Below are 43178 nucleotides of genomic sequence, written 5' to 3'. Positions count from 1 at the left end.
AGAGAACGTCAACGGTCGCTGGACTTCTATCTTATGGTTGAGCCTCATAACTTGTCGCCAGCGACCGTTGCCGTTCAAGAGTGCGGTGACGATCGCGATTTAATAGCTGTTTAGTCTAAACTCCAGTAAAGTCAGGCATTTGCAGTATAAAGTCAGGCGTTTGCAGTATAAAGTCAGGCGGAAAGCAGGTATTTGCAGGGGGTGCACTTTACCTGCATTTACCTGAAAATATCCTGCAAATGCCTGAATTTGTCAGTCAAATTGCTGCCTTTTTGTGCTGTTTGTGCCTTGACCTGTTGGGACTGCTTATAGTTGTTCTCTCTTGGTAGCAAGCAATGTTTTTGTGATCACAAACCTGACTTTTACGTGCAGAAACAAAAACGATGCACCCTTATGAATGGGGAATCCTAGGTGTCAAGGCAATCGCGTCGATGCTCGCTGTCGGACGAACGATAATCACAGCGAGCATCGACTTGATAGGGTCAATGGTGAGCCAGTGGTAGCGACTTGCAGGCTGCTTCGGATATTCGAGTAAGGGCAGCGGAGTCGAGTCGCGAGTTGTAGTTTTTAAAGTCAAAATAATTCAAATCACCACAAAGGTTTGGCTTTGAATCGTGAGCCGTGCAGCTATCGCCACAACTACCTAAAAACTAGGGCTGGGGTGTCAAGGGGCTTAATTTTACCCGCTCTTCAACTGTGCCTCCCAATCAATACCACTGATGCGATGTTAGCCAAGTGTGACAAAGGGCTTGGTTTTACCCGATCTTCAACTGTCCCGATTGCTCATACTATTGTGGCGACTTTTCTGGCAACACTGGCATCAATTGCCCCGTCACACCTGGGTAGCATGGGTGGCGATCGCTTCCCTGAGTTCTCAAGTTAACCAATCATGCTGGTTCAAGATTATGTAATGCCCCGTGAAAACTCATATCGCTAGGGCCTGGGTGCTTAGAGGGGCTCAGGCTCGCGCACTCTCTCTGAAATCAAGTACAACCGTGCGGTAGCACTGCCTTCAATAAAGCCAAACAAACTGAACTGCAACTCAAAAAGAGAAAAACGCTACCGCCATTGTTCCGATACATTAATATGCAATAGCTGAATGGCTAATAACGAGGCCGCTATTTTTTAGGCAACCTTAACAGCTTTTCAATTAGTTCGGCTTGCTCAATTGTGAAAGTACAGCTTGCTATAAATGCTACAGTTAGTAGCTTGCCTCTGCTACAATCACTTAAATTGGGGAGTGCAGAGTTTGCTGTTAAATTATTAAATTGATATTAAGTGTACCGTCACGGTAAAAAACCTCAAAATTAACTTTTTGAGACTGGCTTTTCATGAGTTTTTTTGCATAAATTTGAGTTTTTGTGAGTTTTCATGAGTAAAACTATGCAAGCTCAGCTTGAACTATTAGCTGAAGTCGAGGCAGTATTTGCAGCAAAAAACTCACAAAAACTCACAAAAACTCACAAAAACTCAAATTTATGCAAGCTGGGAAACCAAGGAAAAAAGCGGAGAAGGATGCTAGCAAGCAATGTTTTTGTGATCACAAACCTGACTTTTAAGTACAGAAAAATAATGCACCCTCATGAATGCGGAAGCCTAACCGTAACAGAGGGTTTAATACTTTTTTAAGCTTTAATGACAATTGTAACTATTTGTACTACGATTTAAGCTGAATATTATACAGCTATAAGAAATTATAGGAAGAAATACTTCAAAAGCAATTCAACAAGCTCATCACTTATTCAAGTGCGATCGCACCTCAACCCACTATTTTATACAAAGAAAGGAAATTATAGTCAATCTCTACCTTAATAAACTGTCTAAATAGCCCTCTCCAAATGGGGGATATAAATTCACCTGAATAGCGCTTGTAGATTACAGTTATTAACTTGTATCTTGGCTCATAGTGTGATTACTGATTAAAAGCTATGAAAACTTTAGTGAAAGCAAGACCCAGAGAACGGCTATCAAACCATATCCACATTCGCCTAACAGACTCGGATTATAGCCAAATTCAAACACTAGCGAACCAAGTAAATTTGAGTATGAGCGACTTCATCCGTCGTGCAGCTTTGAAAAGAGCCATGCCACGCCCTCTAGCTGCATTTGACTTGAAAGCCTATCAAGTTTTGTGCCAAATTAATGCCCAACTTAGAGTTGCCGGAAACAACCTCAATCAGATTGCTAAAGCTTGCAATAGTGCTGTGGTATTGGGAGAACCCGTTATTGTCAATAGAGGACTCTTAGAAAGCGTACAGCACCTCATTCAACAAAACCAAACTGCTATTAAAACAATAGTTGCAAACCTTACCAATTCTACAGTTCGCTAATTTTTAACAAGCCTGAGCAATCGATGCAATAAACCTACTGCAAAACGGTTATGATTGGCAAACAAATCAAAGGTACAGGCTGGAGGGGCTGTCTGAACTATGTACTCGGCAAAAAAGGTGCTTACTTAATTGGCGGTACTATGTGCGGACAGACTCCTGAAGAACTCGCTGCTGAATTTGCGATCGCCCGACAACTAAGACCTAACCTGAAAGTAGCAGTTTTTCACGCCACTTTATCAGTCGCAAGCACCCAGAAACTAGAAGATTCTGTTGAAAATGACCAGCGCTGGCTAGCAATCGCAGCCGACTACATGAAAGCAATGGAATTTGACAACAACCAGTATGCAGTTGTCAAGCACAACGATACAGACCATGACCACATTCACATTGTCGCCAGTCGCATTCGCCTAGATGGAAGTATCGTTGATGATAGCTGGGATTACTACAAAAGCCAAGAGGTAATTCGCCAGCTTGAACGAGACTACAATTTAGAAACTATTGCACCCAGTTGGGAAATAGATAAGCGAGCTCCGACTACAGGAGAACACAGGTACTTACAAAGCAAGGGAAATAAGAGTGTCAGAGTGCAATTGCAAGACCTAATTGATGAAGTTACCCAAGACAATCCAAGTATGCCAGAATTCGTTGAGCGGTTGCAGCAACAAGCCGTAGAGGTGCAAGTCGGATTGACTCGAACTGGAATCGGCTTCAGTAAAGGCATTTCTTACAATTTAGATGGAGTCGCTTTAAGTGGTACTCAGTTGGGTAGAGCCTACACTTTTTGTGGATTGCAGAAGCATCGAGGCGTTAGCTATGACAAAGGGCGAGATAACGCCCTAATTGAGGCTTTAATGCAGCCACAACACTTAGCTATCGCCCCCAGTGAGGCAGAGGAAAATGAGCTAGAGTCGTCACAATCCGAGTTAGGAGCAACCCTATCTGCAACAGCAAATGAGTTAGAGTTGTCACAATCCGAGTTAGAAACAACCCTATCTGCAACAGCAAATGAGTTAGAGTCGTCACAATCTGAGCTAGAAACAACCGCACCTGCAACGAGTGCAACAGCAAATGAGCTAGAGTCGTCACAATCTGAGCTAGAAACAACCGCACCTGCAACGAGTGCAACAGCAAATGAGCTAGAGTCGTCACAATCTGAGCTAGAAACAACCGCACCTGCAACGAATGCAACAGCAACACCAAATAAATTAGAGTTGTCACAATCTGAGTTAGTAGCAAGCCCACCTGCAACTCCTGCAACAGCAAATGAGTTAGAGTCGTCACAATCTGAACTCGCAGCAACCGCACCTGCAACTCCTGCAACAGCAAATGAGTTAGAGTTACAACTGTCAATCCTGCCTGAAAGGAATGAAGCTCAGTGGCAAAAAGTGCGATCGCATCTCGCAGTCGAGTACAGTTTACCTTTAGAATTGCTTGAAAAATTGCACTCTCATTCTTGGCTGTATGCCGACTCAGAAAAGGCTGTCTTTACGGCACGGACGCTTGAGGGAGAAGCCCGGTTCGCTTTTGTTCTCGATGAAAGAGGCAACTTTACTACAACCCATCCCCTGTCATCTGAAGCTGCTTTCTGGGTAGCCACTACTGGAGAAATTGAGCGAGCTGTGATTGCTTGTAACCCAATAGAAGCCCTTTCAATTTTGCTGATTGAACTAGAAAATAATCCGAATAACTCTGCAACAGAACTCACCACAATTTACATAGGAATTGAACGAGTTTCACAACTGCCTACACAATTCTTACAAGAACTTGATAGCGTTCTTATAGCACTGGCAGAAGATTCTCAGCTCGCTCAAAATGCGCTCGCGCTGCTGCCAAATGCAGAAGTTGTCAGTCCACAGTCAAGTTGGAATGATATCTGGATACAATTAATTGAGCAAGAACAGCGAAGTCACAAACAAAATAACCAACAGCACAAACAGCCAATCCAAAACATTGAACTGGATTAATTGTTGCTACCTTAAATTTGTCTAGAATTTAAACAAAGTGCTTAGGTTCATAAAATCAATCAATATGTTTGATAAAACCTGTTGATCAATACTTCGGACAGTTTTTTAACGGCCCTGTAAGCCGAGGGCGAGGAAGCCCTGCCATTTTTTACGCATTTTCTGAAACGAGTGCGCGCTTACTTAAACCTTGAAAAAATAGTCCAGCATATAGCCAGTAAGGGTTTCGGAGACTCGACTAGATCTAAAACTGTCCGAAGTATTGCTTATGGGACAAGGATTATGTCTCACCACTACTTCCGTATCACTACCAAGCATCATAACGCTTGCTGTACAATAAAGGGTTCTAGCCGTGGGTCGCCCGTATTCTTAGCCTCAAACGCTAAGGATAATGACTACACTTATTACCTAGCAAAGCTTTTAGGCTAGCGGACAGGTCTGTTTAGCAGACCAAGTAAGGAAAAACTATAAATATGGAAAAAAACTATACATTTCAATTCAATCCTTCCACTGCCTTAGAAGCCCTGAAAGCTGGTAAATACGACCCGCTTAACTTCTACGAAGCGCGTTTAGACCTGTTTAACCTCTCGGTAATGGCAGACTATGACCAACTCATTTGCCTACCCACATTAACTGCTATCGACAAATACTGGTATCAGATTGAAACAGCCCGAAAAGTCCTCAGACAAATGGGTGGACGGGCATTACTAGCGGATGAAGTCGGATTGGGTAAAACCATTGAAGCGGGACTAATCATCGCCGAATACTTAGCTAGGGGGATGGTAAAGTCCATCCTAGTGTTAACTCCGGCATCCCTAGTTTCCCAGTGGCAATCAGAGTTAAGTGACAAATTTAATATCGCTACTATCACCACAGATAACCGTGACCCACAACAACCGATAGACGAATTTTGGACAAATAATCCGCGAATTATCGCTTCATTAAACACGGCTAAGTCTGCTAAACATTATCTTCACGTCACCAGTCGTACTTGGGATTTGGTTGTTGTCGATGAGGCACACCATCTAAAAAATCGCAGTACCCTCAACTGGAAACTGGTCAACGCCCTCAATAAGCGGTTTATCCTCATGCTTACTGCTACGCCAGTGCAGAACTCCCTTGTGGAACTGTTTAATCTGCTAACCCTCCTCAAACCGGGACTGCTACAAACAGAAGCCGCTTTTAAAAAAGAATACGTCAATTCCAAGAATGGACGAGTCCCTAAAAATCCCGAAAAGTTACGCACTCTGATGCGGGAAGTTATGGTACGAAATACCCGCGCCCTAGTAGATGTCAAACTGCCCAAACGCTTCGCCACCACAATTACCGTTACCCCGGCAGCCGGAGAGGAGAAACTTTACCAAGACTTGAGCAAGTATCTACGTTCTTCAGAGGACAAACTAGACAGACTCTCCCGTACTAATTTGCTAATGCGAGCGGGTTCATCCCCTAATGCTTTAGCTGACTCCCTCAAGCAACTGACTATCCGCCTACCCGATGAAGAACTGAAGTCTTTAGCTGCACGAGCATCCCAAGTCAAGCAGGTCGAGAAAGCAAAAACCTTAGTAGAGATGCTCTCCAAATCTCGCCAGAAAACCTTAGTTTTCACAACCCATAAAGCAACTAGCACCTATTTAGCTAAAACGCTGCAAGCGGAAAATATCCCCTTTGCAGAATTTACTGGCGGAATGTCCCTTAAACAGAAAGATGAGGCTATAGCCGCATTTCGGGATAATGTTTCTGTACTCTTAGCATCGGAAACAGGGGGAGAAGGACGTAACATCCAGTTTGCTAATGCGATCGTTAATTATGACCTGCCCTGGAACCCAATGAAAATTGAACAGCGCATTGGTCGTATCCACCGCATCGGACAAACCCAGGATGTTTTTATTTTTAACTTCTGTCTCAAAGGCAGTATCGAAGAGTATATTCTGCGGATACTGCACGACAAAATTAATATGTTTGAACTGGTAGTCGGAGAAATTGAAACAATTTTAGGCAATGTGGATGATGAATTTGACTTTAGTGAAGTTGTCATGGATATCTGGCTTAAGCATCAAGTTAAACCCGAATTAGATCAAGCCTTTGAGCAATTGGCAGATAATTTGTTGAAAGCCCAAAAACAATATGAGCAAATTCAAGAACTGGATGAACAGATTTTTGGCGAAGATTTTGAAGCTTGAAAAATTGATTTGATTAAATATGTTATCAGACCCAATAATTACTACTTTAGAAAAAATTGTAGCTCTCCATGACGGAATAGCTGAACCGGCTGGGGAACACGTTTTAAATGCGCTGTTAAATGAAAACATAGCCTCGTTACTTTCTCTACCAGAAGAAGTAACTTTTACAACTATCACTGATGTACCTCAAAGTGTTTTTGTTACTTATCATTCAGAAGTATTAAATAAATTATCTGAACTATTAGCTGTTAAAGGGCAGATTAGTGCCTTGGGTGTAAAATTTGATGGCTATCTAAAAGCTACGGGATTTGACAAAAGCATACCAGAGAGATTCAAACCTCAAAATGGGTTAATTCGTTTTGTAGATGCTAAACCATCAACCACTCGCTACATTTTATGTAATGTGGCTTACACAGCGAATGCCGAAGAAAAAAGGATTGGTCTAGTTTCGTTTATTATCAATGAAATAACAGGAGTAACACCAGTACAAATTGGGGATGCTTTATTTTGGGAGTCTGACAGAATGGATGTGGATAATCAAGAAACACCATTTTCTATTCCTTTTGATGAGTTGTTGAAGTTAATCGAACATCAAAGTGGAATATTGATTGGAAAATCTTTAGATAATTGGCAGGCTAAATTAACAAGAGCAAGAGCTAGGGATGAAGAAAGACTCAAGGATTATTACAACACGATTAGCTCTGGGATTCGCCACAAGATTGAGTTAAAAAATTTGATTGGTGATGAATTAGACAAAGAATTAGCTCGAATTGAAGCTACTAATAGAGAGCTAGATCGAAAATTGTTAGATATCCAAGAGCGTTATGCAATGAGTGTAGAAGCTTGGTTGCACAGTGCAATGATTATCCATCTACCTACAGTACATATTCAATGTGAGTTGCAAAGAAAGAAAACGAAACGGACTGTAACAATAGTTTGGAATCCGTTCACTAAAATTATTGAACCTCTTTGCTGTGAATTATCAGGAGAACCTGTTTACGATTTCTATTTAGATGATCTATCAGCTAAAATTATCTCCCCGACAGTTTGGACTAGATAGGGGTATAGCCGAGATACGGGCTTTCCGAGGACACGACGTAAAGTTTTGTAACAATGCCCGCTTTTCAATGTCCCTTCCGCCTACAGAAGCTGCCAACACTCAGTCAGCTAGAGCAGAGTAGTAGTAATACTCTGCCCTCGTACAAACCCAAAAAACGGAAATCTTTTACTGCTAAACATTTCAGGCTTTGCTACTTCCAGTCATTTTGTCTTGTATTTACAAAACTTTACGTCTTGTCCTATTTTGCGCGTATCTCGGCTATACCCCAGAATCACCCGACAATTAGAACCAAACCCAAAAGCCCCTAACTCTTGACTGGCTTGTGTTTTAGACGTTTAGCCTTGTGCAACATACTGGTGAAAGCTATAACAGTTATAGTTAACTTTGCCATGTCGGGTTAGGATGTCTTACGTTTGTCTTACTCATTTTGCCAACTGTTTTACATTGCGCCCTACTCTCTACTATCCCTCCCATTGCCTCTATTGTCTGTCCCGCCTAGCCATAGCACTTTTAAATTCAGGGTCAGTATATGAAAAAATTGGCTGTCAAATTAAATGCACAAGAGCTTAATCTAAAATGGAAAAGCAAGATATTCGACCTTGAGGAGCATTAAATGACTAATATTAATGATTCAGACCTTGATCTCGATTCAATAAAAACTTGGGAACTTAGGAACGGCAGGTTAAGGATAGAGACTTATTCTGGTAGGGTAATTGTTATTTCAAACTCTAATGAAATCCAGCAGTGGCTGGATCTACTGAGATCCGGGGATGACTGAAACAGTGGAAAATTTTAGTTTGAAAAAGAGGCTAATCTAGCCAATATCGACGCACCTCGCTTGATTCGTGTAACCCTTAAAGTTTGATTGAGGTGCGTTTAATTCAGTCCTCAAAGCTTGGTCAAAGCACCTGATAGCCATTTATCGAAATGGCTAGATGTAGATGTTAGCCATTTATTGAAACGGTAATGAGTAACAAAGCAGACTCACGGAAGCTGTACGAGTTCCAAGCCCAGGGTCAGGATATGGCTCTATCCTGACCTAGCCTTCGGGTGTGGTGTGTTAGGCATTTATAAAGCCTTTTTGAGATACCTAACCTCACTCTGCAACCTGCACCCCTTACTCTGCACACTGAGGCGATCGCCTTTTTTGACGTAAAATCTCAAAAAATGAACTGCAACTTGCCAACTTGAGGTCAAAATTCAAGGAGAGCTCCCCTGGTCAGAGAAGGAAGTAAGGAAAATCGAACTTGCTTTGGGATTGTAACGGAATGTAACTTTTATCTCTGGCCCTGCAGTTTGGAAAGTAGCCAGACTCGCTAGGCTCGAATCCGATACCTAGCAAGCTTTGTCCTTTCCAATTTTTAATTCAGTCCCTCAAGAGTATCAAAAGCTATTGGGGGTTTTGGGAAATATCCTGATTCTTTTTGAGCCTTGAGATGATCCGCTCCTATGGCGTATACCTCAACGTTGTGGTCGGGGGGGAATTCTTTTCTTTCGTCGGTTAAGGGTATATGGAGAACAAGTACAACTTTATACCAATACTCGTCACTGGAGGGTAGGGAGATGTACTCTCCAACTACTGGGATACGTGCAAATTCAGCATATTGGTTGACTCCTTCCGTGTTTTTTGATCTTCGTGTATGTAAAAAAACTTTCATGGTCATAGTGGATTCCTTCAGTGCTATAGCTTAATATAAGCGGTTGAATAACAGGGTAGGTAACTAGACAAAGGGTTACATACCGTTCCCATAAGCGGTTACATATTATTTTAGGTAACTTAACAGGGGTGCATAAAGCAGTTGCATACCATTTCCATAAACGGCAAAGCACTATTAAGTGGGTAGGTATAGACAACTACTAGACAAGCTGTAGACAAGCTGTAGACAACCGTAGACAAACTGTAGACAAACTGTAGACAAACTGTAGACAAGCTGTAGACAAACTGTAGACAAGCTGTAGACAAACTGTAGACAAAAAGCGATTAAATTTTAATCTTAAACAACGGCTACAGATTAAAAAATGACATAAAGCCTAAAAGCTTTACCAGTTCTAGGTTTTACTATTACGCTCAAAAGTTATGTGTAGCACTAATTTTTACTATTTATTATGCTGAGGGGTTACATACCATTTCTATAAGCGGTTACATAATGTGTTAGGTAACTTAACTAGGTTGCCTAAAGTGGTTGCCTAAAGTGGTTGCCTACCATTACTATAAGCGGTAACATACCATTACCAAGGCACAGACATTCTAAAATCAGTCTTGATACGTAGATTGTTGGAGCTGTTGTGAATCATCTAGAATGCTATAATAAATCTATTTATTGCTGATAAACATTAGAAAAATGACTCAAACTAGTATTAAATCTCTTCCAAGCAGATATGAACCTCTGATAGGATTATTTGGTGAGGGAGCTAAGAATACTTTTGTCAAGCAAACAGAAGATTTACAAGAAATAGTTCGATTGATCAACCAAATTAAAAGTGCTTACCAAGGTAAGTTGCAATTTATTTATAGTGAGACTGAGAGTGGTGCAGGAAAGACTACTTTTATTCAATCATTAGATCGATTTTTACCTAATTTAGTGGAATCAGTAATAAGAGTAACAGACGATGGTGGAGATCCTTTAGATACAATATTAACTTCTATTCGCAATAGTGATGTAACCGAAAAACTCAAAGTTTTTAATTTAGATGGTCATGAATCATTTATTTATACAGATGAGGAATATCGAAATTTTTTAGTTCAATTAAATAAACTTTTAAGAACCAGGCAAGATATTTTTGTTCTCTGGCCTGTTAATGATTTTTTGTTTGCTGAGAGAATAGTTTCAATACTCCGCTCTGTAGGAGGTAATAGCCCTTTTGGCAATAATCCTATATACAGAATGAGAGGGTTATTATCTACTCAGTTTACTTCTGTTTTAGAAGGAATATTGAAAATAGCGAACTGGCAGCTAGAAGATGCTGCGCTCAGTTGGGATGAAATAGAAAACGTTACTAAAAACTCAAGCAATATAGGTGAATATCTGGACAAAGTTCAAGCTGCAATCGCTCAACGATTCAATATTGAGGAAATTGGTTTTGAGCCTCCCCAAGTTATATTTGCTTTAAGTTCAGGTAAAGCAGAAATTAGAGAAACTTGCAGAAGCGTTAGGCGTGCAGATAGTTTTTATCTTGAAGCTTCACGTTTGCTTATGTATACCACAAAATCCAATGTTGTTGAATGGTGGCATACGCGCAATACCCAGTCAAAAACAAGTTTATCCTATGTAATTTCTCTTTTTAATGCTCAATTAGTTTCTTTATCAGGTAGTGCTGTAGTTCATGCTGTTCACAATTTTGGATCTGAAGAACTTAGCAGTTTGATTGTTGGTGTCACAAAGAATTTAGGAAACGCGCAAACTACCATAAAGTCAACAGAACTATATAAATACTCTATTGGAGAGGGAGCAGATAGAAATATTTATGGGAAACCCGCTAAGAATGAGACGGTTAGTTCCTACTACAAAATTCAGGAGAAATCAAAGGAAAAGCACAAGGAAATTAATATGGCGATAATGGGATTAATCGAAAAAGCTGAAGGCGGTTTTGTAAATACTAAATATGAATCATCTGAAAAAGGACTTTTAGTAGATGTTGTTACCGAAATAAATTATCTTCCATGTTTTATAGAATTTCACCATAAATCAGAAGCGGAGACAAATGAGAATAAAATATCAATTTATATTTTGGAAAAGTTGAAAGAATATGCAATAAATTATCATATTTCGCCACCTTAATATTGGGCACTCTAACAACTCAAATTTAGCGGAGGGTTGTACAGGCAATTTTAGGGAAGGAATGACCTATCTTTGGGGTAATTTTTTAAAATTTTTCTATACTTGTGGAGAAAGCGGAATTTTCCGAGCTAAAGCAAAATTTTGCTTTGACCGCAACACTTCCCAAGAACTTGACACCCGACATCGCCGATAGTGACAATCCACAGGAACCAACCCCCCCCAACTCCCGTGATCGGCACAAACCATAAACAGTTTGCCGAGGGTGACAGAGTAGTTATCGCTGAAGTTGGCAATACTCATCACGGACAAACAGGTAAAATCATCGCTGCCAGTTCTGGCTCCAAAGAGGACAAGTACAGAATCGCACTGGACAAGGAATCGCATTTTGTTCGAGAACTCACTATCAAGATTCCGAAGGGGTGCAAGTTCACTTATCTAATGAAGCTGTAGCAGTTGGGGTTGTTAGGTCTTTATACACACAGTTATTAATGGCGCTCGCTGATTGGTTCTCTGGTGCTTGGTTTGGGTTGCTGCACCCTTTTGGTTTCTCAAGACCAATTTGAGGAAGCTGAGACGGCGGTGAGGGCGCAGTTAGATTGCAGTCGCTAATCATCCCTACCAACTCTCTTGGCGATCGCCAAGAGTTGCCACAATTTCCTCACTGTCAGTCGCTCCCATTCTCATGTCAATGCCAAGCTTACCAGCAGCCCAACACTAAACCGAATGAATGCAGCAACCGCCCAACAATACGGGATTCTGTACGTTGAGCTATCTAGAACTTCAAACATTCAAATGTTTGAACATTCAAGCATCTAATCCTTGGGCTTTTCCATTGGGGTCGAACTTTTCGAGCGCTCGACTGAAAACAGAGATAGTTGTAGGAGACCGCAATCATAATCACTCCAGACCGCAATCAGAGTTTTTTTAAGACCAAATTAAATGCAACTGAAGCCAAATTTCAGACCAGATTAAATGAAACACAGACCAGATTAAATGCAACCAGACCGCAATCATCCAACCGAGACCACATTAAATGCAACGCCACCCCCCTGACCTCAAACACTGAAACCCAGTCAAGCTAAAACCTTTATCTAGAAAACAATTCAGCCATCAACACAGCCGAGCTTGACTCATAAGTATCATCAGAGTGGCAGTCCCGCAGCTAGCATATACTCGTACATCTGTTGTGAGGGCAAAGTGTAAGGGAGTGTTAGATAACTAACTATTGGTCTACGTTTTTGAGACACAGATTTTGGGATAAGTTTTGCAACAGTTTTTGGTGGCGGGAAGCCAGTATCTGGTTGGTTGGAGCGGATGTTGCAAAAACGGTCGTTTTTGCGACAGTTTTTTGGGGGAAAGTTCGATCGAGCCGATACGACGTTTGATTTTTCAAGGGTGGATGAGGTAATTATTAAGGAGCCTCAGCTTTGAGGCGCGCGGCGTTCCTTCTGGTTGGTTGCAATTATTCTGGTCTCGTTTGCATGATTGCGGTCTGGTTGCATTTAATCTGGTCTCAGTTGCATTTAATCTGGTCTGAAGTTTGGCTTCAGTTGCAATTATTCTGGTCTCGAAAAAATCCTGATTGCGGTCTGGAGTGATTATGATTGCGGTCTCCTACAGATAGTTGTCGCGATCGAGCACCGTAATCCCCAACAGGTAAACCGTTCGTGCGGGCGACTCAAAAAGGAATCGGGAATCGCAAGGCGAGACAGTTTCTTGTTTTTAGAGGGGGGGGCACGCTTAACTTAAATGCTTAAACATTCAAACATCCAAATGTTTAGATGTCACCGTCGGGATCGAACTGCTGGAGGTATTGAGCCACCGACTTTTCCACCAGCTCGCTCATTTCCTGACCCGACTGTGCTGCTGCGGATTTAAGTTGGCGGTGCAGTTGTTTGGGTAAATAAACCGTAGTGCGGACGAAGTTGGGGTCTTTGCTTTTGGACAGCGCGGTGCTGGGAGAAAGGTCGGGTTCGCCGGGCTTGAGTTTCTTGGCCTTCAGTAAATCATCAAAGCGGCTCACGGCAGTATCTCCTTGCCAACAGCGGCGTAGCACCCCCAAGCAGCTTTGGCGTAAGGGTCTTTGATAGCGCTTACAGGCACCCCGGCGAGGGCAGCTTTTTGAAATACCGCCAGCCTCCTTATATCAGACTTGAAAATGGGCAATCCTGCTTTTTCGATTGTTGCCCTAGATTCAGCCCCGACTTTACTCGGAGCGGGCGGGATGACCGTAAGCAAAATGCGGTAATTGGATTGCAGAGAATAGAGAGCTTCCACCATTTGCAGCATAGCGCTCAGAGCCATAGCATCGGGAGAGCTGGGCAATATCAGTAAATCGCACCCTTCAGCTAGAGTTTTCAGGTCTTGTGGAGTTGGTCGTGCCGGCGTGTCGATGACGATGTGTTCGTAATCCCTGGCATATCGCACGCCTTGCTTTTCATCAACCACTTTGAACGGGAGGGAACCACGAGCAGCCCAATCTAAGGCACTGCGGTTGAGGTCGCCATCTACCAACAATGCAGGTGCTTTGGTCTGCAAGTAAGCCGCTAAGTGCAGCGCTGTGGTGGTCTTCCCGACTCCGCCCTTGAATGAGGCGACTGTCACAATCATAGGTAAGCGTGTTGAGTTCATCACCTAAATTTTACAGTCTAAACATCTGAATGTCTAGATGATTGAATGTTTAGATGATTGGGTTTCTAGACAAAGCCATCCATATTCTTTACGCTCAGGAGCTTAGCCAGAGCAATCGCCTCCTCTCTCCTTAAATCTCCATTACGTTCGTCTCCAGGCACTCTTTGACTGGGAATGAAGCGGCGCGTGCATCGGTTGTTACACCAGCAGCGATCAACGGCAACGCGCAAATGCGAACATTCAAGTTCCATTGGACGATCGGCATCTTGAATCTGATGTTTAGTTGCCTTGTGTACAGTGACTTTTTATTTGACGTGGAGACATATTAGTGCCGTTAAAGAGGCAAAGCTAAATCAGGCTTGCTTTTTTGGCTCAATCTAGCGAAAGCAATGCTGATGGTCAAATGGTAGATCGCTGAGCAAACTTTTTTTGTAATCCTGCAAGAGGGAAAGTTTTGCTCAGCGACACAAAATTGTCTCGATGTCATTTAATTAGGCACTGTACAAGGTTTATAAGAGGCCATCGCAATATTCAAAACGGCACAATCATTTCCTTAGCGTAAGTTTCTGTTCGACTGCTCATTTCACCCCGATCTCTTAGCAAGCATAACGTTTTTTCTACGGTTTTTAGCCCGATTCCCTCCGTTGCTAGCAATGCGGCGAGACTGTATGTACGATCACCCTCTATTACTTCCCGCACTCGTTTGATATAAGCCTTACCCAAACCCGTCACCTCTATCAGTTCACTCTCAGATAGCCTTAGAAATTCTGTCTTTAAGTCGGTAAACAGATCATCAGGCGCGTCAGGGTCAAAGTGGTAAATCTCAACAGGGATGTCGCAATGGCTTAAATATTTCTGCATGATCGCTAAAGATTCATCTGTAGGGATTCCCCCATTCTGAGTACCGAGTAGAGGAAAAGCGATCGAGGTAATCCCTTTTTCTTTGTAAGTATTGACGAACTTCTGTAAGCCTAGCTCAAGAAACTTTGCATCTGAAGGTTTTTTCCAATGGTTTTTCGTCGGGAAATTCAGCACCCAAGAGCGATCGCCTGTCGAAATACAAGTTGCAACAAATCTTCTGGCTCAGACATTACTTGCTCTAAAGATTGCATAATATTTTCAATTTTCTCGTTAAGCTTATCCCAAATACGGGTTTCAACAGTATCGGGATTACGCAGCGTAATTACTTCCACAGGATGCTTCTGCCCATAGCGATTTAAACGTCCAACACGCTGATGTAAACGCATAGGATTACAAGGTAGATCAACATGAATAAGCGAGTAACAATTATCTTGTAAATCAATCCCTTCACCACCAGCTTCTGTAGAAACAAGAAAGCGATTGCCACATAGATAGGGTCTGCTGAAAAAGCCTAGAAATTGAATCTAGGAGTCACAGAGCTTAAAAAATCTTAGTTTGGGTGATTGAGCCCCAAAATTACCCCTTGGAATTTAAAAAGCTTTTATGAAGAAACTTCTTCTATATTCTTACTCAAGCCAGTTTTCACCAGCCTTTTCCAGTTAAACAATATGTCATTAGCTAAACCATTTGAATTACGTTGTAGCGCAATTAAAACTTCTTGTTCTGGATACTCAAAATTAGTGAGGGCTTGCTGATCAAGCTTTGAAAACACTTCCTTTAATGTTTCCCATGCAGACTTAATCCGAATCATCTTCGTGATTTTGGTCCCCATATGGCAGACTATGAATAATTCATATTCATAGTCTGAATTTGGAATTTCACACATTGCTCTCCACTCATTCTTTGTAATCCGAACCATATCGTTATATGTAGGATTAATTGTTTTTACTTCTACAAATAACTTACTGTCTGCTTTGACACATTTAAAATCATAACCATCTTTATCTGGCTGTTTGGTAACACGATAACCAAGTTTTTCGTAAAATGGCTTTGCTGCATCTTCACCAAATTTACCCCATTCTTCTGGGTTGTCTCCAAGACCTTGTTGATTGTTCTGGACAATACTATCTGTTGGTTCTCGCTGATATTTTTTTTCTCTCTCAGTTATAACTGCCATCATTCGGTCTATAAGTCCATTTATGCTCTGATCTTTTTTTATCCAAGAGTCTTGAGGATTTTCGTGAAGAAGTTTTGCTAGTTGCTCTCGATGTTCGCCTTTTGATAAATAGCCGTGTATTGCCTGCCGTTTCTCCGTCGTTTCTGCCCGTAATACCCATTCTTGAAGATCTTCTACAGAAATACTTTTTCTTTGCAAGCGACAAGCATAGAAGAAATCGATGGCAGTGTCGGTATAGTCAACGTGCAGTAAGCGATCATCGGGTGCAAAACCAACTAACAGTTTCTCTTCGGCTTGGTCAGATGTAGCTGAAAGCAATTGTTCAGAGGGTAGATAGTTGCCAGCTTTTGATTGAAATTTAATCTGAGGCAGGAAATTTTTCAGGCTATCACACTCGGAAGAGTTGTTAAAGCTATTCAGAAAAGATTTTGAGATAAGCTTGCCTACTTGTCTTGCCTTTTCAGGCGTTACTTTTGCTTCAATGACTCCAACTTCGGTTTTCAGTGCCTTGAGCAGTTGTATATCGTCAATGTTAATGGTGAGCTTATCAAACAATGATTTGTCTAAAAGTTTTGTGGCTTCTTCCCATTGAGTATCAACAATCAGAGAACGTGGATCACTACTTTTATAGAAGCTTGACCAACTAGCAACTTCACAGAAGCAAGAAGACTCAGCGAGTTTACCTGTTACTTTGAAGTATTTAGTATTACTATTGATACGAATCAGTTTGCGATACTGACCATATAATCCGTTTGGTAGGGCTTCACTGTGGGTGATGAGATATCCCATGCCGCGATCGCCGCCTAAAATACCGCTAATCAGGTCACGCTGCTCATTAGTACCGAGTTTTTGCCAATTAACGGCTAGTTCTTTCCAAAGAAATTCCCAAAAGCTGTAACTATCTACGCTAGAAAAACCTAGAGCAACTTTTACATCTTCCCAGTTGGCTTCACATAATTTCTTTAGGAGTTGACCGAGCGCAATGCCAATATTATTAGCGAGTTCTTTGTTTTGTTCTGTTGAATCTAACTTTGTCCTTCCTGTAGTCACCTTAAAGGCTGCATTCAGTATAAAACCAACGGAAAGTTTTTCTTGTGTTGGTGCTGTTACCCAAAAAGTCGGTGCATCAGGAGTAGTGCAACTAAGCCTACCGTCTCTCTCGGTCATATCTAATAGCAGAGCAGATCCCGATTCTGTTCGCAGGCACAGTCGTAGCGAGTATTCACCGTTGATCGTAATTCTATTTATTTCGACACCTTGAATACCCAGGAAATTTTGTCTTTCCCATGTAAATGATTTTGAGTCATTATCTTGAGTATCGTTAATAAAACGATATTTTGTAATAGCCCGTGAAAAAACAGTTAAAATACCTGCTCGTTCTTGAAACTCCCGGATAATGTCTTGCGGCTGAATATCTTCATCTAATTCTAATTCAACAATCGTTGCATTTGAAGGCATCTTATATAAGTCTAATTTTTCTTGCAAGCCTTTAGTTTCTTCAGGAGAGAGCCGTGATGGAATTAGTCCCCCCTCGACAGCAAAACATAAACGGTTGCTTAAAATGCGAGGTTGTTTACATGAGAGATAAACACTTTTGAATCCTAAGCCAAACGTCCCTGTTACGTCAGCTCCCTTGTCAGAGTTGTTAAATATCAGCATCTTTTCAAGGTCTCGATCATACCCCTTATTGCGATACTTGTTTCTATCCTGTGGATGATCGGGATGTTGGAAGCAACCAATTGGTCTACCCGTATGAATAAATAAAAGCTGGCGATCGCTCATTACCACCACAAATTCTTTTCTTTCATTCTCAACTTCTTTAGGTAATGACATTTCTTGCCACTCAACCACAGCATCATCAGCATTTTGAAAAAGCTCAAAGGGGATACTCTGTAGACGATAGCCAAGCTGGACGATCTTTGTTCGTACAAAGTTTAGTAAGATATTTTTTACGTCTTCATTCTCCTTCAGCAGATTCCATAATTTTGATAGTTTCTCTTGAAAAGCTTTTTCCGTATCTTGTTGTTCTCTCTCAAGACCTTGTTCCTTATACTGAGCTTTTTGATGGCGTAAGTCGTCCAGATCTTTTAACTGTGCCAAGATTAAACGTGTTGGAATACTACGATCATCTTTTATACCAAGCGTTCTCAGAATATTTTCTGCACTATCTATCAAATAGTTCTCAGCTACTCGGATATCAAGCTGATCGGAATTTAGCAAATCCTCCCAAATCGCTTCTATATTTGGTTCGACTCCATAAACTTTTTTAAGAAGAACTCTAGTTGAGTCTTTAAGAATTCTCACTAACTCAGGACGAGCAATTTTTTTTGGTTGTATATCCAACAGTTCTAGCCGTCTTGGATTGCTAGCTAATTCACCTTCATTGACGAAAAAATGAGGCGGATTAGGTAGATTAGCAAGTTCAGCTTCAAAAGTACATCCCAGTATTGAAGTCACCTTGCACGTCCGTTTTTCAGCTTGACCAATATGCACTTGAAAAACTCGAATGGGTTTTTCTGTATTTTTCAGCAAGCGTGCTTGCAAATGTTCTATATTACGTCTGCCTAGATAATATTTCGCCTGTTCCTTAATCTTATTGTCAGAACTCTTGAAAAGACTCAGAAACGCTCCAATGGGTTCTAATTGACAGTGATCCTCCCATTTTTTAAAGTAATTTATCAAGATGCTATTTTCGTCTTCTGAAGCTTCATCTGATTCTGGTAAATCATGATTGCCTTGAGTCTCTGATTTCAAGAATGAATGTATAATATTTAATTGCTCTTCATCAAGCACATAATTATCATCAATATTGTTGCCTTCTTTTGTTAACTTCTTAGGACTTTTCCACTGACCTTTACGATTAAGGAGATGGATGTGGGGTAAAATATCTGTGCTGAATGTTTCGTAATTAATAGCTAATCCAAGATAAGTATTGAAAATTTCCACATTAGCAGCATCGACTTGAGAAGCGGGACTAGAAAGCGATATTAGAAGCTCGCGGAGCTTTGCCACGTCCATTTTATCTAATAGGTTTGGCAACAGATACGTTTTGAATTTCTCTTTTGATAGATTGTTGGCAAAGTTCCAGGCAGGCAGGAAGCTAACATCAAACTGCTTGAAAGCTTCTAAGCATTTATCTAAGGGAAATTCTTCAACAGAAAACTCTCCAATCTGATATTTTGGCGCTTGCTTCAGAAGTTTACCAATTTTAATTAATGCTTCATCTTCTGTGATGAATAGTTTCTTAGTAAGCCACTGAGAACAGTCATTATGATCGCGAAACTCCTTCGCTAATTGGGAAGATGATATATAACAATCAGGAACTAAAGAGAGTAAGTCCTCAATCTGCTCATTTAGAGATGGGTAGTGCAGAATCATGCTCTTAGGATCGATAGCATTCCCCTGTTTATCTACCAACCAAGCCAGCGTGCTAAGTTTTTGAGTGTTTACATTATTAGGAGTAGACTGCGGTAAAAGACTGCTGAGAGCATCCAGAATAATTTCAAAATACTTGTGTGGTTCGTTTTGAGCTAGAATAAACTCAAGAACATCATTCTCTTTCCATTGTGAAAAAAACTTATTGAGAATTGGAAAATTCTTATGGTTCGTAATTTCTTTAGGCAGTTGGCTCATTTCGGCATACTCACCAGCACTCAAACGAACCAGTGTTGATAGGTGTTTCTGGAGTTTATTTCGAGGAGTTTCAATAATTTGAGATAGACAGACAGTACGACCGCCTAAAAATAACCAGATTTCTCTCGTAAGAATTGTTTTTAATTCATCTGAAATATTTGTAGATAGCGCATCAAGGATAACTGGACAAAAACTTTGCCAATGTTCAATATTTTTCTGATTATGAGTTAATATTTTCTTAATTACTATTTCTGCATTCCAAACTGTAAATAAGCTCTTAATCCAATGCTCTACTTTACTCTTTCTGACTGATTCATGTAGAACCTGTTGAGGATGTTTACTCTTATCTAAACTAGCAATCTCTTTTGCATATTGCTCCAAATTTTTTGGGAGTTTGAGTATATCTTGTGGACAATATCCATTTGGAGGAAGCCACCCAGAACTTTTTAAAGACTCTTTGTGCGATTCTTTTGTTTCATCAGTCATCCTTTGCAGTGCATCGAGAATGATGCCATAGTATTGATGAGGATTCGGTAGGCTAAGAACTTTTGCGATCGCTGCATCAGGAGTCCATGACGGAATCCAGTGTTGCTGAATTTCTGTATTTTGTCGAATTAAAACGATGTAGTTTTTTAGTCGTTCATCTAAAGAAAAGTCAGAATTTTCTAAATAGACACGATCAACTTCGATGCTTTCTAAGCGATTAGGATTATTAGCGTTTTCATGTAATCGTAATGACTTCCATAGATCTTGATTACTAGGTTTCTGGCTGATGTAAGCGAGAAGTTCATATCTCTCAGATTTGTTCAGCAAACTTCCATCGACGGACTCTGGGTTTTGGCGAATTAAATCAACAACTTGTTCAGCTAGAAGTTTTTCAATTCCCAATCTTTTCAAATTAGCTGTAGGAGTAGGAAGGGAATCAATAAATACTGAATTAATTAATCGCCAATCTTCTTTCCGACTGGTGAGAACTTGTAACCCAATCTTTTGCCATAGCGTACTTTCTTGAGGGATGATGTATAAGGGTGTTTGTACATCATCATATTTTTCCTTATTTCCATGCAGCAAGTAACGTAATTCTTTAGACATGACGAATTAACTCCTTCAATAGATTTATGCGTTGTTCAGGAATAGCCAAATTTGGTTTTTTGTCAAGCAGGTTTTTACAGCTATCAAGTGTGAGTGAAGAAATACCTTTCATACTTGGAATTTTGTTAAGTATGCTTGCGAGATCCTCCTCAATGAATATGAAGTCATAATCAGGAATGGCTTCATTTAGGGCAGCCGCTATGGTATTGTATTTACCTGTGAAAAGAAGGTTTTTGGAGCGACTTTCGCATAGTTTAGCATAACTCCAAAGGTAAGTCTTTTTCTCGCGATATTTATAGCCGTAAAATAAGATTTTATCAGCTAGTTCACCAATAATAATTAAAGGAGAATCAAACTTGCTAAGAATTTGTTTAATCAGGTTACAAATTGCTAGGTATATAGACTTATCTTCTTTCAAGATATCACTAAGACAAGTAAGTACCTCAACTGCTTGCTGAGAGTTCAGTATTGCTTGACTAGATTGTGATGCAGGCTCAAAAGTTTTATAGATAAGCAACACATCGAGGTTGAGTGCATACAGCTTGTCAAGAACACTATGCACGGCGGTTTGCTCGTTTGCATCGAATTTGGCGATCGCGTAACGATTTTTCGGTAACACAAGTTCTACTAATTTCTTTACACAGGGAAGAATTTTATCTTTATCCTTTTGTAGTTGTGCTATACCAAGTTCTGCAAAAGCTTTATGAAGAAGTTTTCTTAAGCTTACCTGCACTTTTTCATCATTGATAACCTTAGTTTCCTGCTGACACTGACTTAAAAAAGCTTCGAGGAAGCTAAGATTATCAATATCTGAGAAAATTTTGGTGGGTTCGAGTGAATCTATAATAGCGCATATTTCGTCTGGTTTCCATGTGGGAGTATTTTTTTCTGCAAGTAAGTTCGGTTTTCCTTTGATAGTTAAGTAGTATTGCTCGGCGCGATTCTTAAGTTCTGGGAAAGATTCCCAGTTTGGTGGGATTTTAGGGAGTATCCGTAGATTAAATTCCCCTGAAGAAATTAATTGCCAGCGTTCTTCTTTGGGATTAATTCGATCTTCTTTGGGATTAATTCGATAAATCCATTGTTTCTTTTCACAGATTTCTTTAATGTTTTCCCTAAATAAGGGTTTTGCGTGTAAAGCTTTACAAAATATCTCAATCTCATCATTAGTTAAGCCCTGGGAAAAATCTTTTAGAGCATCTAAAATGGTACCCAGCAAAGATTTATATAGATCAAAGTTCCAATCTTTTTTTAAGACAGTATCATCATCGTCACCCTCAACACGCTGACTAGCGATTATATGCCGTTCATTATTCCAGCCCAGAATTCCTGTTCGAGCAAAGTCAACAAAGAAATATCCATGCAGTGTTAAGCAAAAGCTTTTCTGTGACGATATATTGCTCGAACTGCTTGCTATTGGTAAAAATACGGCTGTGCGTATCATTAAATTTGCAGATTGCGATGGCCAGCGACCAAAAATTACAGCCGTGTGTGGTTTGATATTCTTGAATTTTGTGGGAAAATTGCCACGCTTGCGAATATCGGTAAAAGTAGAATTTTCATGAATAATCTCTTGACCACTAAATTCAAAATCAATAGAAGAAGACGTTGAGATAAGTTTTACTATTCCTTTTAAAGCGTGAGCTTCAGAAGGCTTCAGTTTTGATAAAGCGGCATGGCGGCGCTCTCCAGAATTAATAGTGATCAAATATTTTTCTTGACCACAATCCAAATCATTTTCCCAGTAACGAATAGTTTTCAATGAATGCAGTAAGGGGAGAAGAAGAGTAAATTCTAACTTAGTTGCTTCCTCTGACAAAAAACTGGGAATCTCTTTATTGAAAAAATCTGCTTTACCATTTTTAATACATCCTAGTTGGATACCTTCTTCTTCTGTTTCATGGGTTTGATGGCTGATTTGTCTTAGAGGTATCCATAGAATAAACCATTGGGATTGATACTCTGGTTGTTCAATAATTTTGCTAAGAGCATCTTTTACTTTCTTGCAATCCTCTGGCTCGAATTTGCCCCATTCAGGGTGGTACGAATCTCCATCTCTATCTTCCCAAGGATTAAAAATGTCAGCGCGTTTGTATTGTGGGTTTTGAATCTCAGAACCGATGTAAAAAAATGCCTCACATAAATGAAATACACTTTTTAGTCCGAGTCCAAACTTTCCAATAGCATCTTGCTCTTTGGGCTTATTACTTCCCCCAATTATGTAGCGAATCGAACGAGCATTTTCGTTGGTAAATGTACCATCATCTACTATAAATAAAGCTGGTGTGCGTAATAAAGGATGCTTTGCATTTGATATCCCTTCGATCCAACCAAAATCAAAGTGGGTCGAACCTGCATCTTCAGCATTTTGAACAAGCTCTTTGAGAACAGGGAATCCTGATTTATAATTTTTTAGCAAATTCTCTCGAAGATATTCTATGTCACCTAGTGGATGATGTTCAGCCATATATAGTTTCTTTTACTTATGTTCTAAATTCTCAGTTCTTGCGATCAATGAAAACCATTATACGACATCTTAGAATATCTCGCCCGTGGCATGACGGAAACAGAAATTCTCGAAGATTTTGCCGAACTAGGGGTAAAGCCGAGATACCTGCATTCCGAGGACGTGACATTAAGAAACGTAACAAATAAGTCCCTACGTAGCTTTCGAGGAAGCTTGCAAGCACAAAAGCATCCTAAATTAGCTGACTATTCAATCAAGTTTGAGAAGGCAGAGTATTAGTTATACTCTGTCTTCGTACCGACCAAAACAGCGGAAATCTTTTACTGCTAAACATTTCAGGCTTTGCTACTTCAAGTCATTTTGTCTTATATTTACAAAACTTTACGTCGTGTCCTATTTTGCGCGTATCTCGACTATACCCCTTGTGGGTTCACGCCTCTTCCCTAACTCCCGCGTGATTGTCACTCACGTCTGTATCACAGTACGCTCTGCTGTGGAAGTTGGCGCTCACAGCGTGTTACCGACGGTTTGGCTCTGCTGCTCGGCGAGCCCTCTAACCTGTGGTTAATACTATTCCTCCTTCAACCGTCGCAAAAGCTACCTGTGGGTGAATAGCACCAATGAGGTCGTGAATTCAAATTAAGGGGAGGATTTAAGCTTATTTGCAGCTCATGTTCGATGGTAGGAATATAACCATACCAAGCTTCGGACATAGCCTCAAAATAGAAATGGTCGCCCCAAATGGCATCGCATTTTTTGCAGCCAAACGACATATAAGAACGCCTGACTGTTTTACTGTACCGTTTCTTAATCTCTCCCATGCGGATTGTTTGACCTGCCTCTGTTTTTAAATAGTTTTTGACTGCTTGGATAAGTTCAGGCCTAAACAGCCAAAAGTTGCTGTCGAAAGCCCCAAAATCTCCCTCATCTATTTTTATTCCGCATTCTGAATAATAACCAGCGTTGGGGATGTAATAAAGGTAGTGCTGTTGTTGGCATCTCCAACAAATCACAGCAAAAAAAACTACCTTAACTTGCTGAATTTGACGGACTCGGTAATGAGAAGCAAATTTAAAATGCCTTGACAGCAGAGCTGCCATAAATTCTGAAAGCGTCAGGGTTGTGGTAGAGGCATCAACCATTAGAGCATCCTTTGATTCCAGCCACAACTTAAACATAGGTAAGTCTTGGCAACTAAAATCAGGAGATGTAGGAAGTTTGCCCAACAGCCAGCAGCAGCGAATGCCATCCCGCTGATATTTGGCTTGCCTTGCAGCAGTTTCTTCTAAAGTTTGCGGACTCCACTGCACCTCAAAAGCTAGCTTAACTAACTGTCCCCGGTCAGTTTTGGTGGCTAACACATCCGCTCTCCAATCAGAGCCTGAAACTTCTGTTTTTGCGTCGTAGCCGAATTGCTGGCAGACTCGAACAATTTCAGTCTTGGCTAATAGGTGCTGCCACGTTTCCGGTGCCCAATTACAAATCCTATCTTTGCCGTGAACAAAATGCTTGGTGCCGAGTTTAGACGTGCGTAAATATCCAGTTGAGTCACAACAGCACAGTCTAACTTTTGGGCGCTGAGCTTTCAAATTCAGCCATTCTTCATCGGACATCAGAGGGGCTAATAGCTCTCGGTCTGCAAAAAATGCTCTCAGTGGCATCATTTCACCTCAAACGCAGCGCTTGTATTGTTAACCAAACATATCAACAAACCGGAGTGCGATCGCCTTCCAAAACTTGCCGACTTCTGAACCGCCGCATTAAGAAATACCCCCGACGGATGCAGTAATGCAGTAAGTATGCAAGACTTTGGAGCGTCGGGTCGAGTATACACCAAGCATGAAGATAGAAGGCCACGGGCAGGCAAAAATCCTTACTCAAGAGGAAATCGAACTCTTGTTCAACGAAGGTTTGCAAACCGACCGCGCCCTCTTTGGAGTTTGTCTCTACACCGCCTGCCGGATTGCCGAAGCTTGTTCCCTAGAAGTCATCGATATTTACACTGCCAGAGGTACAGTCCGACCTACAATCAACTTCCGCTTTCGTCAACACCAAAGGCCAACTCCAAACCAGGACGATTCCGGTCATTGAAGATTTGCGAAGTCTCCTGACATCTTGGAAACCCAACGCGGGTCAGACTTACTTATTCCCAGGCCGCCACCCTTGTCACCCTTGGAAGCATTTGCACCCCGATTCAGCGGATCGGATTTTGAGAAAAGCGTTCGAGCGGGCCGACATCGAGGGAGCCTCCACCCACAGTTTTAGGAGGACGGCCCTGACGAGCGATGAGCAACGCCGGAATTCCGCTGCGGATTATTCAAGAAATCAGCGGTCACAGTAACCTCGAACAATTGCAGCGCTACTTAGAAATGAAGCCGGATCAAGTCAAAGGAGCGATCGCCTCTCTTTCCATGCTTTCCTACAGGGGGACATACTCTATTTCCCGCCCTACCATTCTCAGATAAATCAGATTGAGGATGAGAGTTCGCATCAATAGCCGGAAGAATTAGCTTGTCGCATATTTTAGGGCGAGTACGAATTATGCCAGATTATCACTAAAGGAGTTAATGCTAGAGCCACATTAGACAGCTACTAAGGCGAACGTTTTATCGTTAATTAGGGTGACTTACTTAATCTCCATCTTAAGGTAGTATATGAAAAGAAAAAACTTTTGATAGACTTGGGCGGATTTATGTTTCAAAGCATTACTTCTCAAATTAATGGTTCTTCTTCCTTCTTGTCATATTTAGTAATAGTATTAGGCGTTACTAGCATAGCGTCTATACTGAGTTGGCGATGGTGGAAAGAAAAGCAGGCTTATAAATCGCTAAAATCACTCCCTTCGCCTCCCCAATACTGGGTATTAGGAAATCTGCCACAAATATTAGCCGCAGTAAAACAGAAGAAATTATTTCAGCTATTTTTTGATTGGAGCCAGCAGCTAGGCCCGATGTACGTCATCTGGAATGGCAGGAGTCCATTTGTGATTTTAAGTAAACCAAAAGTAATTGAAGATACCATTATCAATGGAATGAGAGATGGTAGCTTAATTAGACCCAAGCAATTACGCGAAGCATGGAACGATATCAGTGGTTCTATTATGCTCGGAGAAACTGGAACGGAGTGGCAGTGGCGACGCAAGGCTTGGAATCCGGAATTTAGTTCGAGCAATATTTCCAAATATCTGGAAATAATTAGCCAAGCTTGCGAACAAGTCATTGAGACGCTCAAACAAGTTGCACCCCCAAAAGAAGTGGAGGTAGATCCTCTGTTTGTGGAACTAACAATGCGGGTGATTTCCTCTTTGGTACTAGGTATTCCTGTCGATAAAAATAGTACCAGTCAGTCAGGCCCCCCCCTGGAAGTTAGCAACCTGTACGAAGCGATGTCTATTGTAGGTTATCGATTCCTGCGACAAGCTACGGGGGAGAAAATATGGATGAAATATTTGCCAACTCAGAATTCACGGGATTATTGGGCAGCAAGGCGATATTTAACCGAATTTCTTACTCCCCGCGTAGACTTAGCTTTACAGATGAGAGAACAAAATCAAACTGATTTCCCACAAGTCAGTAGTTTGTTTAGGGAATCAATGTTAGTCAAAATTGCGGCTAAAGAACCAAAATATGACCGCGAGACCTTAATATCAGAATCGATTGAACTATTAATAGCTGGGACTGACACCACAGCCCATACTTTATCCTTTGCACTTGGAGAGTTGAGTTTAAATCAAAGAGTTTTTCAACAAGCACGGGACATCGTTGACCAAGTTTGGCAAAAACAAAGTGGGATTAACCTAGAAAACCTCAAAGAATTAGCTTATATTCGTGCCATTATCAAAGAAACACTGCGGCTTTATTCAGTTGCCTCCGGCTCAACGACATTGGAGGCTCAACGGGATACTCTAATTGAGGGTACAGTGATTCCGCGTGGGACGAGAGTATCCTGGTCAATGCTTGCAGCCGGAAGAGATCCCGAAGTTTATGCTAACCCAGAGGAATTTCTGCCCGAACGTTGGCTAGACAAAAATAAGGAAACAAGTTCACTGCCAATGATAGACTTTGGCTCAGGGTCGCATCGTTGCTTAGGAGAGCATCTATCAATGCTGGAAGCAACAATGATGTTAGCATTATTGGTGCGCCACTTCGATTGGGAGTTAGTTAACGGTCGTTCTTCTCTCGAAGAATTACAGCAAAACCTGTTAATTTATCCGTCAGATCGAATGCCAGTACGCTTTCGAGGCAGAAATTAAGCCTAAACCTTTCAAAGACCGCCATTTTTAAGAATGTACAAGATAGCCTGATTAGGGTGAATTGGCTGGCTCAAGAAAATCTGCGATGAGCTCTCCACCCTAAAAATCAAAATCCTAAGTGCTGCACAGCCCGTCGCTTCGTTTCTTCGCCCCGGCGATCGTACTTAGCTGTGGTCACAGGGGAAGCGTGACCTGCCAACTTCTGCACTGTCACGATATCGACTCCAGCATCGAGGAGGTCTGAGCAAAACGTCCGCCTGAAATCGTGAGGAGAGAAAGAATCCACTCCAGCGAGTTGAGCCCGTCGCTGCAAAATCTTCAACACGCCATCGTCCGTCATCCGCCGAAATTGAATTCCTCCTCCCTTACGGATGGGAAAAAGCAACGGGCCCGGTTCCTCTCCCCTCAACTTGAGCCACTTTTCTACCAAGGCGATCGCCGGCCCTGGGAGATAAACTGTTCGGTCTTTCTTGCCCTTACCCTCTCTAATTTCCAACGCTCCCGTAGATAGGTTGAAATCTGCCTTCTCCAGGTTGACTGCTTCAGCCCGACGGATGCCACCCCCACGCAAAATAGCAATAAGCGCTGTATCCCTGACATCAACGGAACTATTACCTGAACAGCTTTTCATCAGTGCTGCAATTTCATGCGGTGACAGTGCCCGCCCCCTTGGTTTTCCCGATTGTTTGATACTCTTGACATCCACCGCTTTACTGTAATCTTGAGAGTCTATTAAATCTAACCGCAGAGCCTCCTTCAACACTCGCCTCAAGGCGCACAGCATTTGATTGACCGATGCTGGCGCGTACTTTTTCTCCAGTGCCGAGCGCAGCGCTGCCGTGTGCCTGTAGCGCAATGCTGCCCAATTCAAAGTCATCGCACCGCACTCCCCATTAGTGAGCAGCTTCGCCATGATGTCGAGCCCTGCCACCATCGTTGCCTTCGAGCGATCGCTCCCCAAACTATCGAGGTACACCGCTGCTGGATGCAATGCCAGCGGCACCGGTGCGTGCAACTTCAAGGTTGAGGGCTGTTGCTCTTCAAGTAAGTTGAGCATTTACTCTTTATAACTTTTCTTATAAATACTAATTTAGACTAAGGAAGACTTGCCTTTATCCAAAATTTACCTCTCAAAAGAGTCGCCCTCAGCAGCACCTGGAGGTTGGTTCTCCCCCAAGGCAGAGGCTTGGAGAAACCGAACCAAACCCAACACGCCCGCCCTGCCCCCAATCTCGAAGAGTGCGGTCGCTACACTTTCTATGCACACAACCCGAGCCCCCATTGCATCGGCCTGCCTAACTAATTATTTCTCGTGTCCCAATATCAAGGTCGTGTTGCGGGGTTTGTACGAAAGGAAGCCCAAAGTGCGAGCGTGATTTTGAGTTGGATACGAAAGGCGATCGAGATGGAAGATGAGGTGAGTCAAAATCGAGATGTCAACGGATTAGATAGATGCGTCGTCCGGGGGCGTAGACATCGCTCTCAAGTACAGCCATTGACTCTTACACATTTTAGAGAAGCGCTTTGAGCTCTTACTACTTGTTGAACTAGCGACACATAACCTCTTGGGCGATCGCGTTTTTAAGAAGGGGATTATGCGAGATCCCTCATGAGCGCGAGCGATGGCTATGGGAAAGCAGCTCACACCCGCTCTGTACGTCCTTACACTGCTAAACATCACCCGCACCGTGCTTTTGGTACGGTTGGCAACACCGCCGATACTTCCCCCGACGCTCGCGCCGTGCAGAGTTCGCTCGGCAGGGCCATCATGGCGTTGCTACAGCATTTTCGGTTTCTAGGAATAGCTTTGTACGGTTTTCTTCAATGTCAATTGCCCCTGCTTCTTTCGCACTTATTCTGGCAAATACGACCAACAGAGTGGGGTTCTCCTGACTGTTCTTCCCACTTATAAAGCGGCATCATAATAACTGTAAGCAATGAGCTTCAACCAAACTTTCCTTATAAAGCTTTACCATCTTTGAGGTGACAGATTATGTTGATGCGCCCCAAGCAACCCTTCACGGAAATTGAAACCATCCGTCAGCAACTCGATAAAGTTTTTGACCAACGGGCAACAACGAGAGATAACTCAGAAACCGCTTGGATGCCCGCTTTAGAATTGGCTGATGCTGGGGACAACTTCGTATTAAAAGCGCAACTGCCTGGAATTGACCCCAAAGACATTGACGTTCAAGTCAGTCGCGAAGCAATTTCTATCTCTGGCGAACGCCGCTACCAAAACACAAACGAGCAATCTGGCTACGTCCGCTCTGAATTCCGCTATGGCAAATTCCACCGGGTTCTTCCCTTGCCCGCACCCATTCAAAACGACTCCGTGCAAGCTGAATGCAAAGATGGCATTTTAACGCTAACTCTGCCCAAAGTGACTGAAGCTCGCAATAAAGTCGTCAAGATTAACTTAGGCCAGATTGCTGGAACTACAGCGAATCCCGCTTTGGAACAGGCTAACCAATAACGATCGGCTGTGCTTAATCGTGAGGCAAATTTTCCTTTCATTGAGCCTGATTGGATTTACTTAACAACAACGGAACTGGAAAAGTTGATACCGGGAGCGACCATTGCTCTCGGTATTCTTTATTTGGGAAAGCCGAGCGAAAAGCTACCTACAACTGTCCTGAACCCGCAGTGAATTCAGTAACGCTTACAAGGCAGGCTTCTAGTAAATGCAGTCGATGTGCACGACGAACAGAATACCCAATCGTGAGTCCAGGGGCATTGAAATCCCTCAGTCCTCCGTTCCACCCACTTCTGTGGCGAATAAAGACGCTTGGAGTGCGGAGCGACCACCGCAGGCAGTCCAACGTATCGCCGGGACAATTATCCCTGTTCCCGGAGGGTGTGGTGGATTAGAATATCATGAATTTTTCTGGGGAATCGGCACGGGGCAATTGATTTGATCCGAATCCGCTGCCATTCGTTTAATAAGCTCAAAAGCAGCCGTGCAATCTGCTAACGCTCGGTGTCCGCCGTTGAGGGGAACATACTGATAATCTTTATGATAATAACTCCAGTTTCCGACCCATTGCGCTACCCATTCCATCAAACAATTAGAGCGCTTTGCCAACTTCAAAATCGGCAAACTGTGAAGCCGACAGCAGTAATTTAAAATCTTGATATCGAAAGCAGAATTGTAAATTAATACTCGCTTATCTTTAAGAGCTGCATCCGTGGGATAGACTTCAGGGAAGGTAGGAACATCGGCTACCATTGCATCGCTAATGCCGTGAATATCTGTTACTTCTGGAGGTATCGGAATTGAGGGCTTGATGAGCGTATCCAGCAACATTTCACCGAGATGATTGATAATTGCTATCTCTACAATCTCAGCACGCACGAGCCCCGTAGTTTCAGTATCCAGAATCACCCAATCGTTCTGGCTTAATTGTTCTCTTGCCCAAAGAACAGCACTCACCCTATCTTTTTTTATGAAACCTACTTCTCGATACCACTCTTGATAATCCCGCTTGATTTTAGCTTTGAGGCGGTTGGCAGCCAGGGTTTCCAATTGCTTGGGAGATGGCTTTCTTTTTGGTCGGCACGATTCAGGATTAGTCGAATCGTAGAGGAACACGTCGTATTTTCGGGTTGGGATAACGCCTGAAGGTTTCAGAGGCGATAAACCAAGTTCACCCAATTGCTTTTTAGTTTTCAGGTGCGGTGGCGGCTCGTTGGATTCACCCCACCAACTGTACTTTGTTAGTTCCATAATTGCAGGTTACCCATCTCTGCCATAATCGCAGGTTCCCCATCTGTGCCATTTTATTATCGCATTATTGAGGAGAATAAAAGCAACGGGGAATACCGTATTTGTTGGTAATTAAGCGCCTGATTTTACCCAAATTTTATGCTATTCCACAATCTTTCCAAAGGTTGACTCAAGGGCATGATACCAGTCTTTCGCTTTCTGGAATGCTTTACCTCCCGTACCGCAGCCAAACACATCTCGACTGCTTGCTGTGACTCCCAATCTCAGTAGTTTTAAGCTCAACCAAAGCGCTTTATCTGGTTGAGCGGGAATGAGGGCAATGACTTCACTTACTGTATCTACTTCACTGCTTCCCCGACTGCTCAGTAGCGCCATCACCCTCGCCAATGCCTTCGAGCGTTCTGGTTCAGGAAGTAGGGAAGTAGTGCTGCAATCCTTATCCTGCAATGCTTCACCTGCTTCATCCGCCACTTTGTCCGCTTCACCTTCTGATGAAGTAGCAGTATCTTCCCGGACAGTAACTTCATCCGCCTGCCAGGATTCTAGGAGTCGCTTCTTGGCTAGTTCCCACAGTTCTTGAGAGTCTTCTGATTCCTGATTTGGAGCCAACTCAGTTGCTTGGGATGTTTCAATATTTACGGAAGTTTCTGTTTGGGATGGCTGGTGAGGAAGCTCTCGTTTCCAACCGCTCAAGTCAGGCACAACAGCCGGGAATTCGCCTAACTCGCAGCTAATCCATGCCGCTCTATTTCCCAGCGATTCCAAGTAATATCGAACTTGTTGGTACTTGGCATATTGCTCGAAATCCTTGGGGAATTTGTTGCGGTAGGATTCACATTCTTCTACGGCAAACTTGCCCATGTAAATGCTACAGAAACACTCAGCTAAATCTGATTCTCCCTCCAATCCCCAAGTTACAACTTGTCTGCCCTGCGCTAAAGCAAAGATGCGGATGTTGGTTTCCCTGGCTAAAGTAATCATTTCACCCATAATTTGCTTGGCACTGAGAGAAATAATCTGTTTGGTTTTGCGATCGACAATCGCTCTCACATTACGCGAAATTGCTTTCCATTCATCCACAGCTACATTCCAAATGGGTGAATCAATCCCCTTTGCCATTAATGCTGTACGCCGCACTCTTTCACCTTGCAGTGCTTCCAAAGAGGAACGGATAGCTTGGTAATCTTCAGGCACTCCTATTACATCCAAGCCAATCCATTGATGCGGCCACCGCTTGACCGTAATTACCGACTGCTTTTGGGATGGCATCACATCCATCAGCCAATCAAATAGCGTGGTTTTTCCGCATCGGGTAGCTGCAACTCCTCTAATGTGAGGAAACATCTCAGGAGTCTCCCTAAACTGCTTCCAATCAAAGAACTTCACTCCTAAATTGGGAGTTACTGGCAGTTCTACACCCAATAATTGATTGTTATTTGGGGCGGATGCTGTGTTTGATAGGAGTTCCGCATTTTCAAGTTCTTCGGACTTTGATTCTATTGGGTTGGGGAAAGATGCGGGCAAAGATTGGGGAGTGGCAGTAGTTAAAGCCTCCAACAGTTCGGGGTTCTTCTCCAAATAAAGCGTGTTGTAGCCGTCGTAAAGTTCGCGCTTGAAGTCTTTCACTCTCAAGTCAGCAGCAATCGCTGTTTTCTGGATTTCTTCCTCATCCAAAATGTTGCTGGTAGTTGCCTCTAATTGCGAATGCCGTGCCTCCAATATCGCAGCCTCTTCCTCGTTCTTTCTCTGCTTCACCGATGCTGCACCCGATGCAAAATAACCCGCACCAAAGCTCATTGCACCAATTACGCCGGATGCAGTACGCAGCAGCCCCCAGCCTTGATGCAGGTTCACAAACTTAGCATTCTTGGGATACTGGGAACCCGTTACCACAACAGGCGTACAGGGATTTGTAGCTCCATTGCAGTAGCTGATGTGTTTGTCGAAGTACCCGAACAAACTAAACCCGCTACATCCGATACCCACAATTAAAGGAGCAATGGCACTTTTCACCGCATCCACCTCCGCAACAGTGTAACCAACAAAAGTAGCGTCACCGACACACCGACAATCATGACAAGCTGCCACACTGGGATGAACCCGAAGCCGACACTTAAAGGCATATTTGCCAGTAGCCACGCCGCATCCCAAAATGCAGCAATAGTTCCGACAATCACTACCAACCCGCTAATCCGCCTCATGGATAGTAAATAAGAGGTTGGGTTTTTCGGTTTTACTACAAACAGAAACCCGGCTACTAAAATCACTGCGACAAGCATTACAGGAGCACCGACAATCCTCGAAACGTGAGCGATGGATAGGCCAACCGCAAACCAGAATCCTTGACCGCAGAAGCTATTTAAGTTCTTGAGAAACCTCAATTGGTCTGATTCTTCTAATTCGGGGAGTTGTGGTTGTTGTGGAGCAACAGGAGGATTTTGAGGTTTGGGGATGAGAAATGGTGGCAACTGCATGGTTATTTCCCAGAGAAATAATCAAAGGCTTTACCGCCCCATTTTTTTAGCCAACCGCTTGCCTTGGTAGCGTTATTGCTAGCATTATTGCTAGCGTTATTGCTAGCGTTGTTGCTAGCGCTGCTGGCAGAACTCAATTGCGGGCTACTCGATGATGGCAAACCGTATTTCCCGCGAGTACCGTAAGCAAACAAGTCTTTTATCCTATTTCTCTCTTCGCTTTTTGCCTCTTGAGCTGCTTGTCGCTCCGCATAGTTTGCTGCTTCTTTGTCAGGTTTTTGGGATAGCGCCTCTTTTTGACGGGCTAATTTGTTAGCTACGATCTGAAGAGAAATCTCAAGGTCGTATTCGGCTAAATCACCGTAATCGATAACTTCTTGGTCGAGAAGTCTGACGCCAACATCCGAATCTTTGGCTAGCTTTTTAGTATTGGCCTGCCAACCTTTCCATGCCAAGAACACGTCGAGTGTAGCTCGATCAATCTTCTCCATGCCCTTAGCACCGGCTTTGACGCATCGAGCTACAAACTCGTTGTATTTGACAACGCCGTCAATATAATCGTTGACGTGTTTTTCTAACTTGTCGAGGTTGTCAATCAGGAACTTGATTTCTTCAACCGAATCTACGAATGCTCCCAATTCTTCCTCGGACATCCCCGCAAAAGCTGATGGGTCGAACCCGTAGTATCCCTGAAAAGTAGTCAACATTTCAGGTGCGCTATCAAATGCTTTGACTTTCCCGACTAGGGCTGGGGCGATGGCTCCACCGCCAGTGTATTTAACAATTGCACTCATGGTTTGTCTCCTTTAATCCATTCTGCGGGTTGGTATGCAATCAAATCCATTGTCAGCAGCAAGGCGAGTGTAAGTTTAATTTCCTTGCGGGTCTGTAGAATAGGAACTTTTATCAGAAACTTTCCATTCACCTGACAAATACCAGTCCACCCATTTTGTAGCTGAATCAAAAGCTATATCCTCATTTTCTTCAACGCCAATTTCGTTAGCGTAGCCCTCGGAGAGGATCGGGTCGGGGTCGCCGTCATACACGTACCAGCAGGCGAAATCTGGCTCAACAACGAGTTTTATTTTCAATCCCAAGCGAGCAAAAATCTTAATCTTGTCAGAGGTGAGTTCCGCCACTGGTTCGTCTTCAATAATTTCCCCTCTTCTCTTTAGCTCATCAAATGCAGCGTCGAAACTGCATTTAAAGTGCTTGTAGGTAAAGCTCCTATAATCTTACTCAGCATTGCATTTTGCCTCTTTCAGTTGCCTTGCTTTCCCGTTTACATTAGCTAGTGTCAAACAATTCCCAAGCTTACTTCCCCCCAAGTGACGGTGCAAATTGATAGCTGTTGTTCGTGCTGTTGTCGATATTCTGGTCGCCTTGAACTACGGTTGGCGGTATATCTTTTACGGCTTGCCGATAACCGTCGTGGTAAATAGCTTGACCTGCGTAAAGTAGCATAGCGGGGATAGCTGCAAACAGGAGCGATGCACAAATGACCGAGAGTTTATCTGACATGGTTGTTACCTCAAAGTTTCATTAGGACTGAATGAAATGTAAACCTGTCCTTGACTGCTACATTTAAGTTGTACTCCTTAGCTCTATGTTTGCGCTTTACTCAATCTGGTAACAGAATCTCGTTATCTGTCTTGCTAAAGATGACATTTTTGCCATATTCCACACAGTACGGCTTCAGTAACTGGTACTTTTCATCCCGGTCAGTAAACAGGATGTGTACCAGTTTTTGTTCTTGCCATCCTGAATTACAGTGTTTAACTGTTGCCAAGACTTCTCTGATTTTCAAGCGCATCCTCCCACCAATACTGCTACTTCGCTCACTTGGCTAATTGCAGCCAGTTTAGACTTAACAACCTGCCACAATCTCAATCCAGGACACACTAAATACATTTCAATAAAACCGTAACTTTCCAGCATCAGACAAACCTCATTAGCGCGATTGTTTCTTCAGCATAATTGCAATTGGGGGGCAATATAATACCAGGTTTTTTATGTAGCTTCCCCTGTTGTAAGCTCAGGAAAAAGATGAGATTCAGAAGCACCTTTTCCCTTTGAGCTTGCCTTAAAGCTAGGGCTTCCCCCAACTCTCGGTGAGCGCCTACCAGAGTCCTGGTGAAATCCTCCGTGGCGGTACTGGCTTGGTTGGTAAAACAGGCTTTGGGGCTGGCAAGTTGGCATCCCGCAAATCCAAGGGAGCTGCTTTTACGGCCGAGGTGAGAACGCTGAAATTACCTCGGATATTCGAGGCCATATCGGTCAAGCCGTGGGTGAGATTTGCACTCAGAGAAATCTTAAAGGCATCTAGGATTTGGTCGCTAACGGCTCCGGCAACATCGGCCATCCCCAAGGATGCTTCGCGAGTCATTCCCTCAATGGCTTGTATCGCTCCGCTTTTCTCTTCTTCAGCATCCCGTTTTTCCCCGCTGGCGATCGCTTGTGAGTCGATGTCATTGCAGTATTCACCGCGTCCGTTCCGAGTTCCAACTACTTGTTCGAGTGCCAAAGGCGGTGCAATTCGCTGATTCAGTACCAACTCGAAATAAAGGTCGATTTCTGCGCTGTCATCAGGGTTCAAAAGAGAGTTTTGCCAATCGGGCTGCCCTAAAGCTTTGCGAGCGTTGGTTACGTCAGAAACTTTGTTGAGTCCCCATTTGGCTTTGATGTCGCGGCGGTCAATTGTCGGTTCGGTATTCATGGGTGGGCAATCCTTCTTGTGCTAATCGTTCTCGAACAGTGGCAATGCAGCGGTTGGCTTCCAGAATCCAAGTTTCTAGGGTTAGCAAGCAGTTCAAATGAAATTGAGAAAATGTCCGGCGGTAAGGCTGTCTCTGAAACTCGGGGCATTCTGCTTCTAAAAGGGCGAGTCTGGTTTTGAAAGTAGCTTCAGGCATCGGTTTTCCCCCTTTACCTAGAATTACCCTTACCTCTGCTCTGAAGTAATTTCGATGGTTCCATTGGCCGCACCGACTGTTAAAAACAGCTACGTCTACAGGCTTTTTAGGTGTTGGCATTTTCTGGTTGGCATTTGATTGGCTACTTGGCGGGCTACATAACCCGAAACTCTGATTCTTTCGTTAGCTGTTTTCGGAGTCACCCGAAGTAGCTAACGAAGAATCAAAAAAAATTATTTCCTTTCCGGCGTACTAAATGATTTGGCATCCCAGATACCCCATACTTCGCGGGCAGAAGATACGGCATCTTGAAGTGCTTCTGCTGGCGATCGCCCGAAAACTACAATCTGGCGGGGTGGATTGTACTTGCGGGTGACGGTAACGCTCCACTTGAATTGATGGCTTTTGAGTGCTTTCACCGATCGTCCCTCCCGTCGCCTGGTGCGGGTGGGATTGATGCGTTGGAGTTGCTAGCTATTCGCCAGCACAATGCGCTTGCTAGTTCGTTTTGTTCGACGCGACTGAGAACTCGCACTGTGGGGAACCAAGGCTGCAAGTGGGATAAGTCGTTGTTGACAGTGGCTGAATACGCTTTAAACGGGTCGCTTTCCAAACAGACAAAAGTTCGCAAAACGTACAATTCATCGAAGTTGAGCCCATTCAATCGGTTGATTATGGTTTCGCTAGAATATTTTCTGGGTGCCGTGTACGGAGTCAGCGCTTGTTCCCCCAGTTCCCACCAATTCATCACGTCGGCTCGTTCGGTGGAACACAGAATCTCATGTTTCCGAACGCAGATGTAAACCGGCTGTCCGTCTTCTTTTATCAAGTTGTCCTGGTCATCCAGCAGCCGACCGGTGACGGTCTCCGAACGAACGTCTGTTACTTCCATGCGTCCCCTGGTGGTGGTGACGCGGGGGTTGGGTATTTCTACAAAGCTTGGCTGGGCGGCTTGCGATGGCTGCCCGTAATCTGCGAACATAGAGGAAATCTCCCGAAAGTGAGTGCCATACCCCGCCCTTTGAGATTGCGAGTCATGGGGGGCGGGGTTTGGTTTTGGGTTTTTGACGCTAACAAAGCTAAGTAAAGCAACCGAATCGGGAGTACAGATAACTGTTTTATGCTTCTGCTTGGTTCGTAGACGTTCGTGGGTGTATGATAACTCATACGGGATGTTTAATGCAAATATCCCGTATGCACCTATTAACCCATTTAGCTAAAAATAGGCTTGAACGGGTAGTCTGGGATATATAAAGTAATTGCATTAGATATCCCAGTGACTGAGCAAAAAACTACAGAACCAGTACCCACCTTGAAAGTCACATTTCCTTCTCGGACGCTTCGAGAGCGGTTCAAGGCTATTTGTGCGTTGAACGGAAAAAACATGAATGAAGTGCTGATTGATTTGGTTAAACAGTACATAGAACAGAATCAGCGAAACGATCGCCCTGAAAGTGAAAGCGACAGCAAATCATAGGGCTGAACCCATACCTAATGTCTACCAACTCAAACAACCATGACCGAATCAGTAAGAGCCGTCAGAGCCTCGGTACAAATAGGTTCCTTAACAGTCGATGGATTCATGCTGCCAGATGGCTCGTATCGGATGAGCCAGACACAGGTGGCGGAAACGATTGATGAACCTCCGGTTTACGCATTACGTTTTTGCGATCCAATGGCTCTAAAGCTTTGCTAGGAGAGACGTATACGGATTACACCGGAGCGTATGAGGAGTCCGGTTAAATTGCGATCGCAGCTCAAAACTAACAAGTCAGAGGAAATAGCAACATGAGCCAAGCCCAAACAATCCCCCAAACAATCCCACAAACAATCACGTTTGATGAGTTCGCAGCCTGGTATCCAGAGAACTCTATTCGCCGCTACGAACTGCACAATGGAGTAATTGTTGAAATGCCTCTAGGAACTGGCCGCCATTCTGGTGTTACAGGTTTTATCAGCTTAAAAGTAGGAGTTGAAATTGACCGACGCGAATTACCCTACTCCATCCCCGGTGACTGCCTGCTTAAACCCACTCGCGATGAGGCTGGTTATCAGCCCGATGTAATTGTCCTAGATCAAGCATCTCTGGCAAACGAACCGCGCTGGGAAAGGGAGTCCATCATCACGATGGGTTCTTCGGTGCGGCTGGCTGTAGAGGTAGTCAGTACGAATTGGCGGGATGATTATCATTTCAAATTTGCCGACTACGAAGAAATGGGCATCCCTGAATACTGGATCGTGGACTATCTCGGTTTGGGCGGCCGCAAGTTCATCGGCAGCCCCAAACAACCCACCCTCTCGGTTTGCCAATTGGTAGATGGGGAGTACCAGGTCAAACAGTTTCGGGGGGATGACACAGTTGAGTCGCTGGCTTTCCCGGAATTGAACTTGACTGCCGAGCTGATTTTTCGGGCCGGGATGCCTAAGAGCGAGCCGAGCTAGAAGGACTGAGGGCGATCTGGCGCTGCTGTTGTCCCAATTTTTCACCGCTCGCCCGTCGCACACGCGCCACAGCACAGAACGCAGTAGAATCGTTTTAGTCAAAAAAAACGCTACACCTTTAGAGAGGGGCAGCGACACAAGTCAAAAAAATCAATTAATTCAATAATAGCTTAGTTTGTCAACCCTTAGTTGACAGCTAAGAACAGACAAAAAGCTTTTGTCAAAGCCTCTCTTCTATATATGGTGTAGCGGGTCAACCTACCAGGGAGAATCCCGCTATGGATATCATTCCACACAATTCCGACCCGAATAGTCAAGTATCGTTTTCTCGGAAAATCGACTGCGAGCAAGTCCAGCAACAGCCTTCAAAGCCTGACTGTGACTCAATTATCGCACAATCCCCTCTAAATACGCAAACAAACCGTGGATTGTCTGCTGTCACCTTTGAAGCGATCCTCTCCGAGGGCGGAGCGAACGGGGGTGCGGTGTAATGGTTTACTCGCAATCATTCCCTCAGCAGATCGATCGCGAACAAGCCCAGCAACAGTTAAAAGCACTGGGTTACAAAGCCGGCGATCGAGTTTACCTGCGAGCCTTCTACCCCAGTTCAGATCCCCGCAAAGCTGGGGATGCTGGCAGGAAAGCAGAAGCAACCAACCTCGACCAATTGATTGAACGCGCCACCGAATTTCAAACCGAGGGACGCGGCGTGTACTTGGTGGTCAACGGTGGCGGACACACAGACAAAGATGTCACCGAAACCCGAGCCATATTCTACGAACACGACAACTTAGACAAAGCTGCTCAAGTTGAGTTGTGGAGGGGCTTAGGACTGCCAGAGCCAACACTGCAAATTGACACCGGCGGGAAATCGATCCATTCCTACTGGGTATTTGACGAGTTCGTTGCAGTTGAAGATTGGCGATCGCTCCAAACCGAGTTGCTTGAGGAGGCCGACGCCGATCGCTCCTTAAAGAACCCCAGCCGAGTGATGCGTTTGGCTGGGGCATGGCACTCAAGCGGCAATCAATCCCTGATTGTCAGCAACTCCGGATCGCGCTACACATACGACGAATTGCGGGCGATCGTCCCGACGAAGGAGTTGCCGGAGCCATCACTTTTTCAAGCCTCGTCCACAGTTAAGCCGCTTGCTGCGGATGACATCCCCGATACTTATGAAGACATTGCTGTACCCGTGCCAGCCAGCGTCCCATTGGAGGAATGCTTGGCAAAAAGCTCTCGCGAGTTGCTTGGTGGCATCAGTGAGGGGGGAAGGAACGAAGCAGGAGCCAAACTAGCTCGCGATTTAATCGGCACCGCGAACTACCTGCGGGCGATCGGGCAAGCTTTTAACGGCGACCCCCAGCAAATGTTGGAAGATTTCGCGACTCGCTGCAATCCACCGTTGCCGAAGCACGAAGCCGAGACAATTTGGAAGTCAGCAGAAAAAAGTAATGCAACACCAGCCTGCAAACCGGAGGGGGTGGGAAATTGCATCAAAGGCTGGTACTGGAACAACCACATTAAAACGAGTCGGCGGTTTGTCGATCGACAAACCAACACACAAAAACACAAAAACAAGCTTGGAATGAGGGAAGCGGCCGCCTTGGCAAGAGAAATCTTGAAGGGCGAGCCAAACGAAGTTTCAGCCAACATCAAGCTTGAGGAAGTCCGGCAGAAGACGAGTTTTAGCGAGTATGCTTGGGAACACAAGATTATCAAGCCACTGAAACGAGACATGGATGCGGAACGATTCAAACTCGAACTGCTAGGCTTGCTTCAAATGGAAGACCCAGTAGAGCGCATCCGACAAATCGCCCTACTAGCGCCCAAGTACAGCATGAGCGCGGGGTCACTCAAAGAAGCGATGGCCGCAATGAAGCAGCGGACAAGCGCGTCCGAGTCACGGCTTTGGAGCTTAAATGAGGTTTTTAGCCTTCAGTCTGAGGGTTTGCGATGGGTGGTTCCCGAACTTCTGCCATGCGCTGAGACGGTGATTTTGAGCGCAAGTCCAAAATGCGGTAAATCCTTACTAGCGGTAGACCTTGCTTTTTGCGTGGCTACTGGCGAAGAAAAATTCTTGGGGCAAAATATCAAGGTGGGCAAAGTCCTGTTGGTGTCAGTCGATGAATCCCTAAATAGCACACGGTCAAAGCTGCTAAAGCGGGGATTCCGATTGCAGGATAACGACAACATAAAAGTCTTACCCCAATGGGACATCACCCAAACAGCAAAACTTGAGGCTTTCTTGGAAGATTACCGCCCGGATGTAGTCATCATTGACAGTCTCAAGCGTATTTGCAAAGGTAGCGCCGTCTCGGAAAACTCAGCAGAATTTTCCGACAATATCTACGCCCTCAAAGAACTGTTAACTCGTTACGGTGCCGCTGGCGTTCTAATCCATCACAGCAACAAAAATGCCGATGCGCTAGGCGTTGACAGGTTGCGCGGTTCTAGTGCGATTGCTGGTAGCGTTTGGGGTGTTTGGCAAGTTGACCACATTCCAAAGAAAGACCCTAACAACTCAAAAAAACTGATCATCGACCCCAAAGACCCCAAGCGTATTTTCTCGTGCTTCCCAAGAGATGCAGAAGGTCAAACACTGGACATTGAGCTAAATCTCGAAAATAATTCTTGGCTCTGTCACGGACTAGCAGGAGAGGCAGCCGAAGCAGCACAGCAAAGAGAGACGATCCGAGAACGAATCTTGCGAACTCTCCAAAAACATAACAGACCGTTACCCGGCCCAGAAATCATTGAAACAGCAGAGCTAACCGAACAGCGCGGCTCAGCTTACTCCGAACTAAACCGGATGGTTGGCAAGAAGGTTATTAGTGCGGCACCAGCACCGGGCGACAAACGATACACCCTATATTCTTTGCCCAACTGTCACGCTGAATCTTTGAGCGCAAAATCTCCTACCCCCCCTCCCCCCCCTATCTCACTGCCAATTGCTATCTATGAGTCTGAAAACCATATACAGCAAGGTTTTCAGATAGATAGCAAGATAGATAGCAGATACATAGCAATAGATAGCACTGTGACAGTTAAATCTGAGATGCTATCTACTGCAAATGATTGTGAGGAAAGGATTTCAGAGATAGATAGCAAATTACCACTGTCACAAGGGGGGGGGGAGGTAAAATGCGTTTCTGTCTATGACGAAGCTCAACCATCCGAGCCAGTTCCGATCGCCCCTCTGGAATCCAAACCAACAGAGCCAACCGAACCAACAGATTCGCCGATCGCCCCTAGTCTCCAATTCACCATCGGCGATCGAGTGAAAGTTTCGCCAGAGTATATAGGTACCAAGGAATTCAGGGGAAAGCTGGCCGCGATAATTGAGGTATATAGTAACGGGCTGTGCTGGATTGAGTTTGACAGCGAAATCGAAATATCTGGGTGCAAACCAACAAAAAAGACCAGCATTGATGGTCAATACTTGGTTTTAGAAACTGCATCCCCGATCGCGCCGCCAGAATCAGACCTCAACGAAGACGAACTAGAACTGGTTGAGTTTGTACGCTCGGCGATCGCCGAAAATGACCCCGCAGCCGCAAAAAACGTTCAGGGCATTCTCACGGAAGTTCGCAGTAGCGGTGCCGCCGATCGGAGCAAAGTTTGGTCCGCGTTGACGGCTACTGAGCAAGCTGCATTTAAAGCGCTACTAGCTGAGTTAGAAGCTCCATCTGAGCCGGAACAGTTACCTCACGCCCCCGCCCTCTCGGAGTCAGAGCCACAAACTCCATCTGAGCCGATCGCCCCCTCGGAGTCAGCGCCGAAACAGCCGACAGTAAATACCCAAGCACATCAGCTTAATTTGCTACCAGAGTTCAAGCCGCCTTCAGATTCCAAAAACAGATTTTCGCCTGATTCTGAAGATTGGGCTTGACGGGCGATCGACGCTGGGGAATTGGTAGCGGCGGATTTAGTGGGAGTTGTGGGCGATCGGCACTTCCAAGAGTTTCAGGAATTGGTCGCACGTTGCCCAAAATATTTTACCGAACTCCCCGCACCGTCGATCGAAGCCGCCACCAAAAAAATTAGCTAATTTTTTGTGCGCCCTAAAGTCACTGGAGTTTAGACTAAAAAACGATCGCATCTAAAAGTAGCTGCCTTTCAACAGAAGGCAAGTTATTGCTCAAAAAATCAAAAGAGAGGAGATTAAACAACTAATTTTGAAGACTTTTTGCGTCG

At 43.7% G+C, this 43178-nt stretch carries 40 protein-coding genes; 17 read left to right on the top strand and 23 right to left on the bottom strand.

Annotated features, from left to right (window positions below; translation table 11 throughout):
* Positions 1-391 precede the first annotated feature (391 nt).
* Positions 392-577 (bottom strand): hypothetical protein, encoded by a 186-nt coding sequence (locus tag AAFP14_RS23450; protein WP_341734593.1) that lies wholly within the window; start codon positions 575-577, stop codon positions 392-394.
* Positions 578-1928: 1351 nt separating this feature from the next.
* Here AAFP14_RS23450 and AAFP14_RS23445 point away from each other — a divergent pair.
* The 4 genes from AAFP14_RS23445 (at position 1929) to AAFP14_RS23430 (ending at position 7534) form a co-directional block, all read left to right on the top strand.
* Positions 1929-2330, top strand: a complete 402-nt coding sequence (locus AAFP14_RS23445) for a plasmid mobilization protein (protein WP_341734592.1) — start codon at positions 1929-1931, stop codon at positions 2328-2330.
* A 50-nt stretch (positions 2331-2380) separates the two neighbouring features.
* Complete coding sequence (locus tag AAFP14_RS23440; RefSeq protein ID WP_341734591.1) at positions 2381-4294, top strand: relaxase/mobilization nuclease domain-containing protein; 1914 nt, start codon at positions 2381-2383, stop codon at positions 4292-4294.
* Positions 4295-4764: 470 nt separating this feature from the next.
* A complete protein-coding gene (locus tag AAFP14_RS23435; protein WP_333078719.1) occupies positions 4765-6474 on the top strand; it encodes a DEAD/DEAH box helicase in 1710 nt (569 codons plus the stop codon).
* A 19-nt stretch (positions 6475-6493) separates the two neighbouring features.
* Positions 6494-7534, top strand: a complete 1041-nt coding sequence (locus AAFP14_RS23430; protein ID WP_333134554.1) for a hypothetical protein — start codon at positions 6494-6496, stop codon at positions 7532-7534.
* Positions 7535-8895: 1361 nt separating this feature from the next.
* Here AAFP14_RS23430 and AAFP14_RS23425 read toward each other — a convergent pair.
* A complete protein-coding gene (locus AAFP14_RS23425) occupies positions 8896-9198 on the bottom strand; it encodes a hypothetical protein (protein WP_341734590.1) in 303 nt (100 codons plus the stop codon).
* Between the two features lie 678 nt (positions 9199-9876).
* Between AAFP14_RS23425 and AAFP14_RS23420 the strand changes: the two genes are divergently transcribed.
* Positions 9877-11313, top strand: coding sequence for a hypothetical protein (locus AAFP14_RS23420; protein WP_341734589.1), 1437 nt, complete (start codon positions 9877-9879; stop codon positions 11311-11313).
* A gap of 96 nt (positions 11314-11409) precedes the next feature.
* On the opposite strand, the gene AAFP14_RS23415 is transcribed toward AAFP14_RS23420, so the two are convergent.
* From AAFP14_RS23415 to AAFP14_RS23385, 7 genes are all read right to left on the bottom strand, one after another.
* Positions 11410-11697, bottom strand: coding sequence for a hypothetical protein (locus AAFP14_RS23415; RefSeq protein ID WP_341734588.1), 288 nt, complete (start codon positions 11695-11697; stop codon positions 11410-11412).
* A 1393-nt stretch (positions 11698-13090) separates the two neighbouring features.
* Positions 13091-13336 (bottom strand): ribbon-helix-helix domain-containing protein, encoded by a 246-nt coding sequence (locus AAFP14_RS23410; RefSeq protein WP_341734587.1) that lies wholly within the window; start codon positions 13334-13336, stop codon positions 13091-13093.
* Positions 13333-13944: a ParA family protein gene (locus AAFP14_RS23405; RefSeq protein WP_341734586.1), complete on the bottom strand. Its 612-nt coding sequence runs from the start codon at positions 13942-13944 to the stop codon at positions 13333-13335. The genes AAFP14_RS23410 and AAFP14_RS23405 overlap by 4 nt, the downstream gene beginning before the upstream one ends.
* Positions 13945-14475: 531 nt before the next feature.
* On the bottom strand, positions 14476-14979 hold the full coding sequence (locus AAFP14_RS23400) for a macro domain-containing protein (RefSeq protein WP_341734585.1): 504 nt from the start codon (positions 14977-14979) through the stop codon (positions 14476-14478).
* Positions 14973-15329: a C-terminal helicase domain-containing protein gene (locus AAFP14_RS23395; protein WP_341734595.1), complete on the bottom strand. Its 357-nt coding sequence runs from the start codon at positions 15327-15329 to the stop codon at positions 14973-14975. Before AAFP14_RS23395 ends, AAFP14_RS23400 begins: the two co-directional genes overlap by 7 nt.
* A gap of 77 nt (positions 15330-15406) precedes the next feature.
* Positions 15407-20707 carry a protein NO VEIN domain-containing protein gene (locus tag AAFP14_RS23390; RefSeq protein ID WP_341734584.1) on the bottom strand — a complete coding sequence of 1767 codons (5301 nt, stop codon included), beginning with the start codon at positions 20705-20707 and terminating at the stop codon, positions 15407-15409.
* On the bottom strand, positions 20700-23174 hold the full coding sequence (locus AAFP14_RS23385; protein WP_341734583.1) for a sacsin N-terminal ATP-binding-like domain-containing protein: 2475 nt from the start codon (positions 23172-23174) through the stop codon (positions 20700-20702). Before AAFP14_RS23385 ends, AAFP14_RS23390 begins: the two co-directional genes overlap by 8 nt.
* A gap of 90 nt (positions 23175-23264) precedes the next feature.
* Between AAFP14_RS23385 and AAFP14_RS23380 the strand changes: the two genes are divergently transcribed.
* Positions 23265-23453 (top strand): hypothetical protein, encoded by a 189-nt coding sequence (locus AAFP14_RS23380; protein ID WP_341734582.1) that lies wholly within the window; start codon positions 23265-23267, stop codon positions 23451-23453.
* Positions 23454-23755: 302 nt separating this feature from the next.
* On the opposite strand, the gene AAFP14_RS23375 is transcribed toward AAFP14_RS23380, so the two are convergent.
* The gene (locus AAFP14_RS23375) at positions 23756-24838 is read right to left on the bottom strand and encodes a competence protein CoiA (RefSeq protein ID WP_341734581.1); all 1083 of its coding nucleotides are present in this window, start codon (positions 24836-24838) and stop codon (positions 23756-23758) included.
* A gap of 175 nt (positions 24839-25013) precedes the next feature.
* Between AAFP14_RS23375 and AAFP14_RS23370 the strand changes: the two genes are divergently transcribed.
* From AAFP14_RS23370 to AAFP14_RS23360, 3 genes are all read left to right on the top strand, one after another.
* The gene (locus tag AAFP14_RS23370; RefSeq protein WP_341734580.1) at positions 25014-25265 is read left to right on the top strand and encodes a hypothetical protein; all 252 of its coding nucleotides are present in this window, start codon (positions 25014-25016) and stop codon (positions 25263-25265) included.
* Positions 25266-25459: 194 nt separating this feature from the next.
* Entirely contained in the window at positions 25460-25639 is a 180-nt protein-coding gene (locus tag AAFP14_RS23365) for a hypothetical protein (RefSeq protein ID WP_341734579.1), read from the top strand.
* Positions 25640-25866: 227 nt separating this feature from the next.
* Complete coding sequence (locus AAFP14_RS23360) at positions 25867-27426, top strand: cytochrome P450 (RefSeq protein ID WP_341734578.1); 1560 nt, start codon at positions 25867-25869, stop codon at positions 27424-27426.
* 106 nt (positions 27427-27532) lie between these two features.
* On the opposite strand, the gene AAFP14_RS23355 is transcribed toward AAFP14_RS23360, so the two are convergent.
* Positions 27533-28483, bottom strand: a complete 951-nt coding sequence (locus AAFP14_RS23355; protein ID WP_341734577.1) for a tyrosine-type recombinase/integrase — start codon at positions 28481-28483, stop codon at positions 27533-27535.
* Positions 28484-28738: 255 nt separating this feature from the next.
* Here AAFP14_RS23355 and AAFP14_RS23350 point away from each other — a divergent pair, with 255 nt between their 5' ends.
* The 3 genes from AAFP14_RS23350 to AAFP14_RS23340 all read left to right on the top strand — a co-directional run bounded on the left by AAFP14_RS23350 (position 28739) and on the right by AAFP14_RS23340 (position 29902).
* A complete protein-coding gene (locus AAFP14_RS23350) occupies positions 28739-28954 on the top strand; it encodes a hypothetical protein (RefSeq protein ID WP_341734576.1) in 216 nt (71 codons plus the stop codon).
* A gap of 81 nt (positions 28955-29035) precedes the next feature.
* On the top strand, positions 29036-29338 hold the full coding sequence (locus AAFP14_RS23345; RefSeq protein WP_333438693.1) for a hypothetical protein: 303 nt from the start codon (positions 29036-29038) through the stop codon (positions 29336-29338).
* Positions 29339-29419: 81 nt separating this feature from the next.
* A complete protein-coding gene (locus AAFP14_RS23340; RefSeq protein WP_341734575.1) occupies positions 29420-29902 on the top strand; it encodes an Hsp20/alpha crystallin family protein in 483 nt (160 codons plus the stop codon).
* A 399-nt stretch (positions 29903-30301) separates the two neighbouring features.
* Here AAFP14_RS23340 and AAFP14_RS23335 read toward each other — a convergent pair whose 3' ends face one another.
* The 12 genes from AAFP14_RS23335 to AAFP14_RS23280 all read right to left on the bottom strand — a co-directional run bounded on the left by AAFP14_RS23335 (position 30302) and on the right by AAFP14_RS23280 (position 37521).
* Positions 30302-31153: a 3'-5' exonuclease gene (locus AAFP14_RS23335; protein WP_341734574.1), complete on the bottom strand. Its 852-nt coding sequence runs from the start codon at positions 31151-31153 to the stop codon at positions 30302-30304.
* Positions 31154-31294: 141 nt separating this feature from the next.
* On the bottom strand, positions 31295-33241 hold the full coding sequence (locus AAFP14_RS23330) for a hypothetical protein (protein ID WP_341734573.1): 1947 nt from the start codon (positions 33239-33241) through the stop codon (positions 31295-31297).
* On the bottom strand, positions 33163-33627 hold the full coding sequence (locus AAFP14_RS23325; RefSeq protein WP_341734572.1) for a hypothetical protein: 465 nt from the start codon (positions 33625-33627) through the stop codon (positions 33163-33165). Before AAFP14_RS23325 ends, AAFP14_RS23330 begins: the two co-directional genes overlap by 79 nt.
* A 2-nt stretch (positions 33628-33629) precedes the next feature.
* Positions 33630-34421, bottom strand: a complete 792-nt coding sequence (locus tag AAFP14_RS23320; protein WP_341734571.1) for a hypothetical protein — start codon at positions 34419-34421, stop codon at positions 33630-33632.
* Positions 34422-34496: 75 nt separating this feature from the next.
* Complete coding sequence (locus AAFP14_RS23315; protein ID WP_341734570.1) at positions 34497-34766, bottom strand: hypothetical protein; 270 nt, start codon at positions 34764-34766, stop codon at positions 34497-34499.
* A gap of 175 nt (positions 34767-34941) precedes the next feature.
* Positions 34942-35148 (bottom strand): hypothetical protein, encoded by a 207-nt coding sequence (locus tag AAFP14_RS23310; RefSeq protein WP_341734569.1) that lies wholly within the window; start codon positions 35146-35148, stop codon positions 34942-34944.
* A 100-nt stretch (positions 35149-35248) separates the two neighbouring features.
* Positions 35249-35434, bottom strand: a complete 186-nt coding sequence (locus tag AAFP14_RS23305; protein WP_333207342.1) for a hypothetical protein — start codon at positions 35432-35434, stop codon at positions 35249-35251.
* The gene (locus tag AAFP14_RS23300) at positions 35431-35565 is read right to left on the bottom strand and encodes a hypothetical protein (protein ID WP_341734568.1); all 135 of its coding nucleotides are present in this window, start codon (positions 35563-35565) and stop codon (positions 35431-35433) included. The genes AAFP14_RS23305 and AAFP14_RS23300 overlap by 4 nt, the downstream gene beginning before the upstream one ends.
* A gap of 181 nt (positions 35566-35746) precedes the next feature.
* Entirely contained in the window at positions 35747-36343 is a 597-nt protein-coding gene (locus tag AAFP14_RS23295; protein WP_341734567.1) for a hypothetical protein, read from the bottom strand.
* The gene (locus tag AAFP14_RS23290; protein ID WP_333050759.1) at positions 36321-36659 is read right to left on the bottom strand and encodes a hypothetical protein; all 339 of its coding nucleotides are present in this window, start codon (positions 36657-36659) and stop codon (positions 36321-36323) included. Before AAFP14_RS23290 ends, AAFP14_RS23295 begins: the two co-directional genes overlap by 23 nt.
* 113 nt (positions 36660-36772) lie before the next feature.
* Complete coding sequence (locus AAFP14_RS23285) at positions 36773-36958, bottom strand: hypothetical protein (RefSeq protein WP_341734566.1); 186 nt, start codon at positions 36956-36958, stop codon at positions 36773-36775.
* Positions 36955-37521, bottom strand: coding sequence for a hypothetical protein (locus AAFP14_RS23280; protein ID WP_341734565.1), 567 nt, complete (start codon positions 37519-37521; stop codon positions 36955-36957). The genes AAFP14_RS23285 and AAFP14_RS23280 overlap by 4 nt, the downstream gene beginning before the upstream one ends.
* A gap of 294 nt (positions 37522-37815) precedes the next feature.
* On the opposite strand from AAFP14_RS23280, the gene AAFP14_RS23275 reads away from it, so the two are divergent.
* The 5 genes from AAFP14_RS23275 to AAFP14_RS23255 all read left to right on the top strand — a co-directional run bounded on the left by AAFP14_RS23275 (position 37816) and on the right by AAFP14_RS23255 (position 43032).
* Entirely contained in the window at positions 37816-38016 is a 201-nt protein-coding gene (locus AAFP14_RS23275) for a hypothetical protein (protein WP_341734564.1), read from the top strand.
* Positions 38017-38327: 311 nt separating this feature from the next.
* On the top strand, positions 38328-38981 hold the full coding sequence (locus AAFP14_RS23270) for a Uma2 family endonuclease (RefSeq protein ID WP_371121348.1): 654 nt from the start codon (positions 38328-38330) through the stop codon (positions 38979-38981).
* A gap of 278 nt (positions 38982-39259) precedes the next feature.
* A complete protein-coding gene (locus AAFP14_RS23265) occupies positions 39260-39472 on the top strand; it encodes a hypothetical protein (protein ID WP_341734563.1) in 213 nt (70 codons plus the stop codon).
* On the top strand, positions 39472-42873 hold the full coding sequence (locus AAFP14_RS23260) for an AAA family ATPase (protein ID WP_341734562.1): 3402 nt from the start codon (positions 39472-39474) through the stop codon (positions 42871-42873). Before AAFP14_RS23265 ends, AAFP14_RS23260 begins: the two co-directional genes overlap by 1 nt.
* 21 nt (positions 42874-42894) lie before the next feature.
* Complete coding sequence (locus AAFP14_RS23255) at positions 42895-43032, top strand: hypothetical protein (RefSeq protein WP_341734561.1); 138 nt, start codon at positions 42895-42897, stop codon at positions 43030-43032.
* Positions 43033-43178: the final 146 nt, after the last annotated feature.

This window comes from Microcoleus sp. EPA2, from assembly GCA_020882975.1.
Lineage (GTDB): Bacteria > Cyanobacteriota > Cyanobacteriia > Cyanobacteriales > Microcoleaceae > Microcoleus.
The sequence above is the reverse complement of the archived record's forward strand: the minus strand, read 5'-3'. Positions and strand labels throughout refer to the sequence as shown.

Coding starts and splice junctions, on each gene's coding strand:
- AAFP14_RS23430 (WP_333134554.1), top strand. CDS start 6,494: ATGTTATCAGACCCAATAATTACTACTTTAGAAAAAATTGTAGCTCTC.
- AAFP14_RS23280 (WP_341734565.1), bottom strand. CDS start 37,521: ATGTTCGCAGATTACGGGCAGCCATCGCAAGCCGCCCAGCCAAGCTTT.
- AAFP14_RS23440 (WP_341734591.1), top strand. CDS start 2,381: ATGATTGGCAAACAAATCAAAGGTACAGGCTGGAGGGGCTGTCTGAAC.
- AAFP14_RS23355 (WP_341734577.1), bottom strand. CDS start 28,483: ATGCTCAACTTACTTGAAGAGCAACAGCCCTCAACCTTGAAGTTGCAC.
- AAFP14_RS23445 (WP_341734592.1), top strand. CDS start 1,929: ATGAAAACTTTAGTGAAAGCAAGACCCAGAGAACGGCTATCAAACCAT.
- AAFP14_RS23380 (WP_341734582.1), top strand. CDS start 23,265: ATGACGGAAACAGAAATTCTCGAAGATTTTGCCGAACTAGGGGTAAAG.
- AAFP14_RS23310 (WP_341734569.1), bottom strand. CDS start 35,148: ATGTCAGATAAACTCTCGGTCATTTGTGCATCGCTCCTGTTTGCAGCT.
- AAFP14_RS23435 (WP_333078719.1), top strand. CDS start 4,765: ATGGAAAAAAACTATACATTTCAATTCAATCCTTCCACTGCCTTAGAA.
- AAFP14_RS23370 (WP_341734580.1), top strand. CDS start 25,014: ATGAAGATAGAAGGCCACGGGCAGGCAAAAATCCTTACTCAAGAGGAA.
- AAFP14_RS23365 (WP_341734579.1), top strand. CDS start 25,460: ATGAGCAACGCCGGAATTCCGCTGCGGATTATTCAAGAAATCAGCGGT.
- AAFP14_RS23420 (WP_341734589.1), top strand. CDS start 9,877: ATGACTCAAACTAGTATTAAATCTCTTCCAAGCAGATATGAACCTCTG.
- AAFP14_RS23295 (WP_341734567.1), bottom strand. CDS start 36,343: ATGAATACCGAACCGACAATTGACCGCCGCGACATCAAAGCCAAATGG.
- AAFP14_RS23390 (WP_341734584.1), bottom strand. CDS start 20,707: ATGTCTAAAGAATTACGTTACTTGCTGCATGGAAATAAGGAAAAATAT.
- AAFP14_RS23360 (WP_341734578.1), top strand. CDS start 25,867: ATGTTTCAAAGCATTACTTCTCAAATTAATGGTTCTTCTTCCTTCTTG.
- AAFP14_RS23325 (WP_341734572.1), bottom strand. CDS start 33,627: ATGCAGTTGCCACCATTTCTCATCCCCAAACCTCAAAATCCTCCTGTT.
- AAFP14_RS23300 (WP_341734568.1), bottom strand. CDS start 35,565: ATGCTGGAAAGTTACGGTTTTATTGAAATGTATTTAGTGTGTCCTGGA.
- AAFP14_RS23290 (WP_333050759.1), bottom strand. CDS start 36,659: ATGCCAACACCTAAAAAGCCTGTAGACGTAGCTGTTTTTAACAGTCGG.
- AAFP14_RS23265 (WP_341734563.1), top strand. CDS start 39,260: ATGGATATCATTCCACACAATTCCGACCCGAATAGTCAAGTATCGTTT.
- AAFP14_RS23385 (WP_341734583.1), bottom strand. CDS start 23,174: ATGGCTGAACATCATCCACTAGGTGACATAGAATATCTTCGAGAGAAT.
- AAFP14_RS23335 (WP_341734574.1), bottom strand. CDS start 31,153: ATGGAACTAACAAAGTACAGTTGGTGGGGTGAATCCAACGAGCCGCCA.
- AAFP14_RS23375 (WP_341734581.1), bottom strand. CDS start 24,838: ATGATGCCACTGAGAGCATTTTTTGCAGACCGAGAGCTATTAGCCCCT.
- AAFP14_RS23260 (WP_341734562.1), top strand. CDS start 39,472: ATGGTTTACTCGCAATCATTCCCTCAGCAGATCGATCGCGAACAAGCC.
- AAFP14_RS23425 (WP_341734590.1), bottom strand. CDS start 9,198: ATGACCATGAAAGTTTTTTTACATACACGAAGATCAAAAAACACGGAA.
- AAFP14_RS23320 (WP_341734571.1), bottom strand. CDS start 34,421: ATGAGTGCAATTGTTAAATACACTGGCGGTGGAGCCATCGCCCCAGCC.
- AAFP14_RS23415 (WP_341734588.1), bottom strand. CDS start 11,697: ATGCGATTCCTTGTCCAGTGCGATTCTGTACTTGTCCTCTTTGGAGCC.
- AAFP14_RS23340 (WP_341734575.1), top strand. CDS start 29,420: ATGTTGATGCGCCCCAAGCAACCCTTCACGGAAATTGAAACCATCCGT.
- AAFP14_RS23345 (WP_333438693.1), top strand. CDS start 29,036: ATGAGCGCGAGCGATGGCTATGGGAAAGCAGCTCACACCCGCTCTGTA.
- AAFP14_RS23405 (WP_341734586.1), bottom strand. CDS start 13,944: ATGAACTCAACACGCTTACCTATGATTGTGACAGTCGCCTCATTCAAG.
- AAFP14_RS23270 (WP_371121348.1), top strand. CDS start 38,328: ATGAGCCAAGCCCAAACAATCCCCCAAACAATCCCACAAACAATCACG.